The sequence below is a fragment of the Verrucomicrobiia bacterium genome, assembly GCA_035946615.1.
GTDB lineage: Bacteria > Verrucomicrobiota > Verrucomicrobiia > Limisphaerales > UBA8199 > DASYZB01.
Genome location: DASYZB010000009.1, coordinates 1 through 57,671 on the forward strand (window position 1 = coordinate 1; position 57,671 = coordinate 57,671).

Consider the following 57,671-nt stretch of genomic DNA (forward strand, 5'->3'; position numbering starts at 1 on the left):
CGCTATTACCTTGCCGCCGGCGCCGGCGGCGTGGCTGTTGGCGCGCACACGACCCAATTCGAAATTCGCGATAAAAAGGCGGGCCTGCTTAAACCCGTTTTTGAATTGATGGCCGAGGAACTGGCCCGGGCCGCGGTTCCAGCTCCCTTAAACCAATTTGGGCGCGGCGGGGTCAAAGCTCACGCTTCCGCAAAGGCACAAGAAAGCCGTGCGGTGCGGATTGCCGGTCTCTGTGGCGCCACACGCCAGGCGGTCGCCGAAGCTACTCTGGCTCGCGAATTGGGCTACGACGCCGGCTTGCTTAGCTTGAGCGCCTTGCGCCAGGCGACTGAAGAACAACTGCTCGCCCATTGCCAAGCCGTGGCGGAAATCATCCCGGTCTTCGGTTTCTATTTGCAGCCGGCAGTCGGTGGCCGATTGCTGTCGTTTTCCTTTTGGGGTCGCTTCGCCGAGATCGAAAACGTCGTGGCGGTCAAAATCGCACCCTTTAACCGATACCAAACCCTTGACGTCGTGCGCGCGGTGGCGGAAGCGGGCCGGGATGATATCGCTTTGTACACCGGCAACGATGATTCCATCGTGCTTGATTTGCTTACACCTTATCGTATCCGAACGAGTGGGCGCGTGGTCGAACGCCGGATTGTAGGCGGATTGCTGGGGCATTGGGCAGTTTGGACTCGACGTGCGGTGGAATTACAAGCCGAGTGCCGCCGAGTCGCCCTTAGCGGCCAAGCGGTTCCGCCGCAACTTCTCCAACGCGCTGTGGAGGTCACCGACTGCAACGCTGCATTCTTCGATGCGGCGCATCAGTTCGCTGGTTGCATCCCGGGCATCCACGAAGTGCTTCGCCGCCAGGGTTTGTTGGCCGGCCTGTGGTGTCTCAATTCCAGCGAGACTCTCAGTCCGGGTCAAGGCGAGGCGATTGACAGGGTCTATAAAGCTTACCCGCACCTGAATGATGACCCGTTCGTGGTCCGCAATCGGGACGAATGGCTGCGCGGCTGAAAAGTTCAAGGCAAATGGAATCCACTCGACCAGCCTTATGCCTGCGCAAGCTGACCTCGGCAGACCTGGCCTTCGCCGATTCTATTCGCGCACTCGCCGGTTGGAACCAAACCTTGGCAGACTGGGAGCGCTTCCTGGCAACGGACCCGGATGGCTGTTTCCTGGCGGAATGGAGAGGAACACCCGCCGGCACAGCCACGACTACCATCTACGGGGCGCAATTAGCCTGGATCGGCATGGTCCTGGTGCACCCGGATTTCCGCCGGCGCGGGATTGGTCGCGCGCTGCTGCAACACGCCATTGCATATCTGCACAACCGCGGCGTGCGCTGTATCAAACTGGACGCTACGCCCGAAGGCAAGCTGGTCTATGACGCACTTGGTTTTCGCACCGAGTGGACCCTCAAACGCTGGGCCGGCCGTCCTGGGGCGGCCAAGCGGGCCACCCCCGCGCCTGAACTCAGAGCGTGGCGGCCTGCGGACGCAGCATTCGTCGAACCGCTGGATACGGCGGCATTCGGCGTCTGGCGCCGGTCATTGTGGGTCACATTGGGAAGCGCCGGAGGCGTGGGTTTGGTGACTGAATCCAAAAATGGCGGCTTGGCCGGATTGGGCTTCGTCCGCCCTGGTTCGCAGGCGCTCCACCTTGGACCCGTGATAGCAAACTCGCCCGAGGTTGGCCTCGACCTGATCGAAGGGCTCATGGTCCGCGCGATGGAGGCGCGCAACCCCGGCGATACAATCTTTTGGGATATCCCCGATCCGAATGAGAGGGCAGTGTCGTGGGCGCAAGGCCACGTGCTCAGTGTCCAACGCCCTTTGATCCGAATGTTTCTTGGCGAGAACGCCACCCTGGGCGACCCACGCCGGCAGTTCGCCATCGGTGGTCCGGAGGTTGGCTGATTATCAGCTTGCGGGCTGGCCTGGGGTTTGCGTGGTGCGATGGGCAAATCATGAAACCTTTTGGAGGGGATTAACGTCTTTGATTATGTATGTTGCAGGCTTTGTCAAGGGATCGGTGGAATTTCACCACGGCGTCGCACCTGCTGAACCGCGCCGGTTTTGGGGGCACGCCGGGAGAGATTGAGAGGCTGGTGGCGCTGGGGCCGGAGAAAGCGGTTTCGTGGTTTGTGGATTATGAATCCACGCCGGATACGACGCCCAATCCCGAGTGGGCCAAGCCTGACCCGGAGCGTTTCGAGCGGCTGCGCGCGGCGCGGATGGCAGGACCTGAAGAGCGGCGGAAAATTCAACAGGCCGAGCAAAAGGGGCAGCGGGATCATTTTATCGAGTTGAAGGGTTGGTGGCTGGAGCGAATGGCCAAAGGCCCGAGGCCATTCCAGGAGAGGATGGTTCTTTTCTGGCACGGCCACTTCGCGACGAGCATGCAGAAGGTGCGGGATGCCTACCTGATGTGGCGTCAGAATGATTTGTTTCGCCGGCTGGCGACGGGCAAATGGCTCGAGCTGCTCACCGCCATGGGAAAGGACCCGGCGATGCTGATCTGGCTGGACGAGGCCCAAAGCCGCAAGGAGCATCCCAACGAGAATTTCGCGCGGGAGTTGATGGAGTTGTTCACCCTGGGCGAAGGCAATTACACGGAAAAGGATGTGACCGAAGCGGCGCGGGCCCTGACGGGTTGGTCGTACAACCGACGCGAGCAGGAGTTTATCGAGCGGCCATACTGGCATGACAACGGGCAGAAGACCATTTTCGGCCAGCAAGGGAATTTCAATGGGGACGATCTCCTGCGTTTGATTGCAGCGCGGGCAGAGTCCGCCCGATTTATTACCGGCAAATTGTGGACCTTCTTTGCCGGGTCGGAGCCCTCGGGGAGTTTGAACGAGGCGCTGGCGGCGGAGTTCAGGAATAAAGGAAACGAATTCAAGCCGCTGATGCGGACGCTGTTTCTTTCTGAAGAGTTTTATGCGGCGTCGATCATCCGCAACCAGGTCAAGAGCCCGGTCCAATGGCTGGTGGGCAGCGCGCGCATGCTCGAACGGGAGTTGCCCCCGCCGCTGGTTTGTTTCGGATTGACCCGCAACCTGGGCCAGGACCTGTTGGCGCCGCCCAACGTGAAAGGGTGGGATGGGGGACTGAGCTGGATAACGACCAACACGCTGCTGGCGCGGTATAACGAGGCAGCCATACTGGTCTGGTGCAGGGAGACAAGTCGATGCTGGCGGGGGGGCTGGCCAATCGTCCGGGGCTTGACCGGGCCATGAGACGCCGGTTCGCCCAATCCAGCGTGGGCGGGGTGGATGTGCGCAAATTGTTCTCCGACCAGGAGCTTGCCAGCCAGGATGGCCTGGTCGCGGCGCTCGAACGGCGCCTGCTGCAATCCAAACTCAAAGCCAAACAGGAGAAGGCGCTGCGCGATTACCTGGACGGCGAAGGCGAGCTGAACGACCAGACGGTTTTGAATGCCATTCGGCTGGTCATGGCGACACCGGAATACCAATTGACTTAAATTATGAAAACCGAGCCGACTTTCCAAACCCGGCGTGATTTCCTGCGCGCCACGCTCCTGGGCGGGGCCTTTAGCTGGACGATTCCAACGTTCCTGGCCAACACGCTTTCTGCGCTGCAGGCCGAAGCCGCCGATAAAGCGACGCAGGCGGTTACCGGGCGGGACGGACCGATCCTGGTGGTCTTGCAAATGGCCGGGGGTAATGACGGCTTGAATACAGTCGTGCCCTACACGAACGATTACTATCATCGCGCCCGTCCACGGATCGGGTTGAAAGGGGAGGGATTGCTCAAGCTCAATGACGAGTTGGCTCTGCATCCGCACCTGACCGGGTTCAAAGAACTGTATGACGCCGGGCGCCTGGCCATCGTGCAGGGCGCCGGCTACCCCAATCCCAACCGGTCGCATTTTCGTTCGACCGAAATTTGGCAGACGGCCAGCGACTCGAATCGGTTCGAGCGTTACGGATGGTTGGGGCGCTACTTCGATAATGCCTGCGCCGGGTGCGACCCGACTGTAGGGGTGAGCGTCGGGCGGCAGACGCCCCAGGCTTTTTTTGCCAAAGACCCGATGGGCATCAGCCTGGAAAACCCGCAGAACTATCGATTTCTGCCGCCGCGCGGCGAAGGGGCGCATGAGGCGCAAATGGTTGATGAATCTTTTCAAAAACTGAACCAGGCGGATGGGGATGTCTCGGCCAATTCCGGCGGGAGCATAGGGTCGATTCACGGGGCGGGGCGATTGAGCGGCGGCTCGGCGCTGGATTTTCTGGAACGCACCGCCCTGGAGGCGCGAGTGAGTTCCGACACGATTCGGGAGATAGCAAGCCGGAGCGAAACGCAAGGGGTCTATCCGGCGTCGCCGCTGGGGAATTCTTTGAAGCTGACGGCCAAGCTCATTGGAGGGGGGCTGCAGGCGCGGGTGTTTTATCTCTCGCAAGGGGGTTACGACACGCATACCAACCAGGTTGCGACGCAAAATCGGTTGCTGCAGGATTTGGGGGATTCGGTAAGAGCGTTTGTGGATGATATGGAAAAGCAAGGGAATCTCTCGCGGGTGCTGGTGATGACGTTCAGCGAGTTCGGCCGGCGCGTAGCGGAGAACGCCAGCGGGGGCACCGATCACGGGGCGGCGGCGCCGTTGTTTATGATTGGAAAGAAGCTCCAGGCGGGGTTGCTGGGGACATTCCCGAGCCTGGCTCCGGGGGACCTTTTCCAAGGAGATATCAGGTACACCGTGGATTTCCGGTCGGTGTATGCGTCGGTTTTGGAGAACTGGCTCAAGACGCCGAGTGTTCCGATATTGGGGAGGCAATTCCCTTTGCTGCACGTGGTGTAGGTAAGTTAAGTTTCCGACAAAGGGGTGAGATCGTTAGGGACTGCTCAATATTTAAGGGGGGGGAGGGGAGTTGGTGTGAGAGAGGCCGGGTTCTTCGGGCAGCAGGCCTTTCAAGCCGCGCAAGGGATGAAAGGGCAGGAGCATGAGTTTGGGCAGGATAAACACCGGCTCGCTCTTGGGGTCGTGGAGGGTGCCGGTCACTTTGTATTCGAACATTTTGGTCACCGGCCAAAAGACGGTGCTAACAATGGGGCCGACGAGCCACATATCGCGCAGGAGGGCGGCTTCGACTCGAGCGTTGAGCCGGCTTTGCAAATCGACAGTTCCGCGGTAATCCAGGCGCACGGGTGGAGAGCGGATTTCGAGGTCGTCGGAGCGCAGGACGCCGTTGGTGGCGACAAAGGTGCAGGTGGCGGCGGTGGCACGGCTGCTGCCCAAGCCGGGGGCGATGCCGTTGAGCACCGGGCTGAAGATGCCGAATAAGGGGATGTCCCAAATGACGCCGTCGCGCAGGTCCAGGGAGCCGTAGCCGAACACCGACTGCCAGTTCTCTGTATCGCCCTGGGTGACCGACAGGTTGCCGCTGAGGCGGCCTTCGAGGTGGTTGGTTCCGGGAGAGAGGTCGGCGGCGAGGAATTGCAAGAGGGCATTAGTGGCGCTGAGAGAGAACTGCAGAGCGGCGGGTTGGTTGGGATGGAAACGGAAGTTGGCGCTGCCCCAGGCGGCGCCGTCATAGAAATCAGCGCGGACGCCGCTCAAAGCCAGTTGGAGTCCCGCCCAATGGACGTGGCCGGTGATGTGGGGAGAGGCCAGCTTCCACCAATGAAACGGGCCTCCGTCGAGGTCAAACTCCAGATCGGCGCCTTCCTCGCCTTCCATTGGAATGATGCCGTGGACATGGGCGACGGGAGGGTGGTCGAAGTGATAGGGTTCGATGGCGCGAGCGATATGAGGACCGATGGCGCGAGCGACGAGCAAGGGGTCAGCGGTGCTAAAGCCGTTGGTGAGATAAACCAGGTGGACGTTAAAATCGGCGGCCAAGCCGTCGGCGCGCAAGAGTTGGGGGCCGAGCTGGACGAGAGGAGCGAGGCATTGGAGCACTCGATTGGTATATTGGAGGGCGGTTTGGAGGGAAGTTGCCGATGCGCCGCGCAAGGAAAAATTGGTTAAGGCAACGCGGGCTTTGAAGCCGGTGCGCTGTGGGTCGTGAAAGCGGCCCCAAACCTCCGCATCCAGAAGAGGCGGTTGGGAGAAGGAGATGAGATCGAAGGCGCGTTGTTGGGGTTGATCGAGCAAGGGTCGCAGGATGCGGGGATCGATGGAGCTGGAGAAGTGCCAATAGAAATCGTGGGTTAGGTCGCTGGCGTGGAGGAGGGCCTCGATGCGGCCCTCGGGGCGGGTGAGAGTGAGGTCTGGCAAAGACCAGGAGAGATTGGAATAGGCGAAATGGGAGCGGGCGGAGGCAACGGGGATGGTATTGAAAGAGCCGCCGTGTTCGAGAGAGAATTGGCCGTGGATTTGGAACGAGGGGCGGATCTCGGCGCGCCAATCCGGTTGGAGGTTGGTCCAGGCGGGCAAAGTGAGGGCGAGGTCGGCAGAGAGGCGAGGGGGTTGGTCCCAGGCGAGGGGTTGGAGAAAGCGGCGGCCACCTTCGGTGAGGAGGGCGTGGATTTTATGGGGGTCGAAATCGGAGGAAAGGGAAGCGTGTGCCAGGCGGGAAGCGACATTGAGGCCGGCGTGGGCGTTGAGGCTGCCTTGATAGAGGCGTGCTTCGAGGTTGGTGATGGTCAACAGCGGGGCGCGCCACTTGCCCGCGCAAGTGATTTCATCGACGACGATTTTTGGGGACTGGAAATCGGAGAGATGGCAGCGCCAATCGAGGAGGAAAGGCTGGAGGTTGGTCCAGAGCCCCCAGGCGGGGTCGGAGGCGGGAGGCAGATTGGTTGAGAGGAGGCGGTCCATGCTGCCGCTGAAATCCAGTTGAGCGGCGCTGCCCCAGCGGGATTGGACGAAGCCGCACTGGAAATGGCCCTGACCAGAAAGAGGGACGGGGTTGGTAATTGAGTGGACCCACTGAGCGGTGAACAAGGCATTGGTGCCTTGTGCCCACTGGGTATGGGCCTGGTCGGCGGAGAGGCGCAAGTCTGCGGTGACAAGATTGGTGGAGCCGGGGAGCGAGACGAGGTGGATGAGGAGGGCGAAATTGGTAATGGCGGCCCACCGGCTTTTGGCTTGGGCTGCTTCGAGGTTCAATTGGGCGCGCAAGGAGCCGTTGGTATCTGCGGGAAAGAGTTTTGCGGTGAAGCGGCCCTGGGAGACAGCGCCCCAAGGGGTATCGGCGCCGGGTGCGGTGAGGGCGATGCGGGCGGTGAAACTCTCGGGTGAGCGGGCATCGCCGGAGAGGTCCAGGCGCAGTTCGGGCGAGGCGGAGAAATGGATGCGGTCGAGAGTTTCGGCGAGGCGCCGGAGGCGGTTGGGCCAGACCTCGAGTGAAGGGCGAGCGTGGCCGGCAGGATGAAGGACCTTCCAATGGCGGAGAGCGGAGGCGTTGGTGATGATGCCTGAGAGTTGGATATGAGCGCCGGCGAAGGAGGCGCTGAAATCGTCCAAAGCCCATTGGTCATTGGGAAGGAAGCGGAGGTAAGTTTGGATGTGCTGGACAGAGAGGGCGTTGTCGGGCGGGTAGTCCGGCAGGGGCCAGGTCAACTGGCCGCGCTGCAAGACGAGGGCATCGATCTGGAAATGGAGGTGAGCCAAGGCGCGGAAGTTGAGCAGGAGGCGGACCTCGTTGACGAGGAGGTGAGGGCTGAGAGGCTGTCCGGCCTGGCCGAAGCGGACATTATCAGCGACGAAGCCCTGGTAAAAGCGGAGGCGCAGGCGAGAGAACTGGAGGTCGAGTCCGCGAGCCTGGAGGCGCTGGACTAGAGGGCGAGAAATCCAGGAAGGGAGGCCGACCTGGTTGAGATAGATAATGGAAGCCAGGAGGAGGAAGATGAGGAACCAGAGGGCAATACGGCAGCGCCTGAAGCAGAGGAAGCAGAGTCGCCAGAAGGGTCTGTGATGAGGATGGCCCATTGGAGGAGAGGTTCACGGGGCCGCGAGGTAGGCAGCGATGTCGCGGTAGAGGAGCCAAGGCAGTTCGAGGAACCAGGGTTGGCCGTCGAAGGAGACGGCGGCGTAGCGGTTGCCGGAGGGGGCATCGCCGCCGAATTGGATGGAGGCTTTCTGTCCATTCTTGAGGTCGAAGGTAACTTCGTAGGGAGGGTTGGTGAAGCCGAAGCGGGAAAAGTTAGTGGGGCCGAAGCCGGCCCAGTCGGCGGCGGTGGCCTGGCAGAGGCCACGAACGGTTTCCTCAAGAGGGATATCATCAACGACGCCCTGAGAACCCGGTGCGAGGGACCATTTGTAGGCCTCGGCGCGGAGGATGGAGCGTATTTTGCCGGCCTGGTGGATGGTGATGCCGGCGATGTCGTTGGTAGAGAAGGACCAAAGCTTACGTTCACGCAACTGGTAGGGGGCGTAAGGGAGTTTGGCGAAATCATCCGGGCTGACGGCATAGACGGACGTTTCGTCGGCGCGTCGGGCATAAACGCGGTTGGGCTGGTTGGTGGCGAAACCGAAATAGAGGTCAGCCAGGAGGGTATTGGTAGTGGAAGAAGGGCCGGGGGCGGCTTTGAGGATGTAACGGCGGGCGGGGGGGTCCAGGCCATATTTGGGCCAATCCGGGGCATTGACGACGTCTTTAGCAAAATCGATGATTTTGAGGTTGCCCATGAGAGAGAGGCAATCCTGTACAGCGGTGGCATCGGCGGGGAAATTTTCGGGCAAGACGCGCCAGGAATCGTTGGTTGGGTTAGCGACGAGAGAGAAGGGGTGGTCCTGGGCATGGACTTCGAGCGTCTGGACGGGTTCGGTGAGGGTCAGGAGGTGCGGGTCGCGGAAATCATTAGCGGAGATCCCGCGCCATGGGGCCAGGGCATTGGTGGTGACGGTGACGATGGTATTTTGATCGGCGCGCCGGGCATAGATTTGTGAGGGGTCGTTGGTGGCGATTTTGCCGAACTGGAGGAGGACGGGCGGGTTGGTGCCGTGGGCCAGGGCGAGTTGGGTATCCGGGTTGGCGAGGCCAAAGGAATCGAGGTCGGCTTTAGGGTCATCGGAAACGAACTGGCGAACGCGGAGGGCGTGGAGGCGGCGGAGGGAATCCTCGATGCGGGCGTTGTCAGCGCGAGCTGGGAAGGGATCGACGACGCGCCAGAGGAGGTTGGGGTCCCGGCGGAGGACGAAGGCCTTGGAGTTATTGGTGACGGCGATGCGGTCGAAGGGTGCGTCGAGGTTAAGCAGGGTGGTATCGCGCCAGTCGTTGGCGGAGCGGGGGATGAGTTTGAGGAGAGAGGCGTCCACGACGAAGGCGCCTTCGTGTCCAACGACCTCAAGGAAGAGCTGGTCACCGGGGGGAGTTTTATCGCCCAGGAGGACGTGGATGAGGTAATCGCCCTGTTGAATGAGGATGGAGGCCTGTGGGGAAGCGAAGCCGAACTCTTCATCGGCGTTGGTATGGGCGCGGAGTTCGGACTCGGAGATGGAGGCGGCGGCGGTGAGGTTGAGGAGGCCTTTGAGGAGGTCGTCGATGGAGGCGGCCTGGGCAGGGTAAACCAAGGGCTCGGTCAACTGCCAGGCGGCATTGGTGCGGCAGGCGCGGATTTCGAGTTGGCCGGGGCCGGGGCGAACCTGGATGGAAGTGACATCGGCAGGGGCGAGGTTGGGGAGGATTTTTAGGGCGCCCGAGGCATGATGGAAGTTGCGCTGGAAGAAGAAGATGAAAGCAAAGAGGCCAGAGGCGACGAGGAGCCAGAGCCAGGTATTTTTGAAACTCATGCCGGGGCTTTATCTTCTGCGGCGCAACCAGACGAGAGAGCCGAGGCCGAGGATGGAGCCGGGCATGGCGGCGAGGAGAATCCATTGGGCGCCCTGGAGTTGGGAGCGGGTCATGAGGAGTTTGTATTCGGTGACAGGGCGCGGGCCGACGCCTTCGAGGAGTTGTGGGCGGTCGAGGAGCCAATTGGCGGCCAGGACGCCGAAGTCCCGATTGGCTGCGGAGTCGATTTGGTGGTTAGCGAGGAAGATGGAATCACCGGAAACGACGATACGGGTGGTGCCGCGCTCGGTGGTGAGGCCTTTGATGTCGCCTTTCTCGACAGCGACGATGAGCGGGAAGGCCTGATGGTCACGGGGGTTGGTGTCTTTGATGAAGGAATTGGGGCTGGAGAAGGCGAGTTCCTCGACGTGCGGCGCATCGGGAGCTTGGGAGCGGGAGTGGATTTTGCCGATGGAGCGAGGGAGGATAAGCTGGAGGCGGAGGTCCTGGAGTGGGTTGACGATAGGATGATTGCCGAAAGTATCGACGATAACATCGGAGCCGGCGATGGAGTGGTCGGGGTGTTCGGAGATGATGTTGGTGGTGACGTTGACACCCCATTTGGCGAGCAGGGGCTCGAGGCCGGTATCGCCATTTTTGAGGGAAAGGACGCTGAACAGGGCAAAGAGGCGCCCGCCCTGGTTAAGGTATTGATCGATGCGGGCCAGTTCGGAGGGTTCGAGTTTGGAATTGGGGCCGGCGATGACCAGGAGGTTGCAATGCTGGGGGTCGAGAGGGGCGTTGGTGCCCAGGAGATTGACGGGGAGTGGTTGAATATAATTCTCGCGGAGGGCGGAGGCGAACTTGACGTAACCGACGCTGTCATCGCCGTCGTCGATCTGGTGTTCGCCGTGGCCGATGAGGAACCAGGTCTGGAAGGGGGCCGGGTTGCTGACAAAGATGAGAGCGGAATCGAAGGCGCGTTCGCCGGCAAAGGCGACGGGCTTGCGGCGGAACTCGCGCTGGGTTTCGTTGGGGACGCGTTCGAGGGCGTATTGGGCGATAGCGGCGCCATCGACGGGTTTGACGCGGCCCTGACCGGCGTCAAAGATGATGAGGCTTTTGGCGGTGGGCGAGGCGAGGAAGCGGTATTTGAGTTTAAGCTGCTGAGCGGCGCCTGGGTCGCGGTTATAGTCGATGATTTGTATGGAGAGGTTGCGATTGACGGCGCGGTATTCGTTGAGGAGATCGACGATGGGTGTGAAGAAGGGGTCGTCGCGGTCATAATAGACGGTGACCTTGACCTGGTTTGTGAGGGAATGGAGGAACTGAACGGTGCGCGGTGCGAGGGTGGTTTTGGCGTTGGAATTGACATGCCAGCGGTGGAAATAATCGTGGCTGAGGTAATTGACCATGACGACCACGGCGAGGACAACAAGGACGACCAGGACGACGTTGAAGCCGATGGCCCACCTGCGGAACGGGGAGAAGCTGGGGGGGGCTTTACTGGGAGGGCGGTGGGATGGAATGCTCATAGAGGAGGCCTCTTCCCGGCCCTCGCCCCCTGGGAAGGGGAGAGGGAGAAACATCGGCATATTAGAGGTGATGGAATGCTCACAGAGAACCCTCTCCCCTGCCCTCTTCCCTTGGGAAGGGGAGAGGGAGAGGCATGGGCGAATTGAAGGTGTGGTTCATGTATGCTATTTCCAGCGGCGGCTCTCGACTACGCGGAGGGTCAGGAACAGGAAAAAAAGCGTCAGGGAGACATAGAGCACGACGGGCCGGCTATCGATGACACCGCGGGCGAAGTCGTGCATTTGGTCGAAAAAGTTCAAGGATGACAGGACCTGAGTTTGCCAGGTGGCCTGGAGGGGGATATGGGAGGCCAGGACACTGACGAGAAAGAGGCTGCCGCCGAAGACGAGGGAAATCATGGCGGCGGCGACCTGGCTGCGGGTGAGAGCGGAGGCGCAGAGGCCGAGGGAAACAAAGAGGCAGCCCAACAAGACGATGCCCAGGAACGTGCTGGCGAGGGTGCCGGGGTCCAGAGCGGCGGGGTCGGAGGTATAATGGCGCACGACGAGGAGGCAGAGGAGGAGGGGGAGCCACATCAGGAGGAAGAAGACGATGCCGGCGGTGAACTTGGCCAGAACGACCTGGAGATCGCTGACGGGGGTAGTCATGAGGGTTTCGAACGTGCCGGTAAACTTTTCCAGGGCAAAGAGGCGCATGGTAATGACCGGGGTGGCCAGGAGGAGGATGAGCCAAAAGAAGGGAGTGATATAAAAGACCTCGGTGATGGGCATGGTGGTGGGTTCCTGCTGGAGGTTGACCAGGAGGACGACAAAGCTCAGGCCCAGGAGGAAGACAGAGGCGGCGATAATGAGGTAGCCGGTGATGGAAAAGAAATAACCGGCCAACTCGCGGCGTGTGAGGGTGCAAAAGGCCTGCATCAGTGGTCCTCCTCGTCGGGGCGAGTGACCTGGAGGTAGATGTCTTCGAGGGAATGGCTTTTGCGGGTCAGTTCGCGGAGGGGCCAGCCGCGTTCGCGGGCGAGGGCAAAGACGCGGGGGCGCAGGTCCAAGCCGTTGCGCGGGGTGAGGGCGCAGCGGAAGAAATCGCCCTCGGCGGCGGAGACATCAAATTGTTCGATTTCGGGCATTTCGAGCCAGCATTGGCGGAGGTCGGCCAGGGGGGCGGCGATTTCGGCGAGGACCTGGCTGTTGCTGCTCATGAGGCGCTGGAGGTTTTCGGGGGTGTCGGCGGCGAGGATTTTGCCTTCATACATGATGACCATGCGGTTGCAGGTCATTTCGGCCTCGGGCAGGATGTGGGTGGAGATGAGGACGGTATGGGCCTGGGCGAGGCCCTTGATGAGCTGGCGCACGGAGCGGATTTGGTGCGGGTCCAGGCCGATAGTGGGTTCATCGAGGATGATGAGTTCGGGTTCATGGACGAGGGCATCGGCCAGGCCGACGCGCTGGCGGTAGCCTTTGGAGAGCTGGCCGATGATGCGGCGCGAGACCTCGGTGAGGCTGCATTGTTCCATGACACAATCGACGCGGCGCCGGGAGGACTTGACGTCCAGCCCCTTGAGACGGGCCCTGAACTTGAGGTATTCGCGCACGCGCATGTCGGCATGGAGCGGGTTGTTTTCGGGCATGTAACCGATGCGGCGGCGCACTTCGTTGGAGTGGTGAAAGACATCGAGTCCGGCGACGCGCACGGTGCCGGAGGTGGCAGGGAGGTAGCAGGAGAGGATGCGCATGGTGGTGCTCTTGCCGGCCCCATTGGGGCCCAGCAGGCCTACAACTTCTCCGCGCCTGACCGTAAACGAGATGTTCGACACAGCGGTTTGACCGGCATACCGTTTGGTCAGGTTCGCCACTTCGATCATCAATTCATCGTTCATGGATGCAACCCAATCTCAATTGTAAGCAGGAACGGGCTGGGTGAGCCAACACAAAATGAAAGAGGGGAAGAATTCACATAGATAACAAATCTTCAATGCTCAATTTTTGGCGCCTGGTGACCCGGGGAGAGGGGTCCCTCTTTACAGTCCATCCAACGGTCCTCCCGGTAATGCTCGATGATCGATGCTCATTCATTGAGCATTGAGAATTGAGCATTTTTTATTTTTCATTTCGGCCCTTTTTCACCCGAAACTCAACCCACTCCATACAAAGCTCATTGACATAAACGGCCACAGGAGGCACATGATTGGCCCGGTGAGGCTGATGCTGGACAACTTTTACGCCGAGGCCCGCGTGCGGTGTGGCGCGGTGCTCGTGCTGCAGGAGGACGCCCAATCCCCGCCGGAGCGGCTCTTGCAAAGGATTTGGCAACATCAACGTTTGCTGCGCGATCAATTGAAGACCTTGGACGGCCAGCCGCTGCGCATTCTTCATCCGGGCTTTCATAACGTCGAGAGCGGGCCGGATTTCCGTGGAGCGGTGGTGCAGTTTGGGGACGAGCCAGCCCGTTCGGGCGATGTCGAGTTGGATTTGCGCGCAAATGGGTGGCATGCGCATGGCCATGACCGCAACCCGGCTTTCGCAAATGTAATTCTGCATGTGGTATGGGACGCCGACCCGCCCGCAGGCCCCAGTAGCGGTCGGCCAGTATTGCTGCTGCGCCAGGTCCTGGATGCTCCTCTAGGCGAGCTGAGCTTGTGGCTGGGCGGAGAGGCCAGTTCGGGGCTGCCGGAGCAATGGCGTGGCCGTTGTTGCGCGCCTTTGGGGGGATTGAAGCCGGCCGAGCAACTCGAACTGCTGCACCAGGCGGCCCAGGTGCGGCTGCGGAGCAAGGCGGCGCAATTCCAGGCGCGAGCGAGGCAGGAGGGCTGGGAACAAGCGCTCTGGGAGGGGCTGTTTCGAGGGCTGGGGTACAAGCATAATGTGTGGCCGATGCAACGGCTGGCGGAGCTGCGCCCACGCTGGGGGTTGATTGCGGGTGAGGAAGCAGGCCGCCTGGGGCGGGACCGGGTTTCGGGCAGGGGCGGAGGAGGCGGAGAGGGCGGCAATCCGGGCAGGGCACAGGTGATGCAGGCGCGTCTGCTGGGTTTGAGCGGGTTATTGCCGGTGGAGTTAAAGGGTGGCCAGGCAGGCACGGACCGATATGTGCGCGGGCTTTGGGACAGTTGGTGGCGTGAACGGGATGGGTTTGCCGAGGCGATTCTGCCGCGGGGGTTGTGGCATTTGCACGGGATGCGTCCGGCGAATCATCCGCAACGTCGGCTGGCCTTGGCGTCGGGGTGGGCGGCGGGGGGATGTGTGGCGTCGAGGCTGGAGGGATGGTGCGCGCAAGAGGGGCCGGAGAGGGCGGTGGGGCAAAAGCTGCACGAGTTGCTGGAGTTGGCCCCGGACGAGTTTTGGTCGTATCATTGGACGCTGAGTTCGCGGCGACTCAGGAAGGCCCAGCCGCTGCTGGGGGCGAGTCGGGTAACGGACCTGGCGGTGAATGTGGTATTGCCGTGGCTGTGGGCGCGGGCGTTGGAAGGCAAAGCGGGCGGGGTACAGGAGGGGCTGGAGGGGCGGTTTATGCGGTGGCGGGCGGCGCAGGACAATTCGGTGCTGCGTCTGGCGCGTGAGCGGCTTTTAGGGGGCGCGGGGCTGCAGTCGTTGCCGGGGGCGGCGGCGCAGCAGGGGTTGATGCAAATTGTGCGGGATTTTTGCGAGCACTCGAACGCGGTGTGCGACAATTGCAAGCTGCCGGCGCTGGTGAAGGAGATGTTTGCAGGGAAAGGGAAAAGGGATTGATTAGCCGCAAAAGAACGCAAGGAACGCAAAGCCAAGGGTCCTCAACGCTACACACCCTGTTTCCTACGGTCTTGCCGCCGAGCGCGCTTCTGACTACAACTGCCTCTGTTTTGGATGAAACCGCTCCAGGAATGCAGGCTTTATGCGTTTGTTGATACGAGCTACCTCCATGGCCGGAGGCCCCAACAAATCGCCGCGCAGCTTTGCGCAGGGGGCGCCGACCTGATTCAGTTGCGGGCCAAAGGGGCTTCCAAAGATGAAGTCCGGCAGATGGCCGAGGCGATTCTGCCCGTGACCCGCCGGGCGAATGTGGGTCTTATCATCAACGATCACCTCGATATAGCGATTGAAACCGGGGCGGATGGTTGTCACCTGGGCCAGGAGGATTTCTTCGGGGGGGGCCACACCCGGGTTTCTGAATTATTTGCCGGGCAAGCGGGCAAATCGTTTCCGAACTCCAAGGTGCGCATCGGCCTGAGCACCCATTCGCCCGGACAGGCGCTCGAGGCGCATGGTGCAGGGGCGGATTATTTAGGGATCGGGCCGGTCTATTCCACCGGGACCAAGCCGCAGGCCAAACCTGTCACGCTCCAATACGTCCGCTGGGCTGCAGGGCATTTACTGGCAACCATTCCCTGGTTCGCCATTGGGGGAATCGATTTAGGCAACCTCGATGACGTGCTGGCGGCGGGAGCGACACGGATTTGTGTGGTGTCCGCAATCCTGAACGCTGAAGATTTGACAGCGGCCTGCCGGGCCTTTAAAGAGCGGTTGTGTTTTCCTAAACTTTAGAAGACAGATGGACTTGAACCTATGAGTGTTTTGATTGTCGGCTCGACAGCGCTTGATTCGATTAAGACTCCGACCGCCGAAAACCCGCGTCTGCTGGGCGGCTCGGCCAGCCACGCGGCGGTGGCCGCCAGCTTCTTCAGCCCGGTCAGGCTGGTTGGAGTTGTTGGGGAAGATTTTCCAAAACGGTATTTGCAGGTCTATCGCCGGAACAAAATCGATCTGAAAGCCCTGCAGATTCTGCCCGGTAAAACCTTTCATTGGTCGGGGGAATACGAGGCCAATATGAACAACCGGCGCACGCTCCTGACCGAATTGGGGGTCTTCGAAACCTTCAGCCCGACCCTGCCCAATTCGCATCAGAAGGCCCCGTTTGTGTTGCTGGCCAATATCGCGCCGGGGCTTCAACTGCACGTTCTGGACCAAATGCGGCACCCCCGATTTGTGGCTGCCGATACGATGGACCTCTGGCTCAATATAGCCCTGCCGGACTTATTGAAGCTGCTGAAGCGATTGGACGCCTTTGTCCTCAACGACAGCGAAGCTCACCAACTCACCCAGGAGGAGAACCTCTTCGGGGCATTAAAGAAAATCCATAAGCTCGGGCCCAGGTACGTAGTGATTAAAAAGGGTTCGCACGGTTCGCTGCTCTCTGGTCCGCAGGGATTGTTCATTTGCCCGGCGTACCCCTTGCGCAAGGTTGTCGATCCAACCGGAGCGGGCGACTCGTTCGTTGGGGGGATGATGGGGTATCTTTCCAGTTGCGCAGGCTCAGTGGAGCGGAACATCCGGCGCGCGATGATCTACGGAACAGTCGTGGCCTCCTTCTGCTGCGAAGGCTTTGGGCTGACGCGCACAATGCGCATCACTCGCCGCCACATCGAAAAGCGCGTCAAGGAGTTGGAGGCCCTGACAAGATTCTAGCCTGAAGGCCAAAGGCCTCCTCTATGCCAGCCCAGGGTGTTTCGGTTGAAAGCCGTTTAGGCCCTTTTACCCCGCCTTGCAAACTCTCTGTGTGGCCTATATTGTGCTGCCAGACTGATTGAAGTTTTTTATGAAACGACGAGTAATTTACGGGGTGGTGTTGGTGGTTCTGAGCATCAATTTGATTATCGGAGCGCGCGTCTATTTCAGCACCGCCCAAGCCGCTGAGAAGGATTCGCCCTATCCGAGTTTGGAGCTTTTCTCCTTCGTGATGGAGAAAGTGCGCAAGGACTACGTTGATGGCAAGAATCTGACCTATCAAGACCTGGTGTATGGAGCGCTTAAGGGGATGCTCAATACCCTGGACCCACACAGCGAATTCATGGAACCTGAACAGTACAAGGAACTTCAGAATGATACCCAGGGCGCCTTTGGCGGTTTGGGCATCGTAGTCTCGATGCGAGACAACTTCATTACTGTCGTCGCCCCGATGGATGACAGTCCCGGCTTTAAGGCCGGCATTATGTCCGGTGACAGGATTATTCGGGTGGACGGGAAAAGCACAGAAAAGTTGGGGCTGCAAGAGACGGTAAAGACGCTGCGGGGGGACCCTGGGACCGACGTGCGACTGACTATTTTTCGGCCTTCAACCAGCCAGGTCAAGGAGTACAAATTGACGCGCTCGGTCATTAATGTCGATATGGCCAAAGACATCAATGGGAAAAAGGAGTTTCCATTAGGCGAGAACAAGATCGGCTATGTGCGCCTGGTTCAGTTTGGAGAGAAGACCAGCGACGAACTCGAGGCGGCGTTGAATAAGCTCAAGTCCGAACATATGCAGGGCTTGATCCTGGATTTACGATGGAATCCCGGCGGATTGCTCGAACAGGCGGTGGATGTATGCGAGAAGTTCCTCCCCCGAGGCACCCTGATTGTAACAACCGAAGGCCGTAACCCTGCCCAGGATTCAGAACACCGCGCCACCGGGAGCGGAGATGAGTTGCACGATATGCCGATGGTTGTGCTGGTGAACGGGTACAGCGCCAGCGCCTCGGAAATTGTGGCGGGCTGCCTCCAAGACCTCAAACGCGGCATTATCCTGGGCGAGAAGACCTTCGGCAAAGGGTCCGTGCAAAGCATCATGCCATTGAAAGACGGTTCGGCATTGCGCCTGACCACCGCAAAGTATTACACCCCAAGTCACAAAGTCATTCATGAACGCGGCATTACTCCCGACATCATCGTGCCAGTCACCGACGAGCAGGACCGCGATATGCAACTCCAGCGGGCGCCGGGCGGTTTGCAAAGCCTGGAGCAACCCGAGCGTGATCGGCTAGAGCACCTGCAGGACCCTCAGATCGATCGGGCAATGGACCTGCTGAAGGGCATCACCCTGTTCACGCAGCGGACACCCCTGGCGGACAAACGGGTAGCCAGAAACGAAAAGGTGCCTGTCCCGCAGTAATGCTGCTGGCATTCGAGACTTCCTGCGATGAGACCAGCGCGGCGCTCATCCAGGGAGGACGTGTGCTGGCTAACATGGTCTCATCCCAAGTCGGCCTGCACGCCGAATATGGCGGGGTCGTGCCGGAGTTGGCAGCGCGCGAGCATCTGCGCAACCTCCTTCCCCTCTCCGCCGCAGTGCTGAAGCAGGCCGGTGCCGGGCCTGAACAGTTGGATGCAGTCGCCGCGACGCAAGGCCCGGGTCTTCCCAGCGCTCTGTTAGTGGGCTTGAAAGCGGCCCAGGCCCTCGCATTTTCTTTACGCCGTCCATTCCTGGGCGTTCATCATCACGAGGCTCACCTCTATTCCCCCTGGCTGCAAGGCACCCCGCCCGTCGCGCGCTTTGAAGAACTCGAGCCCAATGTGTCGCTCGTTGTGAGCGGAGGCCACACCTTGCTGGTGCAGGTCTGCGGTGAATTGGACCATCGCCTGCTGGGCTCGACGGTCGATGACGCCGCCGGTGAGTGCTTCGATAAAACTGGCAAGCTGATGGGTTTGGCCTACCCGGCGGGGCCGGAAATTGACCGGCTGGCTGAGAAGGGAAACCCGAAGGCCTTTGAGTTTCCGCGTCCGATGATTCATGAAAGCAACGATGATTTCAGCTTTAGTGGTTTGAAAACCTCGGTTCGATATTTCTTGCGCGATAATCCCGGCCTGCTGCGCGAAGACCAAGGATTGCGGGACCTGTGCGCCAGCGTGCAGAAGGCGATTGTGGATGTATTGGTGAGCAAGACGATGCGCGCTGCCAGACGGTTAGGCGTCAGATGGATCACCGCCTCCGGGGGGGTGACGTGCAACCGTGCATTGCGCCAGGAGCTGACCGCCGCTTGCGAGCGCGAAGGTTTTAAGCTCCTCCTGGCTCAACGCGCGCTGTGCACCGATAACGCCGCGATGATTGGGGTATTGGCTGAACGACGCCTATTGCGCCAACCGGCTGGCACGTCGTTGGACCAAGACATTCGTCCCAACTGGGGAATTGACTGAGCGCCTAAGCGGGCTGCGCTTTCAGGCGTGAGAAGCTACTGGATTGGGATGGCCCAGGTAAGCCGTCGTGAAATTGCGGTCAGTGATCCTCTGGGTTCGAACCGATTCGGGTTCGGCAAGCAACTCCCCAATGGTTTGCAACAGTAATTGCAAATCCAGGGGCTTTTCCATCAACGCATCAATCCCGCGCTCGACGGCATTTCCATATTGGTTGGGCCAAGCGGTGATGGCAACTAACGGGACCAGGCTATTGAAGCGGCTGATTTGCTCGAATGCCTCCCAGCCGTGGTGGTCCGGGCTCCTCAAATCCAGCAACACCAGGTCTGGTTCAGCGGCGCGGAATTTGGAAACCGCTTCGCTCCCTCCGCCGGAGCGCAGGGTCATGTAACCGGCCACTTCCAGCACGCGCCCAATCATCTGGCGCACCGAAGGGTCGTCGTCCCCTATCAGAATCTTCTTTTTCATCGCAAAAAAAACCCCTGTGGCCGGTCGCGGGCGTGAGCCGAGCCACAGGGAGCGGTGGGTCGCCGCTAAATTCTTTTCTCCTACGGCAGCCGAACATCTCGGACTGACTGACCTGAGTTCCTTCCGCAGGTTCGGGTTCTCGGTCTGCGCTCGAAGAACCCGGCAACCTCTTAGCCTAAACCATGCCAAAGTTTCTTACCTTCTTTTTTGCGGCTTTTCGCCTCTTTTCCTGTGATTCCAGCCCACAAACCCCCATCCATGCGATAAGTTTCTTTCCAGGTATGGTAACTCAGTTATCCGTCGAGCGCATCGAGCTGGTGTGGTGGTTGATAAGCGGCCCGGACCCCAGCTTCGTCCAGAAAATAATCAGGAGAAAAGGCCGAAATCATTTTGTCGATGGCTGAGGGCGTCAGTTGAATAACAAAAGCTAGATCGTGTGTGGTGCGTGGGACTGACCTCCTGAAATGCCATTCAGGGCAAAGTCACACACCGGTTTTCAAACGATAAGCCGAAAGTCAGCGTTCGCCTGTTCTCGCCCTGAATAAAACATTGTGCGCTGGGCTTAAGCCCTTTCGAAGGGACCCGGAGTGGCTTTTCTGCCTTAAGGCGTCAGTATCTCGATGTCCGGCGCCACATGGTGAAAATGGGAGGGGTTCCGTGTGACGATCTGGAATGCCCTTTTGCGGCGGGCAAAGCTCGCGTGCAAGGAATCGTAAATTCCCCCGCCCATTACCCCCCGGCTACGTGCCTCCCGAATCGATGCTTCGTAGTCCGCTAACGCCAATGGTTCGACCTCAATTGAAGTACGAAGCCCCAGAGTCAAATCGGCTGCAGCCTCCGTCGGGACCTTGTAAAACCCCGTTAGAGTTGCGAAGGTTTCGGCCAACGCATGAGCATTCGAGAACGGCTGTTCCGAATCCTCCAGTGCCGAGAGGCAGGCCATATGTTCTGGATGCGACTCCAATACGGCTCCGACTATGATACCGGTATCAAGAAAGGTCATCGAGTGTAATGCCGTGATTGGTTAACCGCCTCCTCGATTGGTGTAGTGGGCACTGCACCGGTCCAAACCTTGAGCTTCCCGCGTCTAATAATGCGCCCGGGAGCATTGTTCTCCATTTCCAACACGATCCGCCCCGGCGTTGCCGAAACGATAAGTTTCTGCCTTTGCGGGATTCCGGCTGCGCGCCGCAAGTCACGAGAAAGCACGATCCGGTTGGATGCGTCGAGTTCAACGGTTGTTTTCATGCCATTAGTATGGCGTTGTTGTGGCGTATTTGCAAGCTTCACGAGCGGTCCTCCTTCGCTAAAGCTTTGAAGGACACCATCCTTCGCCCTCTGCTGCGCTGCGGGCGAGCGAAGGGCTGAACGAACTCAACGACGAAAAGGGCATTCCGGGAGAGCTGGCCGAAGCGGAATTAAAAGCCATTAGCAAAGCATTTCGAGCTCGAAAGCCGAAATGAGCCAATTCCTATTAGCGCCAGCCGCCAGGTCGGACATCTTCGAAATTTGGAATTACTACGTCTCCGAGGTTGGCAACGCGGAATTGGAGTTTCAGAGTGCCGTCAGCCGCGGCGGCTGACTCGGCATTGGGGCTACTAATTCGAGTTATGCCGCCTCGGGCAGATTGGCTAACTGGAGTGAGGCCGGGAATTCTCCCTGCTGCGCCGCCGAGATTTCATCGGCGGTCAATTCCCGGCTTAGGTGATGCCGGAGGGCAGAAAGAAGCGCATTATCCTGGTGGCCCACGCCAAAGATTTGGTCGGCCAGCGCCTCCAGGTTCCTTTTGAGGACTTCGGTGCGGTGGAGCGCGAGGTGCAACGCGTGCGCGCGGCCGTCCGATTGGTCGTGGCCGGATATGGCTTGCCGGAGTGCGGCTGCCTCAGCCAAATTGAGCCCCCCCATGAACCCGGAAAGCCTCAACATGGCGATTTCTCTGGCGGATGAGCCCCGTTTTTGTATGGTGCCGCCTTTGATAGGAAAGGACTGATTTATGGAACCAAGAGCTGATATCGCCCTTATCGGGCTGGCCGTCATGGGCCAGAACCTCATCTTAAACATGAACGACCACGGCTTCACCGTCGCGGCCTTTAACCGGACGGTGTCGAAGGTTGATGATTTCCTGAACAAGGAAGCCAAAGGCACTCAGGTGATCGGAGCCCATTCGCTCGAAGAGATGGTTGGTCTTCTCAAGAAACCGCGCCGCGTGATGTTGATGGTCAAAGCCGGAAAACCTGTGGACGAGTTTATCGAGCAACTATTGCCGCTGCTTGAAGCGGGCGACATCATCATTGACGGCGGCAATTCGCTATTCGAAGACACCATTCGCCGGGCGCAGCACGTCGAATCCAAGGGCCTGCTGTACGTCGGCACGGGAGTTTCTGGCGGCGAAGAGGGGGCGAGGCATGGTCCGAGCATCATGCCGGGCGGTTCGCCGACGGCCTGGCCGCATGTGAAGGACATTTTTCAGAAGATAGCTGCAAAAGTGGATGATGGCGCGCCCTGCTGCGATTGGGTGGGAGAAAACGGTGCAGGCCATTACGTCAAAATGGTGCATAACGGCATCGAATACGGCGACATGCAGCTCATCTGCGAGGCCTACAACCTGATGAAAATGGGCCTGGGCCTGAGCGCACCGGAAATGCATGACGTCTTTGCCCAGTGGCAGCAAGGCGAACTCAACTCGTACCTCATCGAAATCACCCGCGACATCCTTGCCTTCAAGGACAGCGACGGCCAGCCGCTGGTAGATAAAATCCTCGATACGGCCGGGCAGAAAGGCACGGGCAAATGGACGGTGATTTCATCGCAGGACCTGGCCACGCCCATTACGTTGATTGCCGAGGCGGTCTATGCGCGGATGTTATCGGCCCTGAAAGAGGAGCGCGTGATTGCAGCCAAAAAGCTGCGCGGCCCCAAGCCGGCCATCAAAGGCGAGCGCGCCCGGATTATTGAGGAAATCCGCCAGGCGCTCTATGCTTCGAAGATCATCTCCTACGCGCAGGGCTACATGCTGATGCGAGCGGCGGCCCAGCAGTATCATTGGAAACTCAACTACGGCGGCGTGGCCCTGATGTGGCGCGGGGGTTGCATTATTCGCAGCGTGTTTCTGGGCAAGATTAAAGAGGCCTTTGACAAACATCCAAAATTGACCAACCTGATGCTCGACCCGTTCTTTCGCAAAGCCCTCAATGGCTCCCACCGCGCCTGGCGCAATGCCGTGGCGGCTGCGGTCAAGAAGGGCATCCCCGTGCCGGCTTTCAGCACCGCCTTGTCTTTCTATGACGGTTATCGAAGCGAACGATTGCCGGCAAACCTGCTTCAGGCCCAGCGCGATTATTTCGGCGCCCACACTTACGAGCGTCTCGATCAACCGCGCGGCCAGTTCTTCCATAGCAACTGGACCGGACACGGAGGGGCCGTGTCGTCGGGAAGCTATACGGCTTAGACCGTGACACGTTTGAGCCGGTTCCGGCGAGTTGTACGTGCCGTCGAAAGCTATGGTCGGCAAAACCGAGTTCATTCTAATCTGTCTGGTCGCCGTTGGGTTACTGGCACTGGCGGCGCGAAAAATCCGGGTACCTTACCCGATACTGCTCACGGTGGGCGGTCTGGTGCTTGCTCTGATTCCGGGTGTTCCGGTGATACGCCTGGACCCCAGGTTGGTTTTCGACTTGTTTCTTCCGCCCCTGCTCTATCCGGCAGCCGTCTATACAACTTGGCGGGATTTCCGCGCCAACTTGCGCCCCATTCTGTTCCTGGCCATAGGATTGGTCCTGGCCACTATGACGGCCACGGCTTACTTGTTCCATTCTCTGACTGGTTTGCCCCTGGCGGCCGGTTTTGTCTTCGGCGCTATCATTTCTCCACCCGATGCCGTGGCGGCTCTGTCGGTGACGCAGCACTTGCGGGTGCCGCGCAGGATTGTTGTTATCCTGGAGGGTGAAAGCCTGGTCAATGACGCCACTTCGTTTATCTCGTTTCGGTTCGCGGTGGCGGCGGTGATGACGGGGAGCTTCTCGCTGGCCGAGGCAACCACGCGATTTTTGATTGCGGCGGCAGGAGGCATCTGCGTGGGTTTGGCCACGGGCTGGCTGGCCACTCAGGTCCAACGGCGTTTGGATGATCCGCCCGTCCAAACGATGTTCTCCCTGTTGACACCTTATGTGGCCTATTTCGCCGGTGAACGGCTGCATGTTAGCGGAATCCTGGCCGTGGTCATCGCCGGGATGGTCTATGGCTGGCACGCGCCCCGGGTGCTGCGGGGGCGGATGCGGCTGCAGGCCTTGCCGGTTTGGGAAACGGTTGTGTTCATTCTGAACGGAGTGCTGTTCATGCTCATCGGCCTGGAGTTGCCGGTGGTGGTTCGTTCTCTTCCTGCCCATTCGATGAGCCAATCGGCAAAGCTGGCCGTGCTCGTCCTGGCGGGGATAGTCCTGGTTCGCTTTGTCTGGATGTTTGGCTCGAGCTATGTATCTCGCCTGGTGAGCCGGACATTTCGGAAAGAAGCGGCTGCTCCCTGGCAGCACGCGGTCTTGATCGCCTGGACGGGCATGCGAGGGGCTGATTCGCTTGCCGGAGCGCTGGCCATTCCTTTCGCGCTGCCCAATGGCCAGCCGTTCCCCGGACGCAACCTCATCCTGTTGCTGACGTTCTGCGTCATCTTTGGAACGCTGGTGCTGCAAGGGCCAATGCTCTCGCCCCTGGTTCGCTGGTTAAAGGTGGTTGATGATCGGGTGTCGGAACGAGAGGAGAAGACTGCGCGACTCAAGGCCAATGAGGCAGCCTTGGCGCGTCTCGAAGAGATGCGTTCGTCCAACCGCATCAGGCCCGAGACTGTTGAACGCCTTCGGGCTGAGTATGAGGACCGTATTCGCCAATTGCACAATGAGGTGCCGCATGAAGAAGGGGGCCCGCGCTTGTTCTCAGCGGATTTTGAGGAGTTAGCCCGGGGCGCTTTGGAGACGGAACGCCAGACGGTTATCCAACTGCGAAACGAGGAGAAACTCGATAACAAGGCCTTCAGGCGAATCCAGCGGGATATTGATCTGGCCGAAGCTCGGTTGCAGCAGCGCCGTCTCGGTTGACTTTCGTGCCGAGCAAGGCAATGGTTCGGGCATGATCTCACTCATTGTTTTACTGCTGACTCCAAATCGTTGCATGGGTTCCTTTGTCGCGTTATGCATTCTCACATTCTCGGCAATGGCCTCGATGATGTTCGCCACCCAAGCGACCGCCGCCGAAAGCCAGGGCCTGGTCCTGGTTTGCAATAAGGGCGACCGCGCGCTCGGCATTATTGATCCGGTTGCCGGAACCCAAATCGCCGCCGTCCCTGAAGATGGCGTCACCGGCCACGAAGTGGCGGCTTCGCCCGATGGCAAGCGGGCCTTTGTCCCCATTTACGGCAACTCGGGCGTCGGCGGTGCTGGGACTGATGGACGCTTGATGCGCGTCATCGATCTCACGTCACGGCAGATCGTTGGCACGGTGGATTTCGGCAAAGGCGTCCGCCCCCACTGCGTCATGGTCGGCACCAAAGACGGCCTGCTGTACATCACAACGGAGTTGGAAAACGCTATAACCGTTGTGGACCCGAATTCGCTGAAAATCCTCAGGAGCATTCCGACCGGCCAACCCGAGTCGCACATGCTGGCAATTACCAGCGATGGCCGGCGGGGTTATACAGCCAATGTTGGCCCCGGCACGGTCTCGGCCCTGGACCTGCAGGAGGGCAAGGTCCTGGCTGTGATTCCCGTCTCCCCTCACACCCAGCGTATCTCGCTCTCGGTGGACGACCGCTGGGCATTTACCTCGGACACAACCAAACCGCAACTGGCTGTCATCGATACCGCCTCCAACCAGGTCAGCAAATGGGTCCCTCTGCCCGGCACCGGTTACGGCAGCGCCCCGACCCCCGATGGGCGCTGGTTGCTGGTGGCTGTGCCCAGAGAACACCAGGTCGCGGTCGTCGATCTCAACACCATGAAGGTCGTGCGTTCGTTTGATGTGCCGCGTGCCCCGCAGGAAGTGCTGATGCGTCCCGATGGGGCCGTGGCATTTGTTTCATGCGACGCCAGTCGCCAGGTAGCCGTGCTCGACCTCAAAAACTGGAAAGTGGACAAGCTAATCGATGCCGGGCGCGGCGCGGACGGACTGGCCTGGGCGCCCAAGTCAGAGTGAGACCGTGCGAAGGTTGTGTGGGCGGAAATGCGAAGCGCCGGAGCGCTTCCGTGGGCCGAGGCCCTTAGCATTGCCCACATCTGTCAGGCGTAGTTTTCAATTGGTCTCATGCAAAGTCGGAGACACGGCGACGGCGGGGACGGGGTCCAAGACTCGGCCTAGGCGCCAGAGCGGAGTCCCCAGGTCAAAGGCCTCGTTTATACCAGCCCAGGGCCAGCGCCGTGGGAAAAGAGGCCAAGACTGCATTCGCAGGCCAACGGTTTGCTTCATAGAATCCTCTATAAGGCAGGCCGTTGGCCTGCAAACCATCACTCACCCCATTTCCCAGGGCGTCGCCCGGGCGTTTGTCCTGGGACTGGTATGAGGGAGACGCCGTTGGCGTCGGCGCCTCAGCCACCCGCGCGCAGCAACCGATCGGCGTCAGATTGAACGCTTTAGAGTCAGTTTTGTTGAATCCCTTCGCACGCCCGAAAGAGGGAATTTGTCTTTGCAGATCCCTTAGAACTGGCGCACGCGATAAAACCGCTGCGGACCGGTGGCAGTCGTGTCCAATAGGTAATGCAAGGCGCCGTCCCCTTTAAGGGTGGTAAGCGAAATCCAGTTCGACGGGTTGAGTGAAGTGCTGTATTCGAGCGCGTAATTGCTGCCCACCTGGGTCTGAACCAAAACGCTAAACTGATTGCCTGAACGGGTTGGACGCAGCAGATGTGGCAGGCCAAAGCGGTTGCCTTCCAGCAGCAGCGTATGGGCGCTACCGGCGGCGATGGCGACCACGTTCGAGGTGCCGGCCGGGAAATCGCACTGGCCATTCCAATCGTTGCCCCAGCAAAGGATGGTGCTATCGGCCTTCAGCACGACGGTATGCCCGCTGCCGCCCGCCGCGGCGATGGCATTGGTCAAAGGCTGCGGCGGCTGGCATTGGCCCTGAGAGTTATCGCCCCAGGCGACCAGAGTTCCATCGGCTTTGACGGCCAGACTGTGATACTCTCCCGCGCCGATGGCCACGACCTTGGCTAAACCGGCCGGAACAATGGACTGACCCACGAAGTTCCCATTGGCATCCGTGTTTTCACCCCAGGCAACCACGGTTCCATCCGAGCGCAACGCGAGGCTGTGACTGCCTCCGGCAGCGATGGCGATGACATTGGCCAAGCCGGCGGGAGGAATCGCTTGGCCCAGGCTGTTATCGCCCCAGCCCACAACTGTGCCGTCTGAGCGCAAGGCCAGGCTGTGCCAGGTGCCGGCGGCAATGGCGATGACATTGGTCAATCCGGCGGGTGGCGTGGCCTGGCCGTCGTAATTGGCGCCCCAACCCACCACCGTTCCGTTGGCCTGCAGCGCCAGGCTGTGATAGCCGCCCCCGGCAAGGACCAGCGGGTTGACCAGGGTATTGGGAACGTTGCATTGGCCGTCATAATTCTCGCCCCAAGCCAGAATCGAGCTGTCGCCGCGAAGGAGCAGGCTATGCCAGGAGCCTGCGGCGATAGCGACGGCGTTGGTGGCCACGAGTGACACATTGAGTTGGCCCAGCGAATTGTCGCCGCGACCCACCAGCGGAACGATACCCAAATACGCGCCGGAACTGAGAAGCGATCCATAGGCGTTGCTGATGAGCACGGTGTAGGTGCCGCTATCCAGAACACCGGCATTAGGAATTGACAGGGAACTCGATGTGGCGCCAGGAATGTTCACGCCATTGAGCTGCCACTGATATGTCAGGACGGGCGTGCCATCGGCGACGACGCTGAAGGTGATGGGGCCGCCGGCAATGATGCTATTGCCGGTGGGTTGCCGGGTAATGAATGGGGCTGTGGGTCCAGCCACAAAGCTCACCTGGTCGAGCCACGCGGTATCGCTTCCGGCAGTGCCGGAACCGTTTTTGGCGTAAACCCACTGCAGGGTTTGAAGACCGGCCGGGAGATAAACCTGCTGCAAATTCCAATCGACTTCGCCGGAGATCGTCACGGCATTGTTCACGCCCGGGGCCACGTCACTAAATGTAAACGTATCCCCATTGGCTTGGGATGACACCTTCCACCAAAATGAGAGTGTGCCGGGGCCGGTAACGGTTGTTGTCAGGGTGCTCCGCTGATTGTTGCCGATGAAATAGCTTCGGGCCGAAGCGATACCGTCATGCGAGACGGCGGCCTGGCCGAACCAAGGCGTTGTGCTGATGTCGGTGGTCCAGGTCAGGTTGCTGTTATCGAGTGCGAAAGGTAATGGCAAAGTTTGAATCACGGTCAGCGCGGCGACGGGGCTAAGGGCGGAGCCGTAGGAATTGGTGACCACTGCCGAATAAGCGCCGGCATCGTTGGTCGTAACGGCCGCAATGGAATACGAGCTGAGAGTCGCCCCGGCGATGTTGGCGCCGTTCTTGCGCCACTGATAGCTAAATGGGGCAATGCCCGTGACGTTGAGTGTAAAGGTCGCCGGTTGGCCATTGATTAACGTCAGGCTCGCAGGAACAACCCCGCTTACCGTGGGCGGTGGCAAGGTCGCGTTATAGGCGACTAGCGCGAAATCCTGGTCCAAGGGCGAGCCGTTGTTGGGCACGCCATCAGAGTTAATGTTGGCGGCTGTGACGGCTATTGTCACGAAGCCGGAATTGCCGGCAGGCAGAGACACGCTTTCCACGTTGTCCCTGAAGTCGGCGCTGCCACCGGTGACCGAGTAGCGGCCATTAAAGTTGTTCCCTTTGTAAACATTGTTTCCAACATAGACGGTGAGATCGAGGTTGTTGTTATAGGCGTTGCCAGCCGTGTTGCCGGGCGCGTCCGTCCATGCGAGGGTGACCCGAAAGGGTTTGGTGGGGTCGGAAATCGCGTTGGTGAAATAACGCGCCTGGCCCGTTGCTGTGAAGAGGTCGGCCGGTAGTTCGTCACGCAAAACCCGCGGTGTGGCGTTATCGAAAGCCATGCTCAGGTTCACCTCGCCCATGCCTTCGTTATCCGACCAGAGGGTATCATTGGCATTGAGGCCCGTCATATAGCGGGCAGTATTCATCAGAAAGGCCTTGGTCATGGCTGGGCTGGGCGGATTGGTGAAGTTATTGATGAAGTACTGGCGCACCAGGGCGGCGGAGCCGGCGGCCCCGGGCGTTGCCTGGCTGGTTCCCGAACAAGAGGTGTAGAATTGCTGACCGAGCGGCCAGAACAGCGAGTTGTTTGGGCCGCCAGATACCCGTGAGCCGTTAAAACAGGGATCGGCCGTACCCGTTGGGCCGGGACTGGGCGCCTGGGCGACGCCGCCGCTAACGTGGGTGCCGGGGGACATGATGTCGGGCTTGTGCCGAAGGTCACTGCACGGACCGCGACTCGAGAAGAAAATCACATCGTTGGCGCTGTCGGCGCCGGTATCGTCGATGCCGCCGCCGTCAGGTCCGCCGAAAGGCTGCACGTTTTCACCCGCCCCGACAGTGATGACGTTCTTCCCTGTCCCCGGAGAACTGACGGTTTGAGAGCCGAATTCACCGTCGTTTCCGGCGGCGAACACAATGCACATCTCCTGATTGCCAGGCGCCGAGATTGGGGCGCCGGAAGGTTGAGCGTCGCGGACCAGGGCATCATATTCCTGGGAGTCCACATTGTATTCGCCAGGAACGCCGCCGCCCCAACTATTAGCGCTGACGCGCGCACCGTTCTGGTAGGCTGCCGATTGAACGGCTGTGAAGTCCGGGAAAGTGTAATTAACCGGATCGAAAATTACCGTGGAGCCGATTTTAACGAACGGGCAGACACCGAGACCGTAATGGAAGCCGGAAGAATCCGTGAAGGGGAAGCCAATGGGCAAATCATTGTATCCGCCAATAATGTGGGCGTTTATGGTTCCATGGCCATCACAGCCAACAAGCGTACTATTTGGATTGGGAGTTCCTTCGAGCCGGTTGTAAATCACGCGGCTGTTCTGGGTCGTATCACCCTTGACATAGAGTCCTGGGTGATTCGGCGTCGTCGTCCCGTCATCGACGCCACTATCCGTAACATCCACCGCAAAGCCCGAGGTGGAAAATTGGCCCTGGGAGAACCCAACACCCTGGAGCCAGTTGAGATAACCGGGGCCGCTGGGGACGTTCCCGGTCAGATTCCCGGCCAAAATCTGGTCCTGTCGTTCGCATAACTTTTTGGGGACGAAATACGGCTGGATGGATAAGAGGTCGGGCTGTGCCGCAAGCTGGGTGAGGGTGGCGGGGTCGAGCCGCGCGATGACATTTAAATATCCAAGAACGGCGTTTTCCTTCTTGAGTGGTTCGAGTTTGAGCTGATCGATCAATTGTAACGTGGCCGCATTAGCGTTGTCAGCAACTAGTTGGATGGCAAAAAGGTCTGTCCCAATCTGGCGCGGATTGCCCTGGGCATCGATCGTTCGGGCAGCCGGGTGAATCTTATACTCGGCAAGAAAGGGGCCGTCCCATTGGACATGCGGGGCTGTGGCTGCCAAACTCTGGACCTTAGCGATAGCGCCAGAATCGCCATAAATCAAGTATGCATTTTCAGGGATATACGCGACGATTTGAACTCCAGCCGCAACCAACTCATCGCGCCAGGCGGGTTGGACCGGCCCTGCAAATTGCACCAGGTGCAGATGTTTGCCGGAGAATGAGCCGGCTGTTTTGCGAAGGGCCTGGACCTCGGGCTTGCTGGTATCCAATGGGGCGGCGTGCAATTCAATAATGTTGTACTGGTCGCGCGACTCGATGCCGGGTTGATTCAGCACGTCTGGAGCAATCTGAGCCGCTTCATAGAGTTGGTAGCTGCCGTAATCGGCTATGAGCTTGGCGCCCTGAGCTTCCAACTTGGCGCGCAGGGCCGGGGTATGGACTTCGATCTTGTGAGTCGCGAGCGAGATTGGCTGACCCCCTCCGGCGGCGCCGCTCGCTGCCACACTGCTCGATAGCAGCACCCACAGACCCGCAGCGCAGAGGGAATGTTTGAAATACGTATAAGACCAGCCAAGGCAGGATAGTTGGACCTTTGACATAAAAGCTTCTGTTTGCACGATGCGTAGAAGCAGCAGCGCTGCGGCCCCACGCGCACTCTACTTAAAGGCCAGGGCGCGCACAGAAGCAAGCCAATTCGTTGACGCGGAGAAATTCCCTCGGTGTCCTTCGCCGCATGATTCAGCGACCTGGTGCATGGAGATAATGGCAAAAAGTCTCGGGTGCCGGACTCGTGGGTAGGGTCGAATTCCAGGAACCCTGATCAATTCAATTCCCGAGCAAAAACCGCAAGAATACGAGGACTCGCAGAAGGCTCGCTCGTCGCTCCGAAGTGGTAAGGAAAGCTGTTAAGGGAATGTACGGACTTGACCGTCTTTGCCGTGGACTATTTACTTTACGGTCAGTATGCGGGCACAGACGAAGAAAGATCATTCGTATGAAATCGAAACTGCATAAACTCTGGGCCTTGCACGGCAGCCATCTTTTTTTTGGGTTTTTTTTCGCAGGAGCGTTAGGCGCGTCGGCCCAAATAGCCACCAACTTTTCAATGCCCGTGGTCACGATCTGGGCAACGGATCCTTTGGCCTCGTGGGCGGGCAAGACCGGCACGTTCACCGCGGTGCGAGCGGGTCCAACCAACGCGACTTTGAATATCTACTACAGCATTGTGGGGACGGCGACGAATGGCGTGGACTATACCCAAATCGGGAACTGGGTGACCATACCCGCAGGAGAACGAACTAATTCGATAGCGATTGACCCGATTAATAACGGCCAAAGCGCCACGGAAACGGTGAAGTTGCACCTGACGGCCTCGCCGTTGATGATACCGATTAACTATATCATCGGAGAGCCGGATACAGCGGTGGTCTATATCACACCCACGTTCATGACCAATATTCCGCCGACGGTTGCCATCACCACACCGCCTGGCGGGGCGACCTTTGCCGCCCCGGCCAATATCCCGGTCTGCGCCTATGCGTTTGATCCGGATGGTTACGTTGCGACCGTCGAGTTCTTCGCCGGAACAACCAGCCTGGGGATTCGGACCAATAACCCGGCAAGCGCCAGCCCGGTGAACCCGTTCTGCCTGCTGTGGAGCAATGTCCCTCCCGGCAACTATAGTCTCACAGCCGTGGCAACGGATAATGGCGGCGCATCGACCACATCCGACCCGGTAAATGTCAGTGTCAAAACCGTTCCGCCGCCCACCAATGTTCCGCCTATCGTTAGCCTGATTTCTCCACAAAACGGCGCCACATTTTTTACTCCGGTTGATATTCGATTATTTGCCAAAGCAGCCGACCCGGACGGGTCTGTAAGCAATGTGGAGTTCTTTGCAGGAACTACCGATCTGGGGCCCGGCATGCCGTTAGTTCTGGACCCCCCGGGTGTGGATGGATACGACGGGCTGGTCTATGTCCTGGTTTGGTCTAATGTCCCGCCAAGCAATTACACACTCACGGCCGTGGCAACCGACAATGGGGGGGCATCAACCACCTCTGCGGGGGTCAACATCTCGGTGCAGACCGGGCCGCCCCCGCCGCCCCCGACCAATTACCCGCCCTTGGTGCGCATCAGCAGCCCGCCCAATGGCGCGGTATTTAGGACGCCGGCAGATGTCCCGATCTTTGCCTACGCAAAGGACTCGGACGGCTCGGTGGCGTCGGTGGAGTTCTTTGCGGGCACTAACGACCTCGGTGCGGGCCAGACCATCTGCCTTACGGCGAGCACACCCATGCTCTATTGCCCATCCAACGTGTTTTTCCTGGTCTGGTCCAACCCGCCAGTTGGACTGTACCCGCTGACGGCAGTGGCCACTGATAACGGGGGAGCCATGTCCACCTCTCCGCCGGTCAATATCACTATTCTTCCATCGCCGCCGCCGCCGACCAATCGTCCGCCAATCGTGAGCATCGCGGCCACCGACCCGCTGGCGATTGAAGGGACCAATTGTTGGCCCTGGGTTGGGTTGACCAACCCGGCGCCCACGTGGGGTAACTGGGCGACGGCCATCTCGTTCCGCCGGTTCTTTACCAATTGCGGGCCAAAGGATGCCACGTTTACGGTGCGCCGGTTCGGTGATACCAATGACGATTTAGTCGTCAGTTATGATATCGGCGGCAGCGCCACCAACGGCGTGGATTATGTGCCGCTCGCCGGTTCGGTGACCATCCCGGCGGGCGAAAGGCGCGCTCAAATTACCGTGGTGCCCCTGGATGACGGCCCGCCGGATATCACCAGCACGGTGGTGCTCAAGCTCGCGCCCGGCACCAATTATCTGATGGGCTTCCCGACTGTGGCCGGAGCGGTCATTCTGGATAGCGGCTCCCCGCGCCCAATCACCGGGATGTTGCCTGGGGATTGTTTCAGTCTGAGCGCCGGAGGCCCGGATGGCGCCTGGTTCCATATCGAGTATTCGACGGACTTGTTGCGCTGGACACCGATCTGCACCAATCAGGTGGTGGATGGTTTGATCAATTTTGTCGATCCGGACGCCGGCGCCGACTCCGCCCGTTTTTACCGGGCAGTGCCTGAGAGCGGGCCGCCGTCGGAGTAGGGTTGCATTGGCGGACCTGCGTTCATGTTACGGTGAACATGAACGCGGCGCTTTCAGAGCCGCCGCAGCCAGACATTGCGGAATCGCACCGGGCATCCGTGCCCGCCAAAGGCCAGAGGGCCTTCGCTGATTTTGTGTTTATATTCGGGCAGGATGCGGTGGCCGGTCTCGCCATGAATCTCCTCGTTGAGTTGCACCAGGATGCCGTTATGGAAAACCGTCACGCGGGCGGGAGAAAGGAGTCTCTGGCCATCGAACTTCGGCGACAGAAACACGATGTCATAGGTTTGCCACTGTCCCGGCGGACGCGTGGCATTCACCAGGGGCGGTGTTTGGCCGTAGATGGCGGCGCAGGCGCCATCGGGATAGATTTTCTCATTATAGGAATCGAAGATTTGGATTTCATAGAGGCCCATGAGCATGACGCCGTTATTGCCGCGGTTATACCAGGGGCCTTCAAAGCCGGCGGGCGCCATCCATTCGATGTGAAGCTGAATGTTGCCGAAGCTTTCCCTCGTCGCAAAGTGGCTGTTGCCTGAGATCAGGCAGCCATCGGCCACCTTCCAATCCCCGAGCGGTTCCCAACGCGAAACATCCTGGCCGTCAAAGAGCATGACGGCATCCGAAGGCATTGGCGCGGGTGGCCCAGCCTGACCCGGGTCCACGCGCTTGGGATTGGGCCGGTCCGGGTCGTGGACCAGCCATTGGCACCAGGGAAGTTTGGGGGTGTCTTTATAGCCGTAAACACCCGAGCCATCTTTCGCATAAACCAAGTCGGCCCCAATTGCTGCCTGCGGGACAACCAACCAACTCACCGCGACGGCTGCCAATGAGAAAAAGAGAGTCGCTTTCATCGCCCGAAGCTTGTGCCCAACGCGGCTGGCCTGGCCAGTCAAAAAGGGCCTCACATTAAATCAGCGGCCACGACCCGGATGATTTCCTCGAGTGTGGTCTGGCCGCTGAGGGCGCGGCGCAGGCCATTCTGCCAGAGGGTGCGCATGCCCTGTTGGACAGCGATTTCTTCAAGAGCGGAGGTGGGCATTTTTTTGAGGATGGCTTCTCGGAAAGGTTCGTTGGCCAGCAACAACTCGCTGACGGGCATGCGCCCGGCGAAGCCGGTGTTGTTGCATTGCTCGCATCCTGCCCCCTGGCGGAACTGGGCCTCTGCGACGAGTTCCTGCGGAGCCACTTTAAGCTGGCTTGGCGTGGGCTCGTAGGCCTGGAGGCAATTTGGACAGTTGCGCCGGACCAGGCGCAGGCCCATCACGGCCAGCACGCTGGAGGCGAGCATGAACGGCTCGATTTCCATGTTGATCAGGCGTGTAAAAGCACCTGCCGAGACTCCCGAATGGATCGTGCTAATGACCAGGTGCCCTGTCAAACCGGCCTGCACCGCAATAGCCGCTGTTTCGGCATCACGAATTTCCCCGACCATGATGACCTGTGGGTCCTGCCGCATGATACTCCGTAACGCCATCGCATAAGTAAATCCCTGGCTGGAGTTGATTTGGGTCTGGCTCACCATCGCGAGGTTGAATTCGACCGGGTCTTCGACGGTGTTGATGCTGACGCTTGCGCCGTCCCGCTGGATGATATAGCACAAAGCCGAGTACATCGTGCTGGTCTTGCCTGAACCGGTTGGGCCGGTAAACAGGAGCAGGCCGCTGGTGCGTTTGAGCACCCGCAGCAGCCCTTGAAGCGTCGATTCTTCGAAATCCAATGACCCCAAATCAAACCGCCGGTCGCGCGGGTCGAACAGGCGCGCAACGATCTTCTCTCCACGGGTCGTCGGGAAAATAGAGACACGCAACTGCACCCCCTCCAGTTCCGGGCCGCCCAGGGCGGTCCCGTCCTGAGGCATGCCCACCTGATAGGTCACCAGGTTGGCCATGACCTTGAAACGGGTCGAGATTTTATCGAGCAACTCGAGTGGCAGATGGGCGATCTCAGTCAGCACTCCGTTGACTCGGGCCCGAACGGCAATCGAGTTCTCCCATGGTTCAATGTGCAGATCACTGGCGCTGAGCCGAATCGCATCCTGGACCAGGCAATTGACCAGCGTGCTGACCTCGATTCCCTGGGCCGCTTCGTCCGATTGCAGATATTGAATCGTGTAGCTCATAATCACCTCGCGTCTCCGTGGCCTGATGGGCTGGATTTCGCTCACAGGAGCATGGTCATGTAATCCAACCGATGCAAAGGCGAATTGTTGGCCAGGTTGGCAAGGAACTTGCGACATCGGATGGAAGCCAAATATGCTAGAGCTTTATTGGTTGAGTAGGAATTTGTGGCGAAAGGACGTGTTTCGCTGGCTTTTAATGGTCAGTTTGGCCGCGTTGGCAGGGATCGCCGCCGGTCATACCGTCATTGCGTCGGTTTCGGGGTCCGTTTCAGTCGTAGATGGCACCAGCATGGAGCCCACCTACGAGCCTGGCGCACGCATCTATACTGCACCCATCTCTGGCCCACTCCTTCGCGGCGACATCGTCCTGGTGGATGATGGCAACAAGGAATACGCTGTTAAGCGGATAGTCGGTTTGCCGGGAGAGACCTTGGAGATTTGGCGGGGGTATGTTTTCATTAATCGCAAGATGCTGATTGAAGGATACTTGCCAAAATATACATTCACCTTCCCTGACGAACGGAACCAAAGGTCTGTCTTTAAACTACGCCCAGGAGAGTACTTCGTTTTGGGTGATAACCGGCCATCGAGCGCTGATAGCCGGGAATACGGCCCTATCAAACGTGAGAGCATCAAAAGCCGGGTGCCACTGCCCGAAACCACTCTGAGGGCGACTTTTGGCGATTTCGCGCTGCCAGCCCCCGGCAAACGGACAATCCGTGCCCTTTAGGACAGCCCCTGCACGAGAATCGGCCACTCTTTGTCCAAATCCTGGCCATAGCGGTCTCCGCTGCTTTGCGGATAGACAGCGCATCATTAGCCATTTCTTCGCTGCTCGTCAAACATAAACAGAGTTCGACCCGCCGATATGCAGTCGTGGTGGCGCAATTTAGTGGTCTGGGTGCTGCGCCGGCCATCGACCCAAGTCCCATTCTTTGAGTTCAGGTCTTTAAGAACGTAATCCGGCCCTTCTCGCGAAATAACAAAGTGACGCCTCGAGAGCGCCGCGTCGTTGATGGTCACATCGGCTGATGCATCACGGCCCACAGCCAATGACCCCTCGCCAAGGTCCCAGTGGCTGGCCATAATCCCGTCCTCGCCAAGCAAACACAGGCTTGCCATATTACTCCTCTGTTAAAGACGAAGCAGCATCGTAGAGTATTCGATTGGAACGGGATGGTTGAATGAATGAGAATCGAGAGGTGATCACCAAATCTTCATCGCCGCGCGGTCGGGGAGCGCTCAGCAACCCACCAAACCGCTTTGAAACACTTCGACTCGAGCGCGATGAAGACTGGAATCCCGAGGAGGAGCCCTCCCCGAAGACACAATTTCTGCGGGACCTGTCGCAAACGATTATCACTTACAACGACAGTCCCGATATTCCGTTCAAGGCCAGCATTAATAGCTTCAGGGGATGTGAACACGGATGCTCCTATTGCTATGCACGGCCCACGCACGAGTACCTGGGCTTCTCAGCCGGCCTGGATTTCGAGCGCAAGATCATGGTCAAAGAGAATGCGCCCGAACTGCTGCGCAAAGAGCTCTCTTCACCCAAGTGGAAACCACAGGAGCTGGCAATGAGCGGCGTTACGGACTGTTACCAGCCGATCGAACGCAAGCTTCAAATCACCCGGCGCTGTCTGGCGGTGTTGGCCGAATTTCGCAACCCGGTTTCTATCATCACCAAGAATGCCCTGGTCACCCGCGACCTGGACCTTTTGAAAGAGTTGACGGCGCACCGAGCCGTGCATGTGAACATCTCCATTACGACGCTGGATTCGGAGTTGGCGCACAAACTGGAACCCCGGGCCGCCTCACCGAGGCAGCGCCTGGAAGCCATGGCAACCCTGGCCAAGGCCGGGGTGCCGGCGGGCGTATTGGTGGCGCCGGTGATCCCGGCGATCAACGACCATGAAATTCCATCGGTCCTGGCCGCGGCCAAAGCAGCGGGAGCCAGTTGGGCCTACACCGAAGTCCTGCGCTTGCCGCTGACGGTAGCGCCGATATTCCAGGAGTGGCTCGAGCGGAATTTTCCAGATCGGAAAGACAAAGTTCTGGGCCGCATCCGCGCGATCCGCGGCGGCAAGCTCAATGACCCCCGCTTCGGTTCCAGGATGCGAGGAGAGGGGATTTTCGCCGATCAGATCTCGCGAATGTTCCATGTCGCACGTCGCAAGGTTGGCTTGCCAGAGGAGGGGCCTGAATTGTCCACAGTGGCGTTCCGCCGGCCAGGAGGGCCACAGTTGGCCCTTAATCTCTGAGCTGACCCCTCATCCGGATGCGGGGGGCTCCAGATCCCAGATTCGCCTCGCTTTTCGCAGCCTCGCAGGGGAGGCTGCTCCCGTCTTGTTCTTGTGGAAGGGGTGCAGCCAGGTTAACCTTTGAACGTGAAACTCGAGTCTGTCATTCATTCAGACCCCGACATCCTGGGCTGGCGGCTTTGTCATCTGTCCGGCCAGGGACCCTCGTAGTGGTAAGCTGAAATAGCTGGCTCGTTGTCCGCCGTTGGGCTATGGTCCAATTAAGATGCGGTAGAAGCGCTGTTGTCCCATCGGAGTTGTCGGGTCCACCAGAATGAATGAGTTGGCCGTTGGATTATTGGTTACAAAAAGTGGCGACCAACCAGCCAGGTCGGTGGAGACTTCCAGGGTGTAATTCTGATTGGAGCCGCCCGTGATCTGCATCGAGAAGCGGCCCGCCAGCAAGGCCGGCTGACTAAGGACGGGCGCAGGGTTGATGGTGATGCCAACAACTTTATTGGTCATTGCGAAGTTTGCGTCCATGGCCTGGACTTTGAAATTGAATAATCCGCTGGCCGTGGGCGTGCCGGAAATAAGGCCATTGGGATTGATCGATAATCCGGGCGGCGGATTAGCCGAGCCCAGGGCCAGAGACCACGTGTAAGGCGTTTGCCCGCCGGTCGCCCCGAGTTGAGCATTGTAAGCCGCGCCCACGTTGCCATTGGGCAATGAACCGGTGGTGATGACCACCGGCGGCAGCGGGGGATTTACAATGGTAAGGGCTAACCCGTCCAGTTCGACGCGGTTCGCAGCGGCGTCGGTCAGCACCACGTCAAAATAGGTGGTGCCCGTGATGATAGGCGTGCCGGAAAGAACGCCGTTGGCCGCCAACGTCAGATTCGGTGGCAACGGAGCGGAAAAGCTCGGGATAGACCAATTATACGGGGCCGTTCCGCCCGTGGCTTGGAATGACTGGCTGTAAAAGACGTTGTTGGTGCCGTTGGGCAGGAAGCCCGTGAGAATCTGTAGTGGGCCGCCGCTGATGTTCAACAAAAGGCCTTGGTTTGCCGTGTGGCCGTTGCCGTCGTCGGCATGCACGCTAAAATTGTAGGTCCCGGACGTGTTCGGATTGCCGTAAATTTCGCCGTTGGGAGCAAAGCTCAAGTTGGGGGGGAAATTCTGAGGGTCATTTAAGGACCAGTTGACGTTACCGTTGCAACTCGAAGCGGCCAGGTACACATCGTAATAGGTCCCGACCTGTGCACCGGGCAATGACGTGGTATCGATTTGAATTCCATTGCAGAGTTGAACGTTGAAATTAGCAGTCGCGTTGTTGTTATTAATCGAGACGTTTTGATTGCTAGGGCATTGAAAATTACCGTTGCCCAGAAGGGTATCCAGGCTGTCACTGCCGCCGCCGCAATTGACACCGACAGACCAACTTCCATTGCCCAAAGTAAATGAGTAATTTCCGTTGGCATCGGTATCCGTATAGAGGTTAAAACTGGCGCCATTAATGGTCGCATAGGCATAGACCCCTACGCCTACGATATTCACCCCATTGGCCTGCACGTTGCCAGTGAGGTAATTGGTCGCCAGAAGGGCGGTGAAGTTGGCCTGCACAGCCGTCCCGGAGTTAATGTTTGTTCCGCCATTTTGATCAAAGCTCGGTTGTGAAAACATATAATTGGTGGGACCCGTGTCGCTGCTGACTGAAATCCACCATGGATCATTGACGCCCAGCCCACCCACCACCGCCGCGACATAATTGCCGTTTGCGTCGGCGTAGCCGTCGGTTTCATACAAGTAGTTGTTGTTGTCATTGGCGTACATATCAATACCGGGCAGGGCAATCCCCAGACTGTCTTTCACGCTGCCATAAAAGAGCGCCGTTGCCTTGGGCAAGCCGAGGTTAACCCCGGTCTGGCCGGCACTGGCGGTAGTACTATTCTGAAGCACGGCATATCCGTGCACGAGCAGGCTCGTGCTATCGGCCTTGATACCCCAAACGCCGGATTGCACGCCGACTGTGAAATTGCCATTAGTATCGGTAAAGCTGACCCCGAGGAGGCCGTTGCCTTGGGCCGGCAAGAGAACGCCCGGCAGTCCAATGCTGGCATTATTGGCATCCGTCAGTTTGCCTGAGATGCTGGTTGTCGCCTTCAGGATTGTCAGATTCGTGGTGATGGTTTGACCACTGTTCAAGGTAAGGACTGGTGGCGCGGCGAAGTTGGCCAGATAATTACTCCTGAAGGCCACGGGCATGTAAGTCCCCGGTGGCGCTGGGATGCTATAGCCGCCCGAATTGTTCGCCACTACTCCGGCCAGTGGCGAGCCGCCCGGCCCATTTTTGCCTGCCCGCGGCGGCGGGAACAAGAGGACAACCGCATTAGGCAAGGTGGCACTGGTGCTGTTGCTAACCACGTTGCCAGTGAACTTTTGCGCATACGGCACATTGGTGACGCTGAGAAGATTGGTGATCGGCGAAAAATGGCCGCCCGGGCTGGACAGCTTGAACGCATATTTCCCGGCGATGTTCTGCATAAAGTCGCCGTTGCGGAAATTCAACCTGGCGGTGATTTGCCCTGCCGTCGCATCAGTGTCACCGGGGACGTTGAAATTCGTGATGCCACCGATCACCATGCCCGCCTGACCGTCAGTGAGACTGAACTGCTGCACAAGCCAATCGCTGGCATCGACCACGCCATTGGTGTTGACGTCGAGGAATTTCTGCACGGTCACCGTTTCGGTGTTGGTCAAACCGCTCACCAGCAAGGTGATGGGTCCGTTGTAGGTGTTGCTGACGATGGCGGGGGTGACGGTGAAGGTGACCGCTGCGTGCAATGTTGGGCACAAGAGCAACCCGATTTGGCACATGGCCAGAGTCAGGGCGTTTCGGAAGGATGATGTGTGTTTCATAAAGGTGGTTAGGCTGTCGGATTCGGAATCTCGGCGGCGTGAGAGTGGGGTATAGCGACAATCCCACACAATAGCACGAAGCCGAGGCCAAAACCGCACCTCTGCTTCGAAACTGGCGCGCCTGTTCGCCCTTTTTTGGGCAGCAATTTCAACTCGCTGTCAATTGGAGCGCAGAAAATGTCTTTAGTCGAGCATTTTTGAGTTATTTATTGCGTCTGGGCTCGAATAAAGAAGAGAGATAAACGGCGAAACATACGAAATTACGCGGAAACCGCCTGATTCTTACGCGTATTTCGCGTACTTCGCGGTTTAAAAAAACCCTTTAAACAAGGTATTGAGACTAGATTAGAGGACTGGGGCAGTCCTAACCGCTCGGCGCGGACCTGAGTTGTCCGCGCTTGGCGATTAAGCCTGCTTGAGCCCGAGACAGCCGGTTAGTGAGGCCCCGGTTGACCTGAATGTGAGTGCTCGCGGTTGCGATCCCCGCGATCCGGCGGGCGATCACCGCGGCCTCCGCGATCCCCCCCGCGGCCGCCGCGGTCCCCCCCACGGTCTCTGCGCTCGCCTCGTTGCTCACTACGCTCCCCACGATGCTCCGGGCTCTGGCCGTGATCGCCTGACTCCGGGCGCTCTCCGGCGCCCTCCGGGGTTTGGCCGGCCTCGCCGCCCATTTGCTGATCGCGTTCGGCCATGGCTGCTTTGCGCGAGAGCCGCACCCGGCCCTTTTCATCCACGCCGAGGCATTTGACCCAAATCTCGTCGCCCATCTTGACGATATCTTCGGTCTGTTTAACCCGGAAATTGGCCAATTCGCTGATGTGCACCAGCCCGTCTTTGCCCGGCAGGAATTCCACAAACGCGCCGAAATCCTTAATCGTGACGACCTTGCCCCGATAGATTTTCCCAATCTCGGCTTCAGCGGTCATCCCCGCAATGGCGTCGCGGGCAATCTTCATCCCTTCCTCGGACACGGAGTAAATATTGACTGTGCCGTCGTCTTCGATGTTGATTTCGCACCCGGATTCCTCGACCAGTTTTTTGATATTCTTGCCGCCAGGCCCGATCAGCAATCCAATCTTCTCGGGGTTGATCTTGAGCGTTTCGATACGCGGGGCGTATTTGCTGATTTCCTTGCGCGGGGCGTCCAGGACCTTGGCCATCTCGGCCAGGATGTGCAGGCGGGCAACGCGCGCCTTCTCGACCGCTTCAGTCATCAAACTGTGCGGGATGCCGCGCAGTTTCAAATCAAGCTGAAAGCCGGTAATCCCTTTTTCCGTTCCGGCGATCTTGCAATCCATGTCGCAAAAGGCGTCTTCCCATCCGATGATATCGGTCAGCAATTTGTACTGGGAGATTTTGTCCTGCTCATCGTGCTCGGTGCATAAGCCGATGCTGATGCCGCCCACGGGCCGGGTCATCGGCACGCCGGCGTCCATCAGCGCCAGGCAGCCGCCGCAAACCGATGCCATCGAGGTGGACCCATTGGATTCCATGATCTCACTGGTGATGCGGATCGAATACGGGTAAGCCTCAATCGGCACCATCGGCTCCAATGAGCGCTCCGCAAGGGCCCCGTGCCCAATCTCACGCCGCCCCGGGCCGCTGATGCGCCCGGTCTCGCCGACGGAGAAATTGGGGAAATTATAATGCAGGATGAATTTCTTTTCGCTGGCCCCTCCCGTGTAGGAGTCAAATTCCTGCGCGTCTTCCCCGGTGCCCAGCGTGCAAAGCGCGACCGCTTGGGTCTCGCCGCGCTGGAACAAGGCCGAGCCGTGTGCCCGGGGCAGAACCCCCACTTCCCCTTGGATGGGGCGAACGGTATCGAAATCGCGGCCATCCAGCCGTTTATTGTGGTTCATGATCAAACCGCGCACGGCCTCTTTTTGGATGTAATAAAAGGCGTCCTTCAGCACGAATTCGGTCACCTTTTCTCCGCCGAATTTTTCAATCAGCTTCTTGCTGATTTCGTCAGTGATTTCGGAAACTGCCGCTTCGCGTTCGAGTTTTTTGGGCGTCAGCAAGGCCGTCACGATGCGGTCACCCGCAAGGGCTTTGGCTTCCTTAAGAATTTCGTCCGGGACGATATTCAGGGTAATTTTGCGTTTGGCTTTGCCGGCGCGGGCGACGAGGTCCTTTTGCGCGGCGATAGTCGGCTGGATGGCCTCCTGAGCGAACTTGAGGGCGGCGTTAAAATCAGCCTCCGGCATTTCCTTGGCGGAGCCTTCGAACATGACAAGGTCGGTTTCGTTGCCGACGTAAACCAGGTCCAGGTCGCTCTCGAGCATCTCGGTATGCGTTGGGTTGGCAATAAGCCGGCCTTTGACACGCCCGACGCGGACCGCCCCGATGGGACCGGCCCAGGGGATGTCGCTGACCATGAGGGCCGCCGAGGCGCCTAACAGGGCCAGCATGTCCGGGTCATTCTCGCCATCGGCGCTCAACACAATGCTTTGGACCTGGACCTCATTGTACCAGCCGCGCGGGAAGAGCGGGCGAATAGGCCGGTCAATCAGGCGCGAGGTGAGAATCTCCTTTTCGGTGGGGCGCCCTTCGCGTTTGAAGTAGCCGCCGGGAAACTTGCCCGCTGCAGCGGCCTTTTCCCGGTAATCGACGGTGAGCGGGAAGAAATCCTGGCCTTCCTTGGCTTTGGCGGCGCCGACTGCGGCAACGATGACAATCGTTTCGCCTAATTGAACTGTAACAGCGCCGTCGGCCTGTTTGGCGAGTTTTCCTGTTTCAATAATGATCTGCTTGTCCCCTATTGGGGCGGTGGCTTTCTCTGACATGATGTTCTTTCCATCCCAGCGCCACCGAGAAACTTCAGTGAACTCCGAATTCGTTCGGAGCTGAATGAAATTACCCAGCGCACTGGAACCTTTTTGTTCGCGAACTTTTTGATATGGTAAACCGAGCCGCTCGCGTTTTACGGGCTCAGTTCAATCGAAAATCGTTCCCAGCCCCTCCGTTTTGAGGAGTGAGCACCCTGGGGCAGGTCCTATTTCCGCAACTTCAACTTCTTGGTGACGGCCTGATAGCGGTTCACGTCGGTGGTTTGGAGATAATCCAACAACCGGCGGCGTTGACCCACCATCATCAGCAAGCCGCGGCGAGAGCTGTGGTCTTTCTTGTTCTTTTGCAGGTGCTCAGTCAAGTGGTTGATGCGCTGCGTCAGGAGCGCAATCTGCACATCCGCCGAACCCGTATCCCGCTCGTGCAGCTTGAAATCACTTATCGTCTTGGCTTTGGCTTGCATGCTTTTGCTTAATCAAAACAATCTTCTATTAATATAATCTCTCCACCTTAGAATTCCCAGCAGCCCCTGTAAAGAACTTTCGGCAATCCGCCGGGTATCGGCTATGCTCCCTTTTATGCGGATTCTGATCATCGGCTGCGGGTATGTGGGATTGCGGGTTGGGGCGGAGTTGGCCGGCCAGGGCCATGAGGTTACCGGGATGCGCCGGGGCGCAACAAACAGGGCGGAAATCGAGGCGGCTGGGATTCGACACATCACGGCGGACATTACCAAGCCGGAGACCTTGCCCCCGCTGGAACGGTACGATTGGGTAGTTCATTGCGTTTCATCCTCACGCGGAGGAGCGGAGGATTACAACCGCGTTTATGTGGAAGGGACGCGGAATTTGATCAAATGGCTTGCAGAAACGGCGCCACAAAAGCTGGTTTATACGAGCAGCACAGGGGTTTACGCGCAGAAGGATGCGGCTTGGGTCGATGAGACCAGTGTTACGGAACCGACCACCACGGGAAAGGTCCTTCTGGAAACGGAGAAACTGCTGCTCGAAGCGGCAGCGGGCAAAATCCCGGCTATCATCCTGCGAGTAGCAGGGATTTATGGCCCGGGCCGCACGTACTGGCTTAACCAGCTCTTGAGCGGTGAAGCGCGCCTCAGTGTAGAGGGGCAGCGGATGATGAATATGATTCATCGCGATGATGTGGCTGGGGCCGTGATTGCCTGTTTGCGCAGAGGTGAACCGGGGCGCGCCTATAATGCGGTCGATGATGCGCCGGTAAGCCAATTGGAATTCTTTCAATGGTTATCCGCCAGACTAGGCCGCGCTTTGCCCCCAGTGACGGCTGAACCGGAAGAAGGAAAACGCGCCGTCACAAACAAGAGGGTTTCAAACCGGCGACTTAAACAAGATCTGAGGTACGATTTCAAGTACCCCACCTTTCGCGAAGGGTATGAGGCGGAGATACAGCGGCTGGGACTAGCCCCAGGATAATTGAGACGGAATCATCCCACCCGGAAGGAAATCTTGGCGATTAGGTCGCGGCCAAACGCGTGCTGGAGGCGTTCGATAATTTCCTTCCGGCGGTACCGGACGATTTCGCCCAACCAGACGCTGCTGTCCACATTCACAAAGAGCGTGCCGCGGTTGATGCCGGTGGGCTGGGCATGGGCCACAATGTTGGGGTCCAGCAGGTTGTTCCAGGCGCGCAGGATTTCAGCCTCGCTGCGGCGCCGGTCCATGCGCAAGTCGGTGAGGACGTTTGGCAGCACGCTGGTCATCGGGCGGGCGCTCGAGGCCTGCGCCTTTTCGATGGGCGCCAGGTCAACCCCGCGCCATTGGGCCAGGACCTGCCGGCGCGCGCTGGATTTGCCCGGACCCCGCGGCGGGATGCTCTTGAACGGAAAAACCATTCGAGGAGTTAAGCGACTGCGACCGGCTTGGGCGTGGCGTGTTCGTCCAGAACGAGAACGCCGTGGGGTTGGAGGTCGTAATTACCTGAGAAGTTGTTGCCGGTGAGGAAATCGTGCATGGGTTTATAGAATTGGATGCGCAACGGCGAGGTGTGGTGGTTGAGCAGGAAATAAATCTTGGTCTCCTCTTTCTGGCGCATGCTCACCTCGATATTATCGGGGACCTTGAGCAGCGGATGGAGATTGCACATCTGGCGCAGCCAAATGATCAAATCGTTATAAAAATGCTGGTGGCTCATGGTGCCGATATAAACGGCCTTGCCTAACCCATACGTGTGCAGCGTCATGGCGGGGCGGCCAGAATAGAAATCTTTCGAATACGTGGCCAGAATTTGGCAGTCCTTCGGCTCGATAATGTCGCACCAGAGCCTGGCGGGATGCAGATGGCTGGTCGGGAAAGTGCCTTTAAAGGTGAGGTGATTCTCTTCGCCCGGGGGCAACTGATCGAATTCAACGACTTCGAGCCCGAACAGGTCGGTCAAGTCGTGGGGATAGCCGGTATCGGGCGCCATGTTGTGTTCATCGACCAGACCCGTATTGAAGGTGGCCACCAGCGTCCCGCCGTTTTGAACATAAAGCTTGAGCCGGTCGGCTTCGCCGCCTGAGAGCAGGTGCAGCGAGGGAGCCAGGACGAGCTTGTATTGGGAAAGGTCGTCGGCCGGGCGCGCGAAATCGACAGCGATATTGCGGTCGTGCAGCGCGGAGTAGAAAAGTTGGATGTGTTCGCGGAGGTTGAAGAATTTATTGGGCTGGTTGGGTTGCTGGAGCGCCCATTCGTTGTCATGGCTGTAGAGAATGCATACCTCGGCTCGCACGGCAGTGCCCTTCAATGAAGGCGCCAGCAGTTTCATCTCATCGCCCAACTGCGCTATCTCTTTAAAAACCCGCCCATCCGCCCGCGCGCTGTGGCCCAGGACCGCGCCGTGGAATTTTTCGGTGCCGAATCGGGGCTGGCGCCACCTGAAAAAGACGATGGCCGTTGCGCCCCTTGAAATCAATTGGTAGGTGAACATCCGCAACACGCCGGGCCGGACCAAAGAATTGACCTCCTGCCAGGTGACGTTTCCGGCCTTTTGCTCCATCACCCAGAACCCGTTGTCACCGTCCGGGGTGCGAACGCCGGTTTTCTTAAGCGAGCGGAGCATGTCGATTTCGCACGCCAATTCGGCGGATTTGGCCTTGATAGCGGCGGTGCTCTCGATGGAGACAAAGTCAATGGCCTCAGCTAAATCGAAGTGATCGAATCGATGCAGGAGAGGGCGCAGGTTGGTGGTGACGGGGCACTTGGGGGTTAATTCGCGCAGGATGTCCGCCTGCATTCGGGCGAATTGCACGATGGTATCGCTGCAAAAGCGGCACCAATCCAGCACCAGGGCAGGGTTATGGAAGGTCGGGGCGGCCATGGGCATGGGGACGTGGTCGAAGCTCGAGACGACCTGGCCCCAGTGGCGCAGGCCCATCAACTCGTTCAGCCGCTCGACCGTCTGGTATTTGGCCTCGAGCCAGCCGTGCCAGTCACGCCGCGTGTCCTCATTGAAAGATGCCTCGGTGAAATTGCCGCCCAGGCCATTGTCGATCTGCCAGGCGATGAGCTGTGGATGTTGTCCCAATGCTGCAGCCATTTGCTGCACAATGCGCTTCGAACAATTCCAAAAATTATCGCTGTTAAGACAAACCGCCCGGCGTGTGCCTTCGTGTTTCCTGAGCCCCTGTTCGTCAATTGGCAGGATTTCAGGGTACTTCCGCGCCATCCAGAGGGGAGGGGCCGCAGTGGGCGTGGCCAGGACGACTTTGATGTCCGCTTTGGCCAGGATATCCATCACGCGTTTGAGCCATGCGAAATCATACTTGCCCTCCTGCGGCTCGCACAGACCCCACGTGAATTCCCCGATGCGCACGACGTTTATCCCGGCGCTTTGCATAAGGGCCACATCACGCTGCCACGTCAGCTCAGGATTGTCTGCGGTGCCTCCGTAGGGGTAAACCCATTGTTCGGGATGATAATCGACGCCGAAATACATAGCTCTGTTCTTTCGCGTGCGGCCTTGTTCTAATGTAAATTGAATTCCGCTCTCCTGCAATGCAAAACTTGCGCGCTTGAAAAAAGATTGGGAATCGGGTCTTTTGCAGGGGTGAACACTTCGCGAGCACTTTGCCGGCTTTGCCTTGTGGCGGCCGCCCTCTTAATCCACTGTGAGATCGTGGAAGCACAATCCGGCGGTTCTGAGTTGGTTTTTATCGGCACCTACACCGGCGCCAAAAGTCAGGGCATTTATTTAACTCACCTCGACCCGGCCTCCGGCAGGTTGGGCCCCCTGGAATTGGCCGCAAAAACCGAGAATCCCACTTTCCTGGCGCTGCATCCCAACCGGCGATTTCTTTACGCTGCAAATGAAATTGATAATTTTGGCGGCCAACGCTCCGGTGCGGTCAGCGGATTCCGCATCGACCCGCAGAGTGGGAAGCTGACACTGCTGGGCCAGCAACCTTCGGGTGGGGGCGGGCCTTGTCATTTGGCGGTCGATGGTGCAGGCCGCTGCGTGCTGGTGGCCAATTATGGCAGCGGGAGCCTGGCCGTTCTTGGATTGGGTGATGATGGCAGCCTGGACCCGCCCAGCAGCGTCCTCCAACACCACGGTTCGAGCGTCAACCCCCAACGCCAGGCCGGGCCGCATGCCCATTTCATCACCACCGACCCTGCCAACCGCTTTGCGCTCGCTTGCGACCTGGGGTTGGATAAGGTCTTTATTTATCGGCTTAACATTCCTGCGGCTGATGGCACTCCTGGACTGACTACGAATGATCCCCCTTGGCTGCAGGTTAAACCCGGGTCTGGTCCACGGCATTTGGCTTTTCACCCGAACGGAAGGTTTGTGTATCTCATCAGCGAGCTGGGCTGCACGCTGACGGCGTGTTCTTACGATGCAAAGCGAGGGGCGCTCGATAAGGTGCAGGTCGTCTCGACCCTTCCGGAGGGATTCAAAGGAGACAACATCTCCGCAGAAGTGCAGGTCCATCCTTCCGGTCGATTCGTCTATGGGTCGAACCGAGGCGATGACAGCATCGTGGTATTTGCCATCGACCCAAACAGCGGCAAGTTGAGCTTCATTCAGCGAGTATCGACCCAGGGCAAGACACCACGCCATTTTGCCTTCGACACCACCGGCCAATGGTTGCTGTGCGAAGACCAGGATTCGGACCGGGTGGTTGAATTCGCGGTCGATGCCGCAACGGGGCGCCTGACGCCCACCGGCCAAACCCTGCAGGTGGGTGCGCCGGTTTGCGCGGTATTCCTTTCAGAGTAGGCTATGCGAGCCTCTTTTTTTTCGTCCGTTGCTCAATATTGAGTTGGAGCGCGAAACGCGAGCATTCCTCATGCGAATAACCAACCTCAATCCAGCCAGCGACATCGGCGCTTCGGGGTGGTTAGTCGAGTTCGAGGGCCACCGCTTGCTGATGGATGCCGGGGTGCATCCAAAACGCGAGGGCCGAGCCAGCCTCCCCTTGTATGACCTGGCCAAAAACCAGGAACTGGACGCCATCGCTATCTCCCATTGCCACCACGATCACGTCGGCTCACTGCCAGTTGCTCTGCGTTACTTTCCCCATGCCCATGTGATGATGAGCGAGCTGAGCTATTTCCTCGCCGACCGCGTTTTACACAACTCGGTCAATGTCATGACCCGCCAGCGCGATGAGCTTGGGATAAAGGAATACCCGCTCTTCAGCCACGACGAGGTGGACGACATTGAGCCGCTATTCCAAGGGTTCAAATACAATCGGGAAATCGATTGGGCCGCCTTTCACAAATTCCGCGCCGGATTCCTCTCGCCCACAGTTGAATTCTTCGATGCAGGCCACGCCCTCGGTTCGGCCGGTCTGATGGTCCGCGGCCAAAAAGAATCTCTCTTTTACACTGGAGATGTCTGTTTTCATGACCAGACGATCTTAAAGGCGGCGCGGTTTGAGGATGTAAAGGCCGGCGTGCTGTTAATGGAAACGACGCGTGGGAGCCGTTCCGTGCCTCCGGGCTTCACACGCGCGGGCGAGGTCGAGCGGCTCACTCGGTCCATCCAGAGGGTCTTGGCCAGAAGGGGGTCGGTCCTCATGCCGACCTTTGCCCTGGGGCGCACCCAGGAAATTCTGGCGCTGTTGGCGCTGTTGATGGGCGAAGGCAAACTCAAGCCCCAACCGATTTATATTGGCGGGTTGGGCCGGGTCTTCACCGAGATTTACGATTTGGAATCGCACCGCACACACCGGCAGTACCCCAACCTGCAATTGCGCGAGGCGCTTAACCTCGTCGTGCTCGAACAAGGCCAAGCCCAGAAAATGCGCTTGGGCGGCGGCAGGATTTTCGTCATCACTGCCGGGATGATGAGCGAAAACACGGCTGCCCACGATCTAGCCTTGCGCATGATTGGCGATGAGCAACAGGCGATTCTCTTCGTCGGCTACGCGGACCCGGACACACCTGCTGGCCGGCTGCGCGCAGCCAAACAGGGCGAGACTTTCCTGTTCAGTCCAAGTGGCGGCGAGGTCACCAGGCGCTGCGAGGTCGAGGACTTTGACCTGACCGCCCACGCTAATCGCGAGGAATTGCTCGATTTTGTCGGCCAAGTCGAGCCCCATGCGGTGCTTTTGTGCCATGGCGAAGATGATTCGCGCGCCTGGTTCGAGGAACAAATCCGGCAGCGTTCCCCAAAAATCCAAGTGTTCCAACCGAAACCCGGCGAAACAATCGAGGTTTGAATCCCGCGCTATGCCTGGCCGCCGAAGGAAACAAAGTCGTCCAGGTCCAGCAGGTCGAACCAGGTCACAATATCCTCCCGCTTCGGACCGGCTTTAGCCTGGATGCCCTGAAAGAATTCTCTCGATTCCGTATCACCCGGCGCGCGCTGCTCGACGTACTCCGTCCAGGCCCTGATTTCCGCCTCGGTCCTTTTGATCCGGGCGCTCTTCTGAATCCATTCGAGGATTTCCCCGTCTCCTTTGCCGGCGGCGAGTTGCTCCTTGAGTTGGTCCGGATCGATGCCGGCATACTCGAGGAATCTTTGGTCGCTCGGGCAATTGTAATGGTACTCCCCATTCTTCCCCGCGATGGTCGCTCGCCCTTTATCGAGCATCCGAGGCAGAATAGCGTAACCGCCCAGTCTCACGCGCGGACTCCGCGGGGGTTTCTGTGTTAAATCAGGAGCATTCTTCAAAGCCATAGTTTTTCCCTTTCCAGTGTAACGGCCATTAGTGTTCATTTCCGGCCCGCGCCGGAAATAATCCCGTAAAATGCAGTCTGCCCGGCAAAATGCAAGTGACTGCAGAAGGATTTTGGAGTGCGCCGGCGAAGCGCAGCGACGAGTCAGATTTGCTGCTAACCCAAAGCGGCGTCGTGCTTCCCTTGCCGCCACACTTCAAACTCACTCGTAGATTTCGTAAATAACGCCGTCCAAAACAAATTGGAGGTTTTGCCCCAACGCCAGCCAGGACGCCGCTTGCGGGTGGTTGCCCAGAAAATCAAAATATTCACGGGACCCGAATTGGAGCCGGATATGCCGCGCCTGGGGAAAGTTTTGAACGATGGAATCGACCCAGCCGCTCTCGTTTCGGAAGAAGGTCCTGCCGGCGACAAATCGGCTCTGTTGAGCAGAGTCAACCCGCGGCGTCTGGCTGGAATCTGCGGTTGAACTGAGAGCCGGTCCTCCCGGAGCAAGCCCATACCGGCGTTGGAATGCTTGTCCTGCGAGCATTTGGGCAGGGGCGGCGGCATCGGCCATTTTAAGGGCCAGACTGGACTGAGCGCTGGCGACACCCGCATCGCCGCTTTGCTCTCGTGTGAACGTCTGCCAACTCCGCGCCGCATCCTGGCGCGCTTCAGGGTCCTTGCCAAACTCCTGCAGCAAGCGCAGCGGTGAGGGGACATCACGGCGGCTTTCATCTTCTGCTATCAAGTAGGCCGTATAAGGCGTAACGATTCCATACTTGCGCGCCAATTGCGTCACCTCATCCCGCAACTCGGAATTCTCGCCGTGAAGCCGAATCTCATCGAGCAAATAACCAACGCGGCGGGTCGCCCATAGGCGTGGAATGAAATCATTGCCGGAATTCTCTTGCGGGAAATTGCCTTCATAAGTGAATTTCCGCACCGCGCCATTGACAGTCCCTTCGAGGAGCATGGCTGAATCGCCATGGCCTGAGTAGCGCCCCACCAGAACCAGTTGCTCGCCTTTGAACAGGTCAGGCAATGGTGACGGATAAAGCTGTTTGGTCTGCAGGCCGCCCGTGAACTGCAGCGCCGGGTTGGTCAGCACCGGTTCCTTTACCTTTTCAAAAAATGCCGACAGTTTGAATTCCAGGTCTTCCTCGGGCAGGACGTACTGGCTGGCGCCGCGCGTTTCCTCGGTTATCTGATCGAGCAAATGCGCATTCACGTCCGTCCCAATTCCGAAACAAAAAATGCGCGCCTTACCGGTGTCTTCGTCTTTGACATTGGTCAGGATTTGCCCTTCGTCGGTCGTCCCGATGGTGGGCCGGCCATCGGTCAGGAAGATCACCCTGAACGGGCGGTCTCCGGCGCCCTTGCTCGATTGCAGGCCAAGCGCTTGCTTCAGGGCGTCATCGATGTCCGTCGCCCCGATGGCTTTGAGGTCTTTGACAAACTCTTCTGCTCGCGTCCGGTTTTTCGCGTTCGCTTCGACCAACGAATTAAACAGCGGCTCAATGTCTGTCGAAAATCGGATGAGTTCGAATCGATCACCGTCGTTGAGGTTTTCGACGCAGAATTCGAGGGCCTTTTTTGCCTGCTCGATCTTTTTGCCGGCCATTGAGCCGGAGGTGTCGAGCGCAAACACCACATCCTTGTTCACAATGCGTCTGTCTTTGGTATCGATGCCGGGCGAGGCCAGCAGCAGAAAATAGCCGTCCTCTCCTGCGCACTTATGAGTCAGCAAATTCAAGCCCAGTTCACCCCTCTCCGGCGCAAAGTAGAGGGCCAAATCAGCTTCGGGGAGCACATCGGTGGCCTCATACCCCACCGTCGCGCGGTTAGGTCCGTTTCGTTTCACCTCGATCTTGTGGCTGGGTGAATAGACGGTTTTCAGCGGGCGCCTGGTCTCCAAATCCACCTTCACGCTGACCGTTGGAATGGGGCGGCAGGAGAACTTGTCCGCGCTCAGTGGCAGCAGAAAACTGACCAGGCCGTTGTCGGACTTCAATAGTTGTGTGTACGAGAGGGTAATGCGCTTTTTACTGTTCGGCTCGATTGGGAAGATGCGGACCTTAAAGACGTCCTGGTTGGCATATTCGAGCAGGGCGGGGTCACGCAGTTTGCGCACAATCTCCTCGTAAATGTGTCGGGCCTTGCCGGCGGGCAGGAGTTCGGCTTCGACCTGTCTGCCATCAATTTCCATGGTAAACTTGTCAAGCTGCGCTCCCTTGGGGATTGGGAATACAAATGTGCCTTCGAGTCGCGCGTTATTGGGGTTATAAAACTCCTCATCCACTATCGTGACGGCGACCTGGTCGATGATGTGAGTGTTGGCCTTCACATAATCCACTTGCAGTGGCGCAAACACGTGCGGCTGCGGCCAATGCCACGGCGGCGAGGGAGGGGGAAGAGGGTGTGGCGGGACGGGTCCCGGCCACAAGGAGGAGTCCTCGATTATGATCAGGCCGGCGGCCAATGACGCGGTAATCGCGCACAGAAACCCGACCAGAACAGAAAATAGAATGCACCGTTTCATACCCGATTAGACGGAAGTCCTCAATTATTGCTCCCGTTCTTCCGCGCGGCCAGGACCTTGCCTCCACCCTCTGGCGCCGACACCCGCGCTCCTTTGCCATGCGCCACGCCCGGCGGTGGTGAAGTTTGCCTCTGGACAGTTGCGCCCGGAATTTGAATATTATGAGGCTGGCAATGGCTACTACCTCCTTTACGAAAAAAACGCTTGGGTTGGAAACCGCCGAGCCGGCGGTCACTCCGCCGCCGGCCACCAGCAATGCCGGGTTTGCGAAAAAACCCAAACTTGCTGCCGCCAAATCAAAAAAACGCGAAATCCCGGAAGGTCTGTGGACTAAATGTCCCAAGTGCAGCACGATGGTTTTCGACAAGGAATTGGACGAGAACCTCAAGGTCTGTACCCATTGCCAGCATCATTTCCCCATCAGCTCGCGCGAGCGCATCCATTCCCTGGTCGAGACCTGCACGTTCGAAGAAATGGACGCGGACATGACCAGCGTGGACGTTTTAAACTTTACCGGTGTGGCCTCCTATACGGTGAAGCTTGAGGAATATCAGAAATCGACCGGGCTCAAAGATGCCATCATCACGGGCCTGGGCAAGATTGGGGAGCAGCGGGTTGGGCTGGGGGTGATGGATTTCAGTTTTCTGGGCGGCTCAATGGGCTCGGTGGTTGGCGAGAAACTGGCCCGTCTGATCGAGCGGGCGACCGAAAAGGGCCTGCCGCTGATCATCACATCCACCAGCGGCGGGGCTCGCATGTATGAAGGAATGTTCAGCCTGATGCAGATGGCCAAAACCTGTGCCGCCCTGGCTTATCATGCCAGCGCTCGGCTTCCCTATATCAGTGTCTTGACCCACCCCACAACCGCAGGCGTGATGGCCAGCTACGCCAGCGTGGGGGACTTAATCCTGGCCGAGCCTGGGGCAATGATCGGCTTTGCCGGCCCGCGAGTGATTAAGGACACGACCCAGGCAGAACTGCCTCCTGGATTTCAGACGGCGGAATTCCTGCTTGAACACGGCCTCATTGACGCCATTGTGCCCCGCAAAGAGCTTAAGGCGCGCCTTGTCGAATACCTGAGCTACCTGACCAGCGGCCAAAAGCGTGCAGCCGCCGGTTAGTTGGAATAAAACCGAGCGAGGCGTGGCCTCAGACCGTGGCTCGGGCATCTTGCCCGAGTCCCCACGCGAGATGCAGGTGCCACGGCCAAAACTTGACCTGACAGCAATGACTTTCATTGTTCAAGGAGCCTAGGTAAGGTAAGAACCCCATAGAGAAAACGGCTGTTGCGGGGTTCGTTGATGCGGGACAAGGAGGCAACCGGCGGTGCTGTCTAAACTCAAGGAGACAAGCGTATGAAAAAGTTCCTTTCTTTAGCCGTTATTTTTGCTGCAGGGGCGGCTTGGGCACAGACGGTTTTCGTCCCCGGCACGGGAGGCAGTGCATTCATGCCGCTTGACGGCCTGGTTTTCACCAATGCGCTGGGAAATCGTTTTAGTGTAAATAACCTGGCGCAGGCGCTCGAATCCATGCAGACCAATCTGAGCGCCGCGCTGCCCTCAGTTGCTGCCTTCAACGATAGTTTTGATTTCGTCAATATCGGCCTTGTGAGCGGCGTGCCCGCAACAACCCCCGCCCCAGCCGGCGCCACAATTTCAAATAACTTGGCTGCTGGTTTCGGCGCTAATGTCGTCCTCCCTCCAGGCGCCACGGCAGGCAGCGGCACGGTCCTGCCAGGGACTGCCGGCCCCACCGGGTTTGCCAACTTGCCGCTGACTCGCGACAGCCTTCGCGCGTTGCTGATTCTGCAAAATCACATGGAGCAAATGCTGGGCCTCCTGGCTGAATTGAACGGGACCAGTTCAAACGCGTTGGCTGCGTCCAGTATTGTTCAAAGCAATGCGTTGACCCCTGGTTCCAATCCGTTTACAGGCGCTTTTTTCATTGCTCCCGCCGTCACGCCCCCAGCGCCTCCTCTCACGCCAACCGGCCGCTGAACCTGCTTTCGTAGGCCGCAGAGAGGGTGTAAGCTGGTGGTTGATGGCCTCAGTCCATTTCCATCCCGTGATTGCCCGCTGGTTCGAGCAGAAGTTCGGATCCCCCACTGAGCCGCAACAGCGCGGCTGGCCCGCCATTGAGTCGGGGGCACACACCTTGATCGCCGCGCCCACGGGGTCGGGCAAGACGCTGGCGGCCTTTCTTGCCGCTCTAGACCAGTTGTTTAGCGAGGGCCTTGCCGGAGAGCTCAAAGATGAGTTGCGCGTTGTGTATGTGTCTCCCTTAAAAGCCCTCAGCAACGACATCCACAAGAATCTCGAAGAACCGCTGGCTGGGATTCGCGAAGCGTTTCTCGCTGCCGAGGCCCGCTCCATCGATGTCCGCGCGGCGGCGCGCACCGGGGACACATTGGCATCGAAGAGGCAAGCCATGATACGCAAGCCGCCGCATATCCTGGTGACCACGCCCGAATCGCTCTACCTGCTTTTAACCTCCGCATCGGGCCGCAAGCTCTTGGGGAACGTCCGCACACTGGTTATCGATGAGATTCACGCGCTGGTCGGGAACCGTCGTGGCTCGCACCTGGCCATCAGCATGGAGCGCCTGGCGGCCTTGACCGGCAATCGAGTTCAGCGGATTGGTCTATCGGCGACTCAGAAGCCGATAGGCGAGGTGGCGCGGTTCCTTGTGGGAGGGTGCAAGGCGCCTGAGCAAGCGCCCGGTTCGGCGCCAGATCCATCCGCTGCCGGCCAAGGCGCTCAGGCTGCCCCTGAGAGCCTGCAGGCCCAATGCGCCATCATCGATTGCGGTTATGCCCGGGAGATGGATGTGGCAATCGAACTGCCCGGCTCGGCGTTGGAAGCGGTCATGTCGAACGAGGTCTGGACCGAGGTGTACCATAAGCTTGCGGACTTGATCGAGGCGCACCAGACGACCTTGGTCTTTGTCAATACGCGCCGGCTTGCCGAACGAGTCACGCGCCATCTTTGCGAACTGCTGGGCGCGGACAAAGTCGCTTCGCATCATGGGAGTCTCTCGGCCAAGCTGCGGCTGGAGGCGGAGGCTCGGCTTAAGCGCGGCGAGTTGAAGGCGCTGGTGGCCACCGCGTCGTTGGAACTGGGTATTGATATTGGGTCGATTGATCTGGTTTGCCAGCTTGGCCCGACGCGCTCGATTGCCACCTTGCTGCAGCGCGTGGGGCGCGCCAGGCATCAGCGCGCAGGTTTGCCCAAGGGCCGGCTGTTTCCACTGAGCCGTGATGAATTGGTCGAGTGCGCGGCAATGCTTCGCAGCGTGCGGGCGGGCGAGTTGGATTGTCTCGAAATGCCGCAAAAGCCGCTGGATGTGCTGGCCCAGCAGATGGTGGCGTGCGCGGCGAGCGAAGAGTGGCAGGAACAGGCCCTGTTCGACTTAATGCGGGCCGCCTATCCGTATCGAAATCTGACGTGGCAGGAGTTCGATCAGGTCCTTGCCATGCTTGCCGAAGGGTTCAGCACCAAACGTGGGCGGCGCGGGGCGCTGGTGCACCATGACGCCATCAATCGGCGCGTCCGGGGCCGGCGCGGGGCCCGCCTAGTAGCCCTCACATCCGGCGGCGCTATTCCGGATGCGGGCGATTACCGCGTGGTTCTCGAACCCAACGAGACCTTCATCGGCACGGTGAATGAGGACTTCGCAGTCGAGAGTCTGGCCGGCGATATTTTTCAACTGGGCAACGCCTCCTGGCGTATCTTGCGCATCAACTCGGGGACCGTCCGCGTTGAAGACGCCCACGGGCACCCGCCCAATATCCCATTCTGGCTCGGTGAAGCACCGGGGCGCACCGCTGAATTATCCAAGGCGGTCTCGGATTTGCGCGTCGAGTTCGAAAAAAGGCTCGACCCGGTTCCTAACGGAAATTCGGCAACCGGCAATGGAACACCTGCCGCAGAGCCGCCGGCCGCCTCGCCGTCTGCTCCTTTGGTCATGGACTGGCTCACTCGTCAAACCGGTCTTAGCTGTCCGGCGGCGCGCCAATTGTGGGACTATTTCGCCCACGCCCACCAGGTCCTTGGGGTCATCCCGTCACAAAGGAAATTGGTGCTCGAGCGGTTTTTCGACGAGTCGGGCGGGATGCAGTTGGTCATGCATTCCCCTTTCGGCATTCGGATTAACCGTGCCTGGGGCCTGGCGCTGCGAAAGAGGTTTTGCCGTTCATTCAATTTCGAATTGCAAGCAGCCGCGACGGATGAGGCGATTGTGTTGTCGTTGGGCACCCAACACTCGTTTCCACTCGATGAAGTCTTTCGTTACCTCAACAGCAAGACTGTGCGCGACCTGCTCATTCAGGCGCTGCTGGATGCCCCCATGTTCCCGGTTCGCTGGCGCTGGAATGCGACCCGCGCGCTGGCCTTGCCGCGCCAAAGGGGTGGGCGCAAGGTCCCCGCCCCCTTGCAACGGATGGAATCGGAGAACCTGCTGGCAGCAGTTTTCCCCGATCAACTGGCCTGCCTCGAGAATATCGTGGGAGACCGCCAAATCCCCCAACATCCACTCGTCTTTCAGACCATCGAAGATTGCCTCAATGAGGCGATGGACGTTGATGGCCTAATCGCTCTGCTCCGGCAGATCGAAAGCGGCGAGGTGGAATGCATTGCCCGCGACCTGCCGGAGCCTTCGCTCCTC

At 58.9% G+C, this 57,671-nt stretch carries 43 protein-coding genes (1 of these 43 running past the window's edge); 23 read left to right on the forward strand and 20 right to left on the reverse strand.

Annotated features, from left to right (window positions below; translation table 11 throughout):
- From VG146_01150 to VG146_01170, 5 genes are all read left to right on the forward strand, one after another.
- A partial coding sequence (locus VG146_01150) for a dihydrodipicolinate synthase family protein (GenBank protein ID HEV2390946.1) occupies positions 1-1,005 on the forward strand: 1,005 nt, incomplete at its 5' end.
- 14 nt (positions 1,006-1,019) lie between these two features.
- Entirely contained in the window at positions 1,020-1,907 is an 888-nt protein-coding gene (locus VG146_01155) for a GNAT family N-acetyltransferase (GenBank protein ID HEV2390947.1), read from the forward strand.
- 89 nt (positions 1,908-1,996) lie between these two features.
- On the forward strand, positions 1,997-3,229 hold the full coding sequence (locus tag VG146_01160) for a DUF1800 domain-containing protein (protein ID HEV2390948.1): 1,233 nt from the start codon (positions 1,997-1,999) through the stop codon (positions 3,227-3,229).
- The gene (locus tag VG146_01165; GenBank protein ID HEV2390949.1) at positions 3,226-3,474 is read left to right on the forward strand and encodes a hypothetical protein; all 249 of its coding nucleotides are present in this window, start codon (positions 3,226-3,228) and stop codon (positions 3,472-3,474) included. The genes VG146_01160 and VG146_01165 overlap by 4 nt, the downstream gene beginning before the upstream one ends.
- Before the next feature lie 3 nt (positions 3,475-3,477).
- Entirely contained in the window at positions 3,478-4,812 is a 1,335-nt protein-coding gene (locus tag VG146_01170; protein HEV2390950.1) for a DUF1501 domain-containing protein, read from the forward strand.
- Between the two features lie 51 nt (positions 4,813-4,863).
- Here VG146_01170 and VG146_01175 read toward each other — a convergent pair whose 3' ends face one another.
- From VG146_01175 to VG146_01195, 5 genes are all read right to left on the reverse strand, one after another.
- A complete protein-coding gene (locus VG146_01175) occupies positions 4,864-7,887 on the reverse strand; it encodes an AsmA-like C-terminal region-containing protein (GenBank protein HEV2390951.1) in 3,024 nt (1,007 codons plus the stop codon).
- A 12-nt stretch (positions 7,888-7,899) separates the two neighbouring features.
- Positions 7,900-9,690, reverse strand: coding sequence for a DUF4340 domain-containing protein (locus VG146_01180; protein ID HEV2390952.1), 1,791 nt, complete (start codon positions 9,688-9,690; stop codon positions 7,900-7,902).
- Between the two features lie 9 nt (positions 9,691-9,699).
- Positions 9,700-11,205: a GldG family protein gene (locus tag VG146_01185; protein HEV2390953.1), complete on the reverse strand. Its 1,506-nt coding sequence runs from the start codon at positions 11,203-11,205 to the stop codon at positions 9,700-9,702.
- Positions 11,206-11,370: 165 nt separating this feature from the next.
- Complete coding sequence (locus VG146_01190; protein ID HEV2390954.1) at positions 11,371-12,123, reverse strand: ABC transporter permease; 753 nt, start codon at positions 12,121-12,123, stop codon at positions 11,371-11,373.
- Positions 12,123-13,082 carry an ATP-binding cassette domain-containing protein gene (locus VG146_01195; GenBank protein HEV2390955.1) on the reverse strand — a complete coding sequence of 320 codons (960 nt, stop codon included), beginning with the start codon at positions 13,080-13,082 and terminating at the stop codon, positions 12,123-12,125. Before VG146_01195 ends, VG146_01190 begins: the two co-directional genes overlap by 1 nt.
- Before the next feature lie 304 nt (positions 13,083-13,386).
- Here VG146_01195 and VG146_01200 point away from each other — a divergent pair, with 304 nt between their 5' ends.
- The 5 genes from VG146_01200 to tsaD all read left to right on the forward strand — a co-directional run bounded on the left by VG146_01200 (position 13,387) and on the right by tsaD (position 19,128).
- Positions 13,387-14,928: a DUF2851 family protein gene (locus VG146_01200; GenBank protein HEV2390956.1), complete on the forward strand. Its 1,542-nt coding sequence runs from the start codon at positions 13,387-13,389 to the stop codon at positions 14,926-14,928.
- A gap of 114 nt (positions 14,929-15,042) precedes the next feature.
- Positions 15,043-15,720 carry a thiamine phosphate synthase gene (gene thiE / locus VG146_01205; protein ID HEV2390957.1) on the forward strand — a complete coding sequence of 226 codons (678 nt, stop codon included), beginning with the start codon at positions 15,043-15,045 and terminating at the stop codon, positions 15,718-15,720.
- Positions 15,721-15,741: 21 nt separating this feature from the next.
- Positions 15,742-16,641, forward strand: coding sequence for a PfkB family carbohydrate kinase (locus VG146_01210; protein HEV2390958.1), 900 nt, complete (start codon positions 15,742-15,744; stop codon positions 16,639-16,641).
- Between the two features lie 130 nt (positions 16,642-16,771).
- Positions 16,772-18,106 (forward strand): S41 family peptidase, encoded by a 1,335-nt coding sequence (locus tag VG146_01215; GenBank protein ID HEV2390959.1) that lies wholly within the window; start codon positions 16,772-16,774, stop codon positions 18,104-18,106.
- Complete coding sequence (gene tsaD, locus VG146_01220) at positions 18,106-19,128, forward strand: tRNA (adenosine(37)-N6)-threonylcarbamoyltransferase complex transferase subunit TsaD (GenBank protein HEV2390960.1); 1,023 nt, start codon at positions 18,106-18,108, stop codon at positions 19,126-19,128. Before VG146_01215 ends, tsaD begins: the two co-directional genes overlap by 1 nt.
- 21 nt (positions 19,129-19,149) lie before the next feature.
- Here the strand turns inward: tsaD and VG146_01225 are convergent, their stop codons facing one another.
- Positions 19,150-19,593: a response regulator gene (locus VG146_01225; protein ID HEV2390961.1), complete on the reverse strand. Its 444-nt coding sequence runs from the start codon at positions 19,591-19,593 to the stop codon at positions 19,150-19,152.
- 281 nt (positions 19,594-19,874) lie between these two features.
- Here VG146_01225 and VG146_01230 point away from each other — a divergent pair, with 281 nt between their 5' ends.
- A complete protein-coding gene (locus VG146_01230) occupies positions 19,875-19,997 on the forward strand; it encodes a hypothetical protein (GenBank protein ID HEV2390962.1) in 123 nt (40 codons plus the stop codon).
- A gap of 197 nt (positions 19,998-20,194) precedes the next feature.
- Here the strand turns inward: VG146_01230 and VG146_01235 are convergent, their stop codons facing one another.
- The 3 genes from VG146_01235 to VG146_01245 form a co-directional block, all read right to left on the reverse strand.
- Complete coding sequence (locus VG146_01235) at positions 20,195-20,596, reverse strand: PIN domain-containing protein (protein ID HEV2390963.1); 402 nt, start codon at positions 20,594-20,596, stop codon at positions 20,195-20,197.
- Positions 20,593-20,841, reverse strand: a complete 249-nt coding sequence (locus VG146_01240; protein ID HEV2390964.1) for a hypothetical protein — start codon at positions 20,839-20,841, stop codon at positions 20,593-20,595. The genes VG146_01235 and VG146_01240 overlap by 4 nt, the downstream gene beginning before the upstream one ends.
- Positions 20,842-21,201: 360 nt before the next feature.
- Complete coding sequence (locus VG146_01245) at positions 21,202-21,519, reverse strand: hypothetical protein (protein ID HEV2390965.1); 318 nt, start codon at positions 21,517-21,519, stop codon at positions 21,202-21,204.
- A gap of 67 nt (positions 21,520-21,586) precedes the next feature.
- Here VG146_01245 and gnd point away from each other — a divergent pair, with 67 nt between their 5' ends.
- The 3 genes from gnd to VG146_01260 are packed head-to-tail and all read left to right on the forward strand — an operon-like array spanning position 21,587 to position 25,773.
- Complete coding sequence (gene gnd, locus VG146_01250; GenBank protein HEV2390966.1) at positions 21,587-23,041, forward strand: decarboxylating NADP(+)-dependent phosphogluconate dehydrogenase; 1,455 nt, start codon at positions 21,587-21,589, stop codon at positions 23,039-23,041.
- A gap of 52 nt (positions 23,042-23,093) precedes the next feature.
- The gene (locus VG146_01255) at positions 23,094-24,680 is read left to right on the forward strand and encodes a Na+/H+ antiporter (GenBank protein ID HEV2390967.1); all 1,587 of its coding nucleotides are present in this window, start codon (positions 23,094-23,096) and stop codon (positions 24,678-24,680) included.
- 31 nt (positions 24,681-24,711) lie between these two features.
- Positions 24,712-25,773, forward strand: a complete 1,062-nt coding sequence (locus VG146_01260; protein HEV2390968.1) for a cytochrome D1 domain-containing protein — start codon at positions 24,712-24,714, stop codon at positions 25,771-25,773.
- Between the two features lie 498 nt (positions 25,774-26,271).
- Here VG146_01260 and VG146_01265 read toward each other — a convergent pair whose 3' ends face one another.
- Positions 26,272-30,750 carry a S8 family serine peptidase gene (locus VG146_01265; protein ID HEV2390969.1) on the reverse strand — a complete coding sequence of 1,493 codons (4,479 nt, stop codon included), beginning with the start codon at positions 30,748-30,750 and terminating at the stop codon, positions 26,272-26,274.
- Positions 30,751-31,145: 395 nt separating this feature from the next.
- Between VG146_01265 and VG146_01270 the strand changes: the two genes are divergently transcribed.
- Positions 31,146-33,269, forward strand: coding sequence for an Ig-like domain-containing protein (locus VG146_01270; GenBank protein ID HEV2390970.1), 2,124 nt, complete (start codon positions 31,146-31,148; stop codon positions 33,267-33,269).
- Positions 33,270-33,322: 53 nt separating this feature from the next.
- On the opposite strand, the gene VG146_01275 is transcribed toward VG146_01270, so the two are convergent.
- Positions 33,323-34,123, reverse strand: coding sequence for a DUF1080 domain-containing protein (locus VG146_01275; protein HEV2390971.1), 801 nt, complete (start codon positions 34,121-34,123; stop codon positions 33,323-33,325).
- A 50-nt stretch (positions 34,124-34,173) separates the two neighbouring features.
- The gene (locus tag VG146_01280; protein ID HEV2390972.1) at positions 34,174-35,391 is read right to left on the reverse strand and encodes an ATPase, T2SS/T4P/T4SS family; all 1,218 of its coding nucleotides are present in this window, start codon (positions 35,389-35,391) and stop codon (positions 34,174-34,176) included.
- Positions 35,392-35,596: 205 nt separating this feature from the next.
- On the opposite strand from VG146_01280, the gene lepB reads away from it, so the two are divergent.
- The gene (gene lepB, locus VG146_01285; GenBank protein ID HEV2390973.1) at positions 35,597-36,121 is read left to right on the forward strand and encodes a signal peptidase I; all 525 of its coding nucleotides are present in this window, start codon (positions 35,597-35,599) and stop codon (positions 36,119-36,121) included.
- 86 nt (positions 36,122-36,207) lie between these two features.
- On the opposite strand, the gene VG146_01290 is transcribed toward lepB, so the two are convergent.
- On the reverse strand, positions 36,208-36,513 hold the full coding sequence (locus VG146_01290; GenBank protein ID HEV2390974.1) for an FHA domain-containing protein: 306 nt from the start codon (positions 36,511-36,513) through the stop codon (positions 36,208-36,210).
- Between the two features lie 62 nt (positions 36,514-36,575).
- Here VG146_01290 and VG146_01295 point away from each other — a divergent pair, with 62 nt between their 5' ends.
- Complete coding sequence (locus tag VG146_01295) at positions 36,576-37,655, forward strand: PA0069 family radical SAM protein (protein ID HEV2390975.1); 1,080 nt, start codon at positions 36,576-36,578, stop codon at positions 37,653-37,655.
- A gap of 249 nt (positions 37,656-37,904) precedes the next feature.
- Here the strand turns inward: VG146_01295 and VG146_01300 are convergent, their stop codons facing one another.
- The 3 genes from VG146_01300 to rpsO all read right to left on the reverse strand — a co-directional run bounded on the left by VG146_01300 (position 37,905) and on the right by rpsO (position 43,806).
- Entirely contained in the window at positions 37,905-40,553 is a 2,649-nt protein-coding gene (locus tag VG146_01300) for a hypothetical protein (GenBank protein HEV2390976.1), read from the reverse strand.
- Between the two features lie 434 nt (positions 40,554-40,987).
- Complete coding sequence (gene pnp, locus VG146_01305) at positions 40,988-43,339, reverse strand: polyribonucleotide nucleotidyltransferase (protein ID HEV2390977.1); 2,352 nt, start codon at positions 43,337-43,339, stop codon at positions 40,988-40,990.
- A 209-nt stretch (positions 43,340-43,548) separates the two neighbouring features.
- A complete protein-coding gene (gene rpsO / locus VG146_01310) occupies positions 43,549-43,806 on the reverse strand; it encodes a 30S ribosomal protein S15 (protein ID HEV2390978.1) in 258 nt (85 codons plus the stop codon).
- 115 nt (positions 43,807-43,921) lie between these two features.
- Between rpsO and VG146_01315 the strand changes: the two genes are divergently transcribed.
- Positions 43,922-44,794, forward strand: a complete 873-nt coding sequence (locus tag VG146_01315) for an SDR family oxidoreductase (GenBank protein HEV2390979.1) — start codon at positions 43,922-43,924, stop codon at positions 44,792-44,794.
- A gap of 11 nt (positions 44,795-44,805) precedes the next feature.
- Here VG146_01315 and VG146_01320 read toward each other — a convergent pair whose 3' ends face one another.
- Complete coding sequence (locus VG146_01320) at positions 44,806-45,213, reverse strand: DUF721 domain-containing protein (GenBank protein HEV2390980.1); 408 nt, start codon at positions 45,211-45,213, stop codon at positions 44,806-44,808.
- Positions 45,214-45,221: 8 nt separating this feature from the next.
- Positions 45,222-47,294: a beta-galactosidase gene (locus VG146_01325; GenBank protein HEV2390981.1), complete on the reverse strand. Its 2,073-nt coding sequence runs from the start codon at positions 47,292-47,294 to the stop codon at positions 45,222-45,224.
- A gap of 180 nt (positions 47,295-47,474) precedes the next feature.
- Between VG146_01325 and VG146_01330 the strand changes: the two genes are divergently transcribed.
- Together VG146_01330 and VG146_01335 are read left to right on the forward strand one after the other, a co-directional pair.
- Positions 47,475-48,578 carry a lactonase family protein gene (locus VG146_01330; protein HEV2390982.1) on the forward strand — a complete coding sequence of 368 codons (1,104 nt, stop codon included), beginning with the start codon at positions 47,475-47,477 and terminating at the stop codon, positions 48,576-48,578.
- Positions 48,579-48,648: 70 nt separating this feature from the next.
- Positions 48,649-50,025, forward strand: coding sequence for an MBL fold metallo-hydrolase (locus VG146_01335; protein HEV2390983.1), 1,377 nt, complete (start codon positions 48,649-48,651; stop codon positions 50,023-50,025).
- An 8-nt stretch (positions 50,026-50,033) separates the two neighbouring features.
- Here VG146_01335 and VG146_01340 read toward each other — a convergent pair whose 3' ends face one another.
- Together VG146_01340 and VG146_01345 are read right to left on the reverse strand one after the other, a co-directional pair.
- Positions 50,034-50,486, reverse strand: coding sequence for a DUF5069 domain-containing protein (locus tag VG146_01340; GenBank protein HEV2390984.1), 453 nt, complete (start codon positions 50,484-50,486; stop codon positions 50,034-50,036).
- Between the two features lie 201 nt (positions 50,487-50,687).
- Positions 50,688-53,009 (reverse strand): VIT domain-containing protein, encoded by a 2,322-nt coding sequence (locus tag VG146_01345; GenBank protein ID HEV2390985.1) that lies wholly within the window; start codon positions 53,007-53,009, stop codon positions 50,688-50,690.
- A 161-nt stretch (positions 53,010-53,170) separates the two neighbouring features.
- Between VG146_01345 and accD the strand changes: the two genes are divergently transcribed.
- The 3 genes from accD to VG146_01360 all read left to right on the forward strand — a co-directional run.
- Positions 53,171-54,130: an acetyl-CoA carboxylase, carboxyltransferase subunit beta gene (accD, locus tag VG146_01350; protein ID HEV2390986.1), complete on the forward strand. Its 960-nt coding sequence runs from the start codon at positions 53,171-53,173 to the stop codon at positions 54,128-54,130.
- Between the two features lie 234 nt (positions 54,131-54,364).
- Complete coding sequence (locus VG146_01355) at positions 54,365-55,006, forward strand: hypothetical protein (protein HEV2390987.1); 642 nt, start codon at positions 54,365-54,367, stop codon at positions 55,004-55,006.
- A 43-nt stretch (positions 55,007-55,049) separates the two neighbouring features.
- A protein-coding gene (locus VG146_01360; protein HEV2390988.1) for a DEAD/DEAH box helicase crosses the window boundary here: on the forward strand, positions 55,050-57,671 show its 5' portion. The gene runs 2,121 nt beyond the window's last position; only the first 2,622 of its 4,743 coding nucleotides appear in the window; the start codon lies at positions 55,050-55,052; the stop codon falls past the right edge of the window.

Excerpts from the sequence above, each read along its gene's own strand:
- VG146_01155 (HEV2390947.1), top strand. The coding sequence starts at position 1,020 with ATGGAATCCACTCGACCAGCCTTATGCCTGCGCAAGCTGACCTCGGCA.
- VG146_01160 (HEV2390948.1), top strand. The coding sequence starts at position 1,997 with ATGTTGCAGGCTTTGTCAAGGGATCGGTGGAATTTCACCACGGCGTCG.
- VG146_01165 (HEV2390949.1), top strand. The coding sequence starts at position 3,226 with ATGAGACGCCGGTTCGCCCAATCCAGCGTGGGCGGGGTGGATGTGCGC.
- VG146_01170 (HEV2390950.1), top strand. The coding sequence starts at position 3,478 with ATGAAAACCGAGCCGACTTTCCAAACCCGGCGTGATTTCCTGCGCGCC.
- VG146_01175 (HEV2390951.1), bottom strand. The coding sequence starts at position 7,887 with ATGGGCCATCCTCATCACAGACCCTTCTGGCGACTCTGCTTCCTCTGC.
- VG146_01180 (HEV2390952.1), bottom strand. The coding sequence starts at position 9,690 with ATGAGTTTCAAAAATACCTGGCTCTGGCTCCTCGTCGCCTCTGGCCTC.
- VG146_01185 (HEV2390953.1), bottom strand. The coding sequence starts at position 11,205 with ATGAGCATTCCATCCCACCGCCCTCCCAGTAAAGCCCCCCCCAGCTTC.
- VG146_01190 (HEV2390954.1), bottom strand. The coding sequence starts at position 12,123 with ATGCAGGCCTTTTGCACCCTCACACGCCGCGAGTTGGCCGGTTATTTC.
- VG146_01195 (HEV2390955.1), bottom strand. The coding sequence starts at position 13,082 with ATGAACGATGAATTGATGATCGAAGTGGCGAACCTGACCAAACGGTAT.
- VG146_01200 (HEV2390956.1), top strand. The coding sequence starts at position 13,387 with ATGATTGGCCCGGTGAGGCTGATGCTGGACAACTTTTACGCCGAGGCC.
- thiE (HEV2390957.1), top strand. The coding sequence starts at position 15,043 with ATGAAACCGCTCCAGGAATGCAGGCTTTATGCGTTTGTTGATACGAGC.
- VG146_01210 (HEV2390958.1), top strand. The coding sequence starts at position 15,742 with ATGAGTGTTTTGATTGTCGGCTCGACAGCGCTTGATTCGATTAAGACT.
- VG146_01215 (HEV2390959.1), top strand. The coding sequence starts at position 16,772 with ATGAAACGACGAGTAATTTACGGGGTGGTGTTGGTGGTTCTGAGCATC.
- tsaD (HEV2390960.1), top strand. The coding sequence starts at position 18,106 with ATGCTGCTGGCATTCGAGACTTCCTGCGATGAGACCAGCGCGGCGCTC.
- VG146_01225 (HEV2390961.1), bottom strand. The coding sequence starts at position 19,593 with ATGAAAAAGAAGATTCTGATAGGGGACGACGACCCTTCGGTGCGCCAG.
- VG146_01230 (HEV2390962.1), top strand. The coding sequence starts at position 19,875 with ATGGTAACTCAGTTATCCGTCGAGCGCATCGAGCTGGTGTGGTGGTTG.
- VG146_01235 (HEV2390963.1), bottom strand. The coding sequence starts at position 20,596 with ATGACCTTTCTTGATACCGGTATCATAGTCGGAGCCGTATTGGAGTCG.
- VG146_01240 (HEV2390964.1), bottom strand. The coding sequence starts at position 20,841 with ATGAAAACAACCGTTGAACTCGACGCATCCAACCGGATCGTGCTTTCT.
- VG146_01245 (HEV2390965.1), bottom strand. The coding sequence starts at position 21,519 with ATGTTGAGGCTTTCCGGGTTCATGGGGGGGCTCAATTTGGCTGAGGCA.
- gnd (HEV2390966.1), top strand. The coding sequence starts at position 21,587 with ATGGAACCAAGAGCTGATATCGCCCTTATCGGGCTGGCCGTCATGGGC.
- VG146_01255 (HEV2390967.1), top strand. The coding sequence starts at position 23,094 with ATGGTCGGCAAAACCGAGTTCATTCTAATCTGTCTGGTCGCCGTTGGG.
- VG146_01260 (HEV2390968.1), top strand. The coding sequence starts at position 24,712 with ATGATCTCACTCATTGTTTTACTGCTGACTCCAAATCGTTGCATGGGT.
- VG146_01265 (HEV2390969.1), bottom strand. The coding sequence starts at position 30,750 with ATGTCAAAGGTCCAACTATCCTGCCTTGGCTGGTCTTATACGTATTTC.
- VG146_01270 (HEV2390970.1), top strand. The coding sequence starts at position 31,146 with ATGAAATCGAAACTGCATAAACTCTGGGCCTTGCACGGCAGCCATCTT.
- VG146_01275 (HEV2390971.1), bottom strand. The coding sequence starts at position 34,123 with ATGAAAGCGACTCTCTTTTTCTCATTGGCAGCCGTCGCGGTGAGTTGG.
- VG146_01280 (HEV2390972.1), bottom strand. The coding sequence starts at position 35,391 with ATGAGCTACACGATTCAATATCTGCAATCGGACGAAGCGGCCCAGGGA.
- VG146_01290 (HEV2390974.1), bottom strand. The coding sequence starts at position 36,513 with ATGGCAAGCCTGTGTTTGCTTGGCGAGGACGGGATTATGGCCAGCCAC.
- VG146_01295 (HEV2390975.1), top strand. The coding sequence starts at position 36,576 with ATGAATGAGAATCGAGAGGTGATCACCAAATCTTCATCGCCGCGCGGT.
- VG146_01300 (HEV2390976.1), bottom strand. The coding sequence starts at position 40,553 with ATGAAACACACATCATCCTTCCGAAACGCCCTGACTCTGGCCATGTGC.
- pnp (HEV2390977.1), bottom strand. The coding sequence starts at position 43,339 with ATGTCAGAGAAAGCCACCGCCCCAATAGGGGACAAGCAGATCATTATT.
- rpsO (HEV2390978.1), bottom strand. The coding sequence starts at position 43,806 with ATGCAAGCCAAAGCCAAGACGATAAGTGATTTCAAGCTGCACGAGCGG.
- VG146_01315 (HEV2390979.1), top strand. The coding sequence starts at position 43,922 with ATGCGGATTCTGATCATCGGCTGCGGGTATGTGGGATTGCGGGTTGGG.
- VG146_01320 (HEV2390980.1), bottom strand. The coding sequence starts at position 45,213 with ATGGTTTTTCCGTTCAAGAGCATCCCGCCGCGGGGTCCGGGCAAATCC.
- VG146_01325 (HEV2390981.1), bottom strand. The coding sequence starts at position 47,294 with ATGTATTTCGGCGTCGATTATCATCCCGAACAATGGGTTTACCCCTAC.
- VG146_01335 (HEV2390983.1), top strand. The coding sequence starts at position 48,649 with ATGCGAATAACCAACCTCAATCCAGCCAGCGACATCGGCGCTTCGGGG.
- VG146_01340 (HEV2390984.1), bottom strand. The coding sequence starts at position 50,486 with ATGGCTTTGAAGAATGCTCCTGATTTAACACAGAAACCCCCGCGGAGT.
- VG146_01345 (HEV2390985.1), bottom strand. The coding sequence starts at position 53,009 with ATGAAACGGTGCATTCTATTTTCTGTTCTGGTCGGGTTTCTGTGCGCG.
- accD (HEV2390986.1), top strand. The coding sequence starts at position 53,171 with ATGAGGCTGGCAATGGCTACTACCTCCTTTACGAAAAAAACGCTTGGG.
- VG146_01355 (HEV2390987.1), top strand. The coding sequence starts at position 54,365 with ATGAAAAAGTTCCTTTCTTTAGCCGTTATTTTTGCTGCAGGGGCGGCT.